The 57,207-nt window shown below is 41.5% G+C and carries 58 protein-coding genes and 1 riboswitch (2 of these 59 cut by a window edge); of the genes, 21 read left to right on the top strand and 37 right to left on the bottom strand.

Annotation, left to right across the window (positions count from 1 at the left end; all coding sequences use genetic code 11):
• The 5 genes from QUB80_RS05930 to folK form a co-directional block, all read right to left on the bottom strand.
• Nucleotides 1-311, bottom strand: the 5' portion of a protein-coding gene (locus QUB80_RS05930) for an RrF2 family transcriptional regulator (RefSeq protein ID WP_289788554.1). 130 nt of this gene lie to the left of the window's left edge; only the first 311 of its 441 coding nucleotides appear in the window; its start codon is at nt 309-311; its stop codon lies off the left edge, out of view.
• A gap of 182 nt (nt 312-493) precedes the next feature.
• Nucleotides 494-2,218: an iron uptake porin gene (locus tag QUB80_RS05925; RefSeq protein WP_289788654.1), complete on the bottom strand. Its 1,725-nt coding sequence runs from the start codon at nt 2,216-2,218 to the stop codon at nt 494-496.
• A 439-nt stretch (nt 2,219-2,657) separates the two neighbouring features.
• Complete coding sequence (locus tag QUB80_RS05920) at nt 2,658-2,939, bottom strand: 4a-hydroxytetrahydrobiopterin dehydratase (protein ID WP_289788553.1); 282 nt, start codon at nt 2,937-2,939, stop codon at nt 2,658-2,660.
• An 880-nt stretch (nt 2,940-3,819) separates the two neighbouring features.
• Entirely contained in the window at nt 3,820-4,368 is a 549-nt protein-coding gene (locus tag QUB80_RS05915) for an NUDIX hydrolase (protein WP_289788552.1), read from the bottom strand.
• Between the two features lie 86 nt (nt 4,369-4,454).
• Entirely contained in the window at nt 4,455-4,937 is a 483-nt protein-coding gene (gene folK / locus QUB80_RS05910) for a 2-amino-4-hydroxy-6-hydroxymethyldihydropteridine diphosphokinase (RefSeq protein WP_289788551.1), read from the bottom strand.
• A gap of 278 nt (nt 4,938-5,215) precedes the next feature.
• On the opposite strand from folK, the gene QUB80_RS05905 reads away from it, so the two are divergent.
• The 3 genes from QUB80_RS05905 to psb35 all read left to right on the top strand — a co-directional run bounded on the left by QUB80_RS05905 (nt 5,216) and on the right by psb35 (nt 8,254).
• Entirely contained in the window at nt 5,216-7,606 is a 2,391-nt protein-coding gene (locus QUB80_RS05905; protein WP_289788550.1) for a transglycosylase domain-containing protein, read from the top strand.
• A 131-nt stretch (nt 7,607-7,737) separates the two neighbouring features.
• Entirely contained in the window at nt 7,738-7,869 is a 132-nt protein-coding gene (locus tag QUB80_RS05900) for a hypothetical protein (RefSeq protein WP_289788549.1), read from the top strand.
• 163 nt (nt 7,870-8,032) lie between these two features.
• Nucleotides 8,033-8,254, top strand: a complete 222-nt coding sequence (psb35, locus tag QUB80_RS05895; RefSeq protein ID WP_016879057.1) for a photosystem II assembly protein Psb35 — start codon at nt 8,033-8,035, stop codon at nt 8,252-8,254.
• Between the two features lie 55 nt (nt 8,255-8,309).
• Here the strand turns inward: psb35 and QUB80_RS05890 are convergent, their stop codons facing one another.
• The 7 genes from QUB80_RS05890 to QUB80_RS05860 all read right to left on the bottom strand — a co-directional run bounded on the left by QUB80_RS05890 (nt 8,310) and on the right by QUB80_RS05860 (nt 16,220).
• Nucleotides 8,310-8,735, bottom strand: a complete 426-nt coding sequence (locus QUB80_RS05890) for a tellurite resistance TerB family protein (RefSeq protein ID WP_289788548.1) — start codon at nt 8,733-8,735, stop codon at nt 8,310-8,312.
• A gap of 57 nt (nt 8,736-8,792) precedes the next feature.
• A complete protein-coding gene (locus QUB80_RS05885; protein WP_289788547.1) occupies nt 8,793-10,169 on the bottom strand; it encodes a 16S rRNA (cytosine(967)-C(5))-methyltransferase in 1,377 nt (458 codons plus the stop codon).
• Nucleotides 10,170-10,561: 392 nt separating this feature from the next.
• On the bottom strand, nt 10,562-11,191 hold the full coding sequence (locus QUB80_RS05880) for a universal stress protein (protein ID WP_289788653.1): 630 nt from the start codon (nt 11,189-11,191) through the stop codon (nt 10,562-10,564).
• 410 nt (nt 11,192-11,601) lie between these two features.
• A complete protein-coding gene (locus QUB80_RS05875) occupies nt 11,602-12,444 on the bottom strand; it encodes an ABC transporter ATP-binding protein (protein ID WP_289788546.1) in 843 nt (280 codons plus the stop codon).
• Between the two features lie 50 nt (nt 12,445-12,494).
• Entirely contained in the window at nt 12,495-13,946 is a 1,452-nt protein-coding gene (locus QUB80_RS05870; RefSeq protein ID WP_289788545.1) for an ABC transporter substrate-binding protein, read from the bottom strand.
• Nucleotides 13,947-14,149: 203 nt separating this feature from the next.
• Nucleotides 14,150-14,998 (bottom strand): nitrate ABC transporter permease, encoded by an 849-nt coding sequence (gene ntrB / locus QUB80_RS05865; RefSeq protein WP_289788544.1) that lies wholly within the window; start codon nt 14,996-14,998, stop codon nt 14,150-14,152.
• Nucleotides 14,999-15,095: 97 nt separating this feature from the next.
• Nucleotides 15,096-15,324, bottom strand: a riboswitch (cyclic di-AMP (ydaO/yuaA leader).
• A 449-nt stretch (nt 15,325-15,773) separates the two neighbouring features.
• On the bottom strand, nt 15,774-16,220 hold the full coding sequence (locus QUB80_RS05860; protein WP_289788543.1) for a hypothetical protein: 447 nt from the start codon (nt 16,218-16,220) through the stop codon (nt 15,774-15,776).
• Between the two features lie 373 nt (nt 16,221-16,593).
• On the opposite strand from QUB80_RS05860, the gene QUB80_RS05855 reads away from it, so the two are divergent.
• Complete coding sequence (locus QUB80_RS05855) at nt 16,594-17,340, top strand: dienelactone hydrolase family protein (RefSeq protein ID WP_289788542.1); 747 nt, start codon at nt 16,594-16,596, stop codon at nt 17,338-17,340.
• 160 nt (nt 17,341-17,500) lie between these two features.
• On the opposite strand, the gene QUB80_RS05850 is transcribed toward QUB80_RS05855, so the two are convergent.
• The 7 genes from QUB80_RS05850 to QUB80_RS05820 all read right to left on the bottom strand — a co-directional run bounded on the left by QUB80_RS05850 (nt 17,501) and on the right by QUB80_RS05820 (nt 22,947).
• Nucleotides 17,501-18,427, bottom strand: coding sequence for a 2-keto-4-pentenoate hydratase (locus QUB80_RS05850; protein WP_289788541.1), 927 nt, complete (start codon nt 18,425-18,427; stop codon nt 17,501-17,503).
• A 27-nt stretch (nt 18,428-18,454) separates the two neighbouring features.
• Nucleotides 18,455-19,363 (bottom strand): phosphotransferase, encoded by a 909-nt coding sequence (locus QUB80_RS05845; protein ID WP_289788540.1) that lies wholly within the window; start codon nt 19,361-19,363, stop codon nt 18,455-18,457.
• Nucleotides 19,364-19,592: 229 nt separating this feature from the next.
• A complete protein-coding gene (locus QUB80_RS05840) occupies nt 19,593-19,841 on the bottom strand; it encodes a DUF4926 domain-containing protein (protein WP_289788539.1) in 249 nt (82 codons plus the stop codon).
• 1 nt (nt 19,842) lies between these two features.
• Nucleotides 19,843-20,172: a DUF6883 domain-containing protein gene (locus QUB80_RS05835; protein WP_289788538.1), complete on the bottom strand. Its 330-nt coding sequence runs from the start codon at nt 20,170-20,172 to the stop codon at nt 19,843-19,845.
• An 84-nt stretch (nt 20,173-20,256) separates the two neighbouring features.
• Nucleotides 20,257-20,574 (bottom strand): DUF433 domain-containing protein, encoded by a 318-nt coding sequence (locus tag QUB80_RS05830; RefSeq protein WP_289788537.1) that lies wholly within the window; start codon nt 20,572-20,574, stop codon nt 20,257-20,259.
• A 355-nt stretch (nt 20,575-20,929) separates the two neighbouring features.
• A complete protein-coding gene (locus QUB80_RS05825) occupies nt 20,930-21,964 on the bottom strand; it encodes a DUF2891 domain-containing protein (protein WP_289788536.1) in 1,035 nt (344 codons plus the stop codon).
• Nucleotides 21,965-22,146: 182 nt separating this feature from the next.
• Nucleotides 22,147-22,947 carry a methyltransferase domain-containing protein gene (locus tag QUB80_RS05820; RefSeq protein ID WP_289788535.1) on the bottom strand — a complete coding sequence of 267 codons (801 nt, stop codon included), beginning with the start codon at nt 22,945-22,947 and terminating at the stop codon, nt 22,147-22,149.
• Between the two features lie 103 nt (nt 22,948-23,050).
• Between QUB80_RS05820 and QUB80_RS05815 the strand changes: the two genes are divergently transcribed.
• Entirely contained in the window at nt 23,051-23,956 is a 906-nt protein-coding gene (locus QUB80_RS05815; RefSeq protein ID WP_289788534.1) for a LysR family transcriptional regulator, read from the top strand.
• Nucleotides 23,957-24,128: 172 nt separating this feature from the next.
• On the opposite strand, the gene QUB80_RS05810 is transcribed toward QUB80_RS05815, so the two are convergent.
• Nucleotides 24,129-24,398, bottom strand: a complete 270-nt coding sequence (locus tag QUB80_RS05810) for a hypothetical protein (protein ID WP_289788533.1) — start codon at nt 24,396-24,398, stop codon at nt 24,129-24,131.
• A gap of 928 nt (nt 24,399-25,326) precedes the next feature.
• On the opposite strand from QUB80_RS05810, the gene hisC reads away from it, so the two are divergent.
• Nucleotides 25,327-26,391 (top strand): histidinol-phosphate transaminase, encoded by a 1,065-nt coding sequence (gene hisC / locus QUB80_RS05805; protein WP_289788532.1) that lies wholly within the window; start codon nt 25,327-25,329, stop codon nt 26,389-26,391.
• On the opposite strand, the gene rppB is transcribed toward hisC, so the two are convergent.
• The 8 genes from rppB to QUB80_RS05765 form a co-directional block, all read right to left on the bottom strand.
• Nucleotides 26,340-27,722: a two-component system sensor histidine kinase RppB gene (rppB, locus tag QUB80_RS05800; RefSeq protein ID WP_289788652.1), complete on the bottom strand. Its 1,383-nt coding sequence runs from the start codon at nt 27,720-27,722 to the stop codon at nt 26,340-26,342. The genes hisC and rppB overlap by 52 nt on opposite strands.
• The gene (gene rppA / locus QUB80_RS05795; RefSeq protein ID WP_289788651.1) at nt 27,709-28,413 is read right to left on the bottom strand and encodes a two-component system response regulator RppA; all 705 of its coding nucleotides are present in this window, start codon (nt 28,411-28,413) and stop codon (nt 27,709-27,711) included. Before rppA ends, rppB begins: the two co-directional genes overlap by 14 nt.
• Before the next feature lie 37 nt (nt 28,414-28,450).
• Nucleotides 28,451-29,098 (bottom strand): DUF305 domain-containing protein, encoded by a 648-nt coding sequence (locus QUB80_RS05790; RefSeq protein WP_289788531.1) that lies wholly within the window; start codon nt 29,096-29,098, stop codon nt 28,451-28,453.
• Between the two features lie 478 nt (nt 29,099-29,576).
• A complete protein-coding gene (locus QUB80_RS05785; RefSeq protein WP_289788650.1) occupies nt 29,577-30,074 on the bottom strand; it encodes a hypothetical protein in 498 nt (165 codons plus the stop codon).
• Between the two features lie 84 nt (nt 30,075-30,158).
• A complete protein-coding gene (locus QUB80_RS05780) occupies nt 30,159-30,761 on the bottom strand; it encodes a DUF411 domain-containing protein (protein WP_289788530.1) in 603 nt (200 codons plus the stop codon).
• Between the two features lie 279 nt (nt 30,762-31,040).
• On the bottom strand, nt 31,041-34,121 hold the full coding sequence (locus QUB80_RS05775; protein ID WP_289788529.1) for an efflux RND transporter permease subunit: 3,081 nt from the start codon (nt 34,119-34,121) through the stop codon (nt 31,041-31,043).
• Nucleotides 34,122-34,155: 34 nt separating this feature from the next.
• Nucleotides 34,156-35,805, bottom strand: a complete 1,650-nt coding sequence (locus QUB80_RS05770; RefSeq protein ID WP_289788528.1) for an efflux RND transporter periplasmic adaptor subunit — start codon at nt 35,803-35,805, stop codon at nt 34,156-34,158.
• A gap of 375 nt (nt 35,806-36,180) precedes the next feature.
• On the bottom strand, nt 36,181-36,915 hold the full coding sequence (locus QUB80_RS05765; protein WP_289788527.1) for a DUF305 domain-containing protein: 735 nt from the start codon (nt 36,913-36,915) through the stop codon (nt 36,181-36,183).
• Nucleotides 36,916-37,434: 519 nt separating this feature from the next.
• On the opposite strand from QUB80_RS05765, the gene QUB80_RS05760 reads away from it, so the two are divergent.
• On the top strand, nt 37,435-37,803 hold the full coding sequence (locus tag QUB80_RS05760) for a four-helix bundle copper-binding protein (RefSeq protein WP_289788526.1): 369 nt from the start codon (nt 37,435-37,437) through the stop codon (nt 37,801-37,803).
• 293 nt (nt 37,804-38,096) lie between these two features.
• Here the strand turns inward: QUB80_RS05760 and dps are convergent, their stop codons facing one another.
• Nucleotides 38,097-38,663, bottom strand: coding sequence for a DNA starvation/stationary phase protection protein Dps (gene dps, locus QUB80_RS05755; protein ID WP_289788525.1), 567 nt, complete (start codon nt 38,661-38,663; stop codon nt 38,097-38,099).
• Nucleotides 38,664-38,779: 116 nt separating this feature from the next.
• Nucleotides 38,780-39,091: a hypothetical protein gene (locus QUB80_RS05750; RefSeq protein WP_289788524.1), complete on the bottom strand. Its 312-nt coding sequence runs from the start codon at nt 39,089-39,091 to the stop codon at nt 38,780-38,782.
• A 186-nt stretch (nt 39,092-39,277) separates the two neighbouring features.
• On the opposite strand from QUB80_RS05750, the gene QUB80_RS05745 reads away from it, so the two are divergent.
• The 3 genes from QUB80_RS05745 (at nt 39,278) to QUB80_RS05735 (ending at nt 40,700) form a co-directional block, all read left to right on the top strand.
• Nucleotides 39,278-39,559 (top strand): DUF4278 domain-containing protein, encoded by a 282-nt coding sequence (locus QUB80_RS05745; RefSeq protein ID WP_289788523.1) that lies wholly within the window; start codon nt 39,278-39,280, stop codon nt 39,557-39,559.
• An 82-nt stretch (nt 39,560-39,641) separates the two neighbouring features.
• Complete coding sequence (locus QUB80_RS05740) at nt 39,642-39,833, top strand: AtzH-like domain-containing protein (protein WP_289788522.1); 192 nt, start codon at nt 39,642-39,644, stop codon at nt 39,831-39,833.
• Nucleotides 39,834-39,947: 114 nt separating this feature from the next.
• Nucleotides 39,948-40,700, top strand: a complete 753-nt coding sequence (locus tag QUB80_RS05735; RefSeq protein ID WP_289788521.1) for a DUF561 domain-containing protein — start codon at nt 39,948-39,950, stop codon at nt 40,698-40,700.
• Nucleotides 40,701-40,770: 70 nt separating this feature from the next.
• On the opposite strand, the gene QUB80_RS05730 is transcribed toward QUB80_RS05735, so the two are convergent.
• Nucleotides 40,771-41,895, bottom strand: a complete 1,125-nt coding sequence (locus tag QUB80_RS05730; RefSeq protein ID WP_289788520.1) for a DegT/DnrJ/EryC1/StrS family aminotransferase — start codon at nt 41,893-41,895, stop codon at nt 40,771-40,773.
• 543 nt (nt 41,896-42,438) lie between these two features.
• On the opposite strand from QUB80_RS05730, the gene QUB80_RS05725 reads away from it, so the two are divergent.
• The gene (locus QUB80_RS05725; RefSeq protein WP_289788519.1) at nt 42,439-43,215 is read left to right on the top strand and encodes an ABC transporter permease; all 777 of its coding nucleotides are present in this window, start codon (nt 42,439-42,441) and stop codon (nt 43,213-43,215) included.
• Nucleotides 43,216-43,226: 11 nt separating this feature from the next.
• Here the strand turns inward: QUB80_RS05725 and QUB80_RS05720 are convergent, their stop codons facing one another.
• Together QUB80_RS05720 and QUB80_RS05715 are read right to left on the bottom strand one after the other, a co-directional pair.
• Complete coding sequence (locus QUB80_RS05720; RefSeq protein ID WP_289788518.1) at nt 43,227-45,089, bottom strand: sbcc family protein; 1,863 nt, start codon at nt 45,087-45,089, stop codon at nt 43,227-43,229.
• Nucleotides 45,090-45,469: 380 nt separating this feature from the next.
• Nucleotides 45,470-46,306 (bottom strand): pentapeptide repeat-containing protein, encoded by an 837-nt coding sequence (locus QUB80_RS05715; protein WP_289788517.1) that lies wholly within the window; start codon nt 46,304-46,306, stop codon nt 45,470-45,472.
• Between the two features lie 183 nt (nt 46,307-46,489).
• Between QUB80_RS05715 and QUB80_RS05710 the strand changes: the two genes are divergently transcribed.
• The 4 genes from QUB80_RS05710 (at nt 46,490) to QUB80_RS05695 (ending at nt 49,456) form a co-directional block, all read left to right on the top strand.
• Nucleotides 46,490-46,867 (top strand): GxxExxY protein, encoded by a 378-nt coding sequence (locus QUB80_RS05710; protein ID WP_289788516.1) that lies wholly within the window; start codon nt 46,490-46,492, stop codon nt 46,865-46,867.
• A gap of 197 nt (nt 46,868-47,064) precedes the next feature.
• Entirely contained in the window at nt 47,065-47,967 is a 903-nt protein-coding gene (locus QUB80_RS05705; RefSeq protein WP_289788515.1) for a phosphodiester glycosidase family protein, read from the top strand.
• Between the two features lie 215 nt (nt 47,968-48,182).
• The gene (locus QUB80_RS05700; protein ID WP_289788514.1) at nt 48,183-48,788 is read left to right on the top strand and encodes a vWA domain-containing protein; all 606 of its coding nucleotides are present in this window, start codon (nt 48,183-48,185) and stop codon (nt 48,786-48,788) included.
• Nucleotides 48,789-48,850: 62 nt separating this feature from the next.
• A complete protein-coding gene (locus tag QUB80_RS05695) occupies nt 48,851-49,456 on the top strand; it encodes a vWA domain-containing protein (RefSeq protein WP_289788513.1) in 606 nt (201 codons plus the stop codon).
• Between the two features lie 8 nt (nt 49,457-49,464).
• On the opposite strand, the gene QUB80_RS05690 is transcribed toward QUB80_RS05695, so the two are convergent.
• Nucleotides 49,465-49,674: a hypothetical protein gene (locus QUB80_RS05690; protein WP_289788512.1), complete on the bottom strand. Its 210-nt coding sequence runs from the start codon at nt 49,672-49,674 to the stop codon at nt 49,465-49,467.
• A 58-nt stretch (nt 49,675-49,732) separates the two neighbouring features.
• Between QUB80_RS05690 and QUB80_RS05685 the strand changes: the two genes are divergently transcribed.
• The 5 genes from QUB80_RS05685 (at nt 49,733) to QUB80_RS05665 (ending at nt 52,581) form a co-directional block, all read left to right on the top strand.
• A complete protein-coding gene (locus QUB80_RS05685) occupies nt 49,733-50,137 on the top strand; it encodes a salt stress protein, Slr1339 family (RefSeq protein ID WP_289788511.1) in 405 nt (134 codons plus the stop codon).
• Nucleotides 50,138-50,259: 122 nt separating this feature from the next.
• Nucleotides 50,260-50,583 (top strand): hypothetical protein, encoded by a 324-nt coding sequence (locus tag QUB80_RS05680; RefSeq protein WP_289788510.1) that lies wholly within the window; start codon nt 50,260-50,262, stop codon nt 50,581-50,583.
• A 370-nt stretch (nt 50,584-50,953) separates the two neighbouring features.
• Nucleotides 50,954-51,511, top strand: a complete 558-nt coding sequence (efp, locus tag QUB80_RS05675; protein WP_289788509.1) for an elongation factor P — start codon at nt 50,954-50,956, stop codon at nt 51,509-51,511.
• Nucleotides 51,512-51,646: 135 nt separating this feature from the next.
• The gene (gene accB / locus QUB80_RS05670) at nt 51,647-52,165 is read left to right on the top strand and encodes an acetyl-CoA carboxylase biotin carboxyl carrier protein (RefSeq protein ID WP_289788508.1); all 519 of its coding nucleotides are present in this window, start codon (nt 51,647-51,649) and stop codon (nt 52,163-52,165) included.
• A gap of 68 nt (nt 52,166-52,233) precedes the next feature.
• Entirely contained in the window at nt 52,234-52,581 is a 348-nt protein-coding gene (locus QUB80_RS05665) for an ArsR/SmtB family transcription factor (RefSeq protein WP_289788507.1), read from the top strand.
• 70 nt (nt 52,582-52,651) lie between these two features.
• Here QUB80_RS05665 and QUB80_RS05660 read toward each other — a convergent pair whose 3' ends face one another.
• The 3 genes from QUB80_RS05660 to QUB80_RS05650 form a co-directional block, all read right to left on the bottom strand.
• Nucleotides 52,652-53,251 (bottom strand): GerMN domain-containing protein, encoded by a 600-nt coding sequence (locus QUB80_RS05660; RefSeq protein ID WP_289788506.1) that lies wholly within the window; start codon nt 53,249-53,251, stop codon nt 52,652-52,654.
• Nucleotides 53,252-53,317: 66 nt separating this feature from the next.
• Nucleotides 53,318-54,121: an LmeA family phospholipid-binding protein gene (locus QUB80_RS05655; protein WP_289788505.1), complete on the bottom strand. Its 804-nt coding sequence runs from the start codon at nt 54,119-54,121 to the stop codon at nt 53,318-53,320.
• Between the two features lie 68 nt (nt 54,122-54,189).
• Nucleotides 54,190-56,004 carry a proline--tRNA ligase gene (locus tag QUB80_RS05650; protein WP_289788504.1) on the bottom strand — a complete coding sequence of 605 codons (1,815 nt, stop codon included), beginning with the start codon at nt 56,002-56,004 and terminating at the stop codon, nt 54,190-54,192.
• Between the two features lie 304 nt (nt 56,005-56,308).
• On the opposite strand from QUB80_RS05650, the gene QUB80_RS05645 reads away from it, so the two are divergent.
• On the top strand, nt 56,309-57,207 hold the 5' portion of the coding sequence (locus QUB80_RS05645; RefSeq protein ID WP_289788503.1) for a 1-acyl-sn-glycerol-3-phosphate acyltransferase. It continues 496 nt past the right edge of the window; only the first 899 of its 1,395 coding nucleotides appear in the window; the start codon lies at nt 56,309-56,311; the stop codon falls past the right edge of the window.

The following is a 57,207-nucleotide window of genomic DNA, read 5'->3' as shown; positions in this document are numbered from 1 at the left end:
CCGTCTACAGTTTTAGGCTTGGCGTCTTCCTCATAGGTTTGCACCTTATCTAAGCCTTCAACACATCCTAAAACCTCAAAAATAGTTATTTTCCAAGGTTCTCGTGACAATAAATAGCCACCCTTTGAACCACGCAGGCTTTTGACTAAACCTCCACGCCTCAAAGTGGCTAGCAGTTGTTCCAAATAGCGATCAGGAATATTCTGCTGCGCCGCTATTTGGCGAATTTGTAGCGGCTCTCCGCTTTGGTAATGAATTGCCAATTCTAATAAAGCAAGAATTGCGTATTCTGATTTACACGATAGTTCCACAGGCAGCGCGAAATAATTAAGGATCAACGATTAAGGATAAAGTCTGAATTTCCATCCTTATTTCTAGTATACTCCGGTTCTCCACTGGGGTTTGTTATTTTTTGTGCTAAAAACAAAAAAAGCTCCCCATCATAGTGGGGAGCTTTACATATATCAAAATTTATGTGCAAATTATTATTGCTCTAGAATGTGAAAGTAGTTCTGAGCGTACCGATGATAGCATCGTCGTTATCACTGCTTTGACCAGGATTGAGCAAGTAAATTACACCAGGAGTGATGGAGATATTGTCACTGACACGATACTTATAGAAACCTTCGATGTGCCAGGGTATATCGCTATCATTAACACCTGCTACTTTGTTCAAAGCATATGGTTGTGCACCACCGAAAATACCCAAAACGTTACCTTTCTTTCCTAAGTCGGGGAAAGCTACACCAGCTCCGTAACTCCAAGCTTCATAGTCGTCATCGGAACCAAAGCCAGTAACATCGTGGTAGGAAACAAAGCCACTGATAGAGAGTCTATCACTTGGTCTAAAGGCTGCCGATATGCCGTAGGAATTACTCGAAGATGCATTAAGAGCGCTTAATGTATTGGCTTGAGAAGTACCTACTACAGGAGCAGTCACAGTACCTTGATCGAATAGAACACTACCTGAACCATGATAACCATGAACGTAGGTTGCAGCTAATGCTAGGCGATCGCCAAGATTAAAGTTTAACTGTCCTAAAGCAGCATAGTTACCATTGAATACACCTGAACCGATGCCAGAATCGTTTGGCTCAGATCCCAAGTAACCGACTGTAACTGAAGATGGTAGGAGGAAACTGCGCTGACTGCCAAAACCGAAGTTTACTGCTGCACCAGCACCACCACCTACACGGAAGATGGGGTTTTGAGAAGCAAAGGTAGACAGAGCACCGTTACCACCATCGAAGTCCTCAAAGTAAGGGTTGGTGGTAGCAGCGACGTCGCTCCAAATACCGCCAGTTGCTGCAACATATACTCGTGCAGCATCACCAAGTGGGAAGTAGTACGCCAACCAATCTAGATTGACGTTATTATTACCTGTATTACCAATATTGAAAGTTTGGAAAGCCTCTGCACCAGTAGGATCTCCAACATTAAGCCTATCTGCATTACCAGCAGCAAGACGGGTGTGCAACACGTCTCTGCCTGTAAAGCTGGTTTGCAAGTCTAAACGTACCCTGTTCTGGAAGACGGTATTGTTATCGTCACCGGCTTGATCCCCAAAAGCATCGGTAAGGGCAAAAATTGCTTCACCGACGAGTTTTGTGGTAGTAGAAAATTGATTGGCTTCTAATTCCGCAGTACGCGCTTCTAATGCATCTACACGACCGCGCAAGGTAGCGAGTTCAGCAGAAAATTCTTCTTGCAATCGCTGCAAAGTAGCCAAATCTTCTTTTGTTACCAAGTCGGCTGTTGCTGTGGCTATCAGTTCATTAACCCGATCTAAACAGGCATTCAAACCTGCTGCAAATTCATAACGGGTCAAAGCACGGTTTCCACGATAGGTACCATTGGGATAACCAGCGATACAACCGTAACGCTCAACCAAGGACTGCAAAGCTTGGAATGCCCAGTCAGTTGGCTGTACGTCAGAAAACTGGGAAACCGAAGTTACCTGAGAAATTGAATTTTGTCTTTCTGAGTTGCTGTATTGACTAACTTGTTGTAAAACTTCGGTTGATTGTGCTGGTGCAGCCTGAGCTAAAATTTTTGGCTGGTTAGTGATTTCTGAGACAGCACTAAATTGTGTCTGTTCTGTTTGAGCGGTTTCAGGGGTAGTGCTATTTGGTGCTGCGATCGCAGTTGCAGAGACTAACAAAGTAGCTCCTAATACTGCTGGACTTGCCACCAAGGATTTCCACAAGATATTAGACATCATTATCTGTTCTCCTCACACCTTGTCGTATAAGTAATTTTGATTTGCTGCAACTATTACTGAAAAAGCGACTTCTTGTTGAAACCTGTGGATGAGGCATAATTTGCCCTACTAAAGACAATTTTAGTTTTTGCAAAGCTAACAATTGATTAAATTAGGGTAAAACTTTTATGTAATTAACTTATGCAAAAACATATCTTTATAGTTTGTAATTATAAGTCATCTGAGTCAGATGGCAATACATGGGCGTTCGCAAATAAAACTGTCACATCGTGCGATATGGACAACAAGAATTTTGGGCAGGAATAGCCAACATAGTTAAGGTAAGAAAGTTTGGTTCGAGCATGGTTGCCTCACTAAAATTTCTACCTTTATTTAAGACAGCTATATTCCCAATGGTTTAGCTACACATTGCTTTGAGGTTAACAGTGCTACTAGATTAACTAATCTGTGAAATTACCTCTGCTAAATCAAAGTCTTTCTGTGTTAAACCACCTGCATCATGTGTCGTAAGGATGATTTTGACTTTGTTATAAGAAATCTCTATATCTGGGTGATGCCCTAATGACTCAGCAGGTTCAACTAGCTTATTTACAAACTCGATTGCTTGTACAAAATCCTTAAATTTGCGGTTGCATTGCAACCTCATTCCTTCCCTTGTCCAGCCTAAAAGATTGCTGACTTTTTGTTGAATTTCTGCTTCGTCAAGTAACTGCGCCATAATTAACAAATTCCTACTTACTTGATTTTGTATTGTTTTTTGTCCAATTAAGGCTAGCAAAAGCAATCTGTACCCTTTACCTTTTTTTCGTTTATTTCGCAAACAATAGAAAAAATTAATAAAATAGGAGAATTTACTGGGATGAGTTCTTAAATTTGCAACTTTACCGCGCTCTTACCACTTTAAGTATCTATAAGTAATTAAAATATATTAATTTTCTAGATTGTCTCACCCAGATATATCTCAGTGCAATCTTTATTTTTGCGAGTTTAGAGTTAACCAGCTATGCAGACGCACTTTTTAGTATCTAGTTCCCTAACTTTAGGGACATAGTTAATTATTTTTCTAAATATCTTTTGAAAAGCTTCTATCTGACGTTAGATTTGGCTCACTGTGAGTTCTTAACTGTTTAACTTTTTTCAATCACAGAGCTTGGACAAACAAAAGCAACCTTATAAATAACTATCCGCTCTTACTTTAGATTTAGGAATCTAGGTAAGAGCGGTCTAGCGGGTCTTCAGGTTACAACCTAGCTGCTGGAAGGATCTCCAAACAAGCCTAGCTGCTTAAGTAACTTAGTTTCTCAAGAGAACTAAGGCTTACTTTTAGAGAACAGCCCCAGCACACAGCTGGCTATTCGCAACCTGATGACCCATGCTTTTACTACTATCTATCATGGGCATCACCTCCTTGTTGCCTAAGCGGTCTTAGTCTCAAAAAGGGAGAGTTTTAAACTCTCAGTTGTTGACTCTATGCCTCACTATAGCATGTTGCTCGCTAAGATGACACGAAACTATTTATGAACTTCCAAATCTGCGCTCGCAATCATTTTATCGCTCAAGAAGAATGAAGAGGACACAAAGACACAGGGAAATATATTTCACATTATTATTGGACGAGCCAGAAAAAAGCTGGAAATTGATTTGGCATCAACAGCTTCTCCTTGCATAATAACTTTCTCCAGTTCTTCGGGAGAAAGTAAAACTGTTTCGATATCCTCGTCTTCTTCTTGTTGTGGGGGTGTTTCGAGCTTTTCTAAGTCTTGTGCTAAGTAGGCATAAATAATTTCATCAGAATAACCAGGAGCAAGAATAAGTTCTCCTAGTTTCTTCCACTTGTGAGCGCGATAACCAGTTTCTTCCTCTATTTCACGTTGAATAGTTTGTAAAGGATCTTCATTTACTTCCACAGTTCCAGCAGGAAATTCTAATACCCGTCCCCCAACCGCAAAACGATACTGGCGTACGAGTATAAGTTTGCCCTCTGGTGTCACTGGTATGGCTAAAGCACCTCCAGGGTGACGAATGCACTCCCAGTCTCCTTCGGCTTGATTAGGTAAACGCAAGCGATTGACTTCAAAATTAAACTTGCGCCCTTTATAAAACAAGCGTTGTTTCAGTAGTTGGGGTAATTCTCTACCTAATGGCATAGTCGGGTTTTATGGTCTAAAAAGACACAAATAACATTGATTTTGATAGTCAAAACATGACTGTCACGCGTTTATTGAGTGTAATTTTAAACGCCTATCAATAGATGTACTTCAGAACAGTCTACCTCTTTCACCAGTTGTTTAATCCTCCGTCCGGAAATTGGTTCGATCCAATCTGGCGCTATCTCTGCCAATGGCACTAAGACAAAAGCTCTTTCCTGCATTCTCGGATGAGGAATTTGGAGATTTGGAGTATCCAAAATTAAGTCATCATATAACAACAAATCTAAATCCAATAAGCGTGGCCCCCAACGTTCTTCGCGGATACGCCCACTTTTTTTTTCAATATCCAGCAAGATTTCTAACAGTAATTGTGGTAATATATCTACTTGTAGTATTGCACAACCATTTAAATAATCTGGTTGTGGCGGTCCTACAGCTTTAGTTTTGTACCAATGAGATTTTGCTTTTAAGATAATACCTGGTGTTCGAGCTAAAGTTTCTAATGCTGCCTCCAAAATGGCATGAGAATCACCCATGTTACTACCAAGAGCAATAGCGCTATGCATACAATCTTCTCCGTATGCAATTTTCTATTGTCTTAAATTTAGCCGTAAATCCGACAGGAAGTTTCAACAGCTTCTTGACCCTAAAGAGATTGTTTAAACTTTTATATATTTTTTATATATTGCTTTTAAATAAATTTACCTAAAAAATCTAAAAAACATTTTTGATAACGCCTATAGTTAATACGCATAGGCTATTATACTAACACGATTGTGGCGTACTAATCAGAAAAACTTTTAGATGGTGGTTAGTTTAAAACTGCTTGAAGTGAGGCACTGACGTGGCGAAGTTTACCTCCTGGTTTAAGGAACGAACGACGAAGTCGAGTGATTCTGACACAGAAAAAGCTGAATCACCGCTTGGTGATAGTGAAGAGAAAAAGAAATCTACTAATGTTGAGAATAGACCACCAACTCAGCTGGAGAAAGCGAAGCAAACACTGACAAAGTTAGTTTCAAAGCTTCCAGGCAGTCAGAAACCACTTTATCGTCGTTACTGGTTTTGGGCTGGCTTGGGTATTGGTGGCGGTATAGTAGCCATCAGCTATGGTGTGTGGTCAATAGACCGCACTTTACCAGATAAAACAGAATTAAATGCTATTGTTCGAGAGCAAACATTAACTATCAAAGCAGCTGACGGTACGATTTTGCAACAGCAGGGAGAAGCGACGAGAGAACAGTTAAAACTAGAGGAAATACCAGACCAAATTCAAAAAGCTTTTATCGCTTCAGAAGACAGAAGATTTAATACTCACAAAGGTGTTGATGCACAAGGAATTGTCAGGGCAGTTTTGAGTAATGTGCGATCGCAAAACGTTGTGGAAGGCGGTAGCACAATTACGCAACAACTAGCACGAATTCTCTTCCTCAAACAAGAGCGTACAGTTTGGCGCAAGCTCAAAGAAGCTCGTCTAGCTCAAAAAATAGAGGCTCAATTGAGCAAAGACGATATTTTAGAACGTTATCTAAATTTAGTATATTTGGGTTCTGGAGCTTACGGTATTGCTGATGCAGCGCAGGTGTATTTTAGTAAACCAGTAAATGAACTTACTTTGAGTGAAATCGCGACCATAGCTGGTTTACCTCCTGCACCAAATCGCTTCTCGCCGCAAGTAAATTTAGAAGCAGCCAAACAACGACGTAATCTAGTATTACAGCGGATGTTTGAAGATGGATATATCACCGCAGCACAGAAACAAGCAGCTATTGCCGAACCATTGACTACAAAACCCACCTCCCCCAAACGATGGCAAGTAGAAGCACCCTATTTTATTAGCTACATCCAAAAAGAATTGCCTAAGTATGTTTCTCCAGAAATATTAAATACAGGTGGTTTAACAGTGGAAACCACCTTAAACCCAAACTGGCAAAAAACAGCGGAAGAAGCAGTAGCCAAAACTTTGCGCAATCAAGGACGCTGGGAAAATTTTAAGCAAGCAGCGTTAGTAGCAATAGATCCCCGTAGCGGTGAAATTAAGGCGATGGTTGGGGGAAAAGATTTTGATAAAAATCAGTTTAATCGCGTTACTCAGGCAAAAAGACAACCAGGCTCAACATTTAAGGGATTTGTTTATGCAAGCGCGATCGCTGCGGGGAAAAGTCCGTATAACAAATACCTAGATGAGTCTGTTGTGATCGATGGTTATGAACCGAAGAACTTCAGTGAGAAGTTCTCTGGCTGGATGAACATGAGAGATGCTCTGACTAGATCAATCAATATCGTTGCTGTTAAAGTCTTGATTGATGTTGGATTCCAGCCAACGATTAAACTTGCCCATGATATGGGTATTAAATCGGAACTCAAACCCTACTATTCGCTAGCTCTGGGTTCAAATGAAGTAAACTTGCTGGAATTAACCAGTGCTTACGGTTCCTTTGCAACGCAAGGATTACATGTAGAACCACATGGTATTACCCGCATTCTTAACCGCCAGGGTAAAGAAATATGGTCAGCTGATTTCAAGCCCAAACGTGCAATTGATGCCGAAACAGCTGCCATTATGACCTGGATGTTACGTAATGTAGTAAACGCAGGCACAGGTACCGCAGCTCAATTAGGTAATAGACCTGTTGCAGGCAAGACAGGCACTACTGATGACGCCCGCGACTTATGGTTTATTGGCTACATACCTCAATTGGTTACAGGTGTCTGGTTGGGTAACGACGACAATAAAAAAACTTGGGGTAGCAGTAGTAGTGCTGCCTACACCTGGCATGCATTTATGAAAGAAGCTGTAGAGGAGATGCCAGTTGAAAAGTTTCCCGAACGACCACAAGTAGAAGCTCGTAAAGGTAGTATCAAAGCGCAACCCGTTAAGCCAAGAAAAATTGTGAAAGGTTCTGCTTCGTCTAGTGAACAAACATTAGATGAAGGATCTTCTGGTAGTTCTCGCAGAAGAAGATCTAGGAGACGTTATTCTCAACAAGAAGACCAAGCTCCAAGGCGCAGACGGCGGTACTATCAGCAGGAGAACGATGATCCCTCTACATCTCGAAGCGGTAGACGCAGGGTTCGCAGTTCGGAATCAACAGCAATTTCTAGCAGTGACTCTTCCTCTTCAGATAACTCACAGCGTCGCTCCAGACGACTAAGATCAGATTTTTCGCGACAACAGTATAGCTCTAGTCAATCTTCCTGGCGGGAAAGATTAAGACCTAGTTCATCACAATAAGTGATAAAAGGGACTAGGGCTAGGAAGGATAGGGACACAGGGACAAGGGGACAAGGAGACAAGGAGAGTAATAAACAACCAACTACTAACTAACTGTACGGGAGGCAGCGCGTTGCGGAGCCAGTGCGCCCTTGCGGGTTCCCCGCGTTGTAGACGCCCTCCGGGCGGCTTCCCGCCGGGTAGCACCTGGCGTCACCTGGCGTGGGTTAAGCGCGTCGAGTGCGACTGCCGTGGGGGTTTATTTAGATATTTCGTCTCCTTGAGAGATTATTGTTAAAACCTGCCCCTACAAATGACAAATGACTAACCCCCTTTTCGCTTCCAAATTTACTCCCTTCTCATATGACTTGTGGGGGATGTGGGTGGTACGCTCTTTTTATATGTTCTTAACATAAGTAGTGTTGCCTACAACAGGAGAATATACTCATGACTTTATTGATGCAAGCAGCAGCACAAGCAGTAAATGAACCCCATTTTCCTTGGGCTTTTACTGCGGTTTATGTAGCTGGTTTTATTGCTGCGGTAACTATTGGTTCAATTGCCTGGTACAACTCCAAACGTCCAGTTGGTTGGGAAGATAAACAGCGTCCTGACTTTGTACCCAAGGTTGACAAAGAAGAAACTCCGGGTGTGGGTGAACCAAAGTAATTCACTAGTCATTAGTCATTAGTCAGTTAATGACAAATGACAAATGACAATTCACTTAGTTTTGAATTTCAACCCAACGACGGTAAAGCTTTTGAATTTGTTTGAGCAAAACATTAAAACCGACTTGGGTTGACTCGTCTGAATTAGATAGTTGTTGTAATTTCATCAGCAGTCTTGCTTCTTCTGTTGCAACTTCGCCATCGCTATAAATTAAACCACTGATGGCTTGAACCAGATTTTGGCAATCTTCAACAGTGGGGCGATCGCCTAGATATTCTTTTACCCAGTCATAGCACTGGGTTGGTTCTACGGGAACCAATTCGTAAAGCAGTGGTTTGATATCTGGATCGCTAGACACACCTTTTTCTTGAGCGATCTGGCGTAAGTACTGCCTTTCTTCTGGTTGGATTCTGCCATCTATCCAAGCTGCTCCAATCAAGATTTTTACTAAGTTTTTAACATCACTGGAGTTAACTGGCATCACAGCCTCCTCTGGTTGATTCTGCCCTCCCTGAAATCTTACAACTCCCAACAGTATTCACCCTGAATGATTGGTTTTTCTTAAGCGAGCCATAAAAAAGCCATCCATACCATGCTGATATGGTAATATTTTTAGCCAACCTTGTGGTGACGAATACTCAAAAAATGATGAATTCAAATTAGGAGGATCGATTTTCCAATCTACATTTTCGGCTAAAAATGACTCAATTACAGCCTCGTTTTCTGCTGGATGTAGTGTACAGGTGGCATAAACTAATACACCTCCATTTTTGACAAAAGTTGAAGTATGTGATATTAAATTTTTCTGAAGTATTGATAATTCCTGAATAGTTTCTGGTGTTTGTCGCCAACGGGCATCAGCGTGGCGGTGTAAAGTTCCTAAGCCAGAGCAGGGTGCATCTAACAACACACGATCAGCACAATTATGAAACTGCGATGAATTGCGGCTATCACCAATATAAATTTTTATTGATTGGAGATTGAGTCGTTTGATATTTTCTTGGAGTTTGCGCAAACGAGAAGGAGTGCGATCGCATCCCCAAATAGTCCCTCGATCCTGCATTAACTCAGCAATATGAGTCGTTTTACCTCCAGGTGCAGCGCAGGCATCAATAATAACTTCTCCTGGTTGAGGATCGAGAAAATGGCTGACTAGTTGAGCGCTGCTATCTTGTACACTCCACCACCCCTCGCAGAAACCAGGTAAATTTTGAATAGGGCCTGGGTTGCCAAGCAGTCGTAATGCTTGTGGTAAATGAGAAAAATGTTGGCAGGAAAAGCCAGCTGCTTGCAACGCTGCTTCTACTTCTGGTGTTGAAGTGCGAAGTGGGTTAACCCGCAAGTCAATTGCTGGAGTTTGATTCATCCAAATACACAGTTTTTCCGTTTCCGCAACACCAAATTGGTCGAGCCAAACTTGAATAATCCAGTCTGGGAAACTGTGAGAAATACCCAAGCGTGCAATTGGATTTTCAGGTAGTTGTAGAGGATCAATTGATTTTTCGGCAGAGCGGATATAATGCCGCAACATCCCGTTAACGAAACCAGTGAGTCCAGCAAAGGCGTTTTCCTTCGCTAGTTGTACAGTTGTATTAACGGCAGCGCTAGCTGGTATTCGTGCTTGATAGCGGAGTTGATATAAGCCAAGATGAAGAATGGTGCGGAGGTCTTTCGGTTGCTCGTGAGATTTCTTTTTACCAAGTTGGTCGATAAGAGTATCAAGAGTACGCTGCCTTCTCGTACAACCATAGACTAATTCTGTCATCAGACGACGATCCAAAGCAGACAAGTTGGCTTTTTGCAGTACTCGATCTAGTGCCACATCTGCATAAGCTCCTTTGTGAATGTCTCGTAAGGCAATAAAAGCTAGTTGCCGGGAGGATATATTTTGATTTTTAAATTTTTGATGTTGCAACGGTCAAATTGAAACTAAAGGCTTATACCAATTTAATTTAGTGGTTATGACAAATACTTTGTCATAGACGCGATTTTAATTGCGTTTATACAGAGCTTGTATGTCAAATGACTGTTTCAAATTGGTATTTACTATTTTAAACTTACTCATTGGAAATAGTTCGCATAAATATCTATTGGCTTGCGTTATCATCCCTACAACCAGGATATGAGTTCTCGTTACCAGGTTGAACCTAGTAACGAGGGTTTTGTGGGCTGCCACCTTCAGTTGTTGTTGGGAATGGTGTAAGACTCTCTTTGGAAGCGAAAGTTAGGTAGGAAGAATGGAAATTAGTTACAGTACTGACAAGAGTTTATTTGCTAGTATCGAGTCTTTAATTTTTAACAACAACCTCATTCATTGTCAATACAATGGGGAATACCTAATACTGGACAGGGACAGCTATATTTTAGTTTTTGGATGATGGGATGCTGAGGTGAATTACAACCTAAAAATAGTAGAGATGCAGCCTCCGATGCTACTACTTTCTTTAATTCATCTGCAAGACAACCAAATCGTAGATGAGCCTTAAAATAACTCTGCCATTCTTCAGCTAGACAACGTGCTTGCCAGAGAATACGCTCTGCAGATGCGAACTTATATGTTTTATTTAAGACGCGTTGATAAATTCTATTTGATGTTGAGATGGCAGGTAAATCTAATGAAAACCGATGGGAAAATCCACTGTTAACAACTTCTTTTTGTGGTAAGACATCCAAAAGATGACTAGTTTGATTGTCTTCTAAAACATAAACTGCTTGAACTGTGACGTGTGTTTTAGTGGCAATACGCGTTTGATGAGCAATCAATAAACTAATATCCAAGGCTGTGTGACTTTTAGGAGAACTATCATAACCAACAATTAAGTTGACTGATTTGACAGATGTAGCTGATTCCCAATCAGGTGTTGATTGTCCCCAAAGCAACACCATTTGTTCAATCAAATCATCTCTACCGAGCGCGTTTTGCAAACGCATTAACATTGGTTTGATATTCACAGCTTTTACTTCCCTGCAATGAAACAAACTACGAAGGAGAAGGAGTTTAATCAGTTTTGGATTTTGTCACTTTTTTGTTGTTGTTCCAAGCGATCGCTAATCACTCCTATAATCTAGCATCTATGAAGAAAACCTCAATCAAAATATGAACGCAGCCAAAATGTCAAGGCTTTTTACAGCCATCTATAGAGTTCAGTTGTGGGTTAATACCATTTCTTTAAACGCTTACACTTTACGATGTCTCATACTCCTTTAACAAGGGGGTAAGGTGGAATTTAATGTGTTGTCAATTGAAGGAAAATTAGTATCAAGTGAGAAAAGTTTGTCGTCAAATTTGCCACAAATATGAGTTACCTAATTCACTGTTTATGCCGCGATATTTGATACAGTGAAATCTACTCATCTGAGGTGAAGTTTTGCTCTAAGAAATTCAAAGCATAGTTGCGCAATTCATAATATTCCTTAGAGTCTCGCATTTGGGAGCGATCGCGTGGATGGGGAAATGGTACTTCTAGAATTTCCCCTATATTTGCAGCCGGGCCGTTAGTCATTAATACAATGCGATCGGACATATAAATAGCCTCATCTACATCATGGGTAATCATCATTACCGCTTGTCGGTGTCGTTCCCAAATATCTAAAACTTGCCGTTGTAATTTTCCACGAGTGAGAGCATCTAATGCGCCAAAAGGTTCATCCATGAGTAACATTTTCGGACGAATTGCCAAAGCTCTAGCAATACCTACTCGCTGCTTCATTCCTCCGGAAATTTCATCGGGATATTTATCAGCTGCTGCTGTTAAGTTCACCATTGCTAAATGTTCATTAACAATGCTAATTTTTTCTGTGCGAGTAGCATTTTTGAGAACTTCATCTACAGCCAAACGGATATTTTCCTTTACGGTTAGCCAAGGCAGCAACGAATAGTGCTGAAACACCATCATTCTTTCTGCACCGGGTTTGCGAATTTCTTTACCATCAAGTCTTACTGAACCAGAAGTTGCTTTTTCTAAACCAGCTACAATCTTTAAAAGTGTGGATTTACCACAACCAGAGTGGCCGATTACAGAAATAAATTCATCCTCTCCCACTGACAGATTCACACCATCCAAAACCACAAATTTTCCATCGTCATTATTGTTTGGATAAGCCTTGACTAAATTTTCAATTTCTAGGAATGGAGTAGTGTGTGAGGTTTTTTCGTTAATATTCATTGAGAAGGAAGTAGATTTAGTCATGGTAATTTTTGGGGTTAAGAATATTTTTGACATAGTTTTGTGCGAACTAATTAAGACATATAGAAACGAATGGGAGCATTAGCTCTAATCTCAAAACTTTTGAGATACCCTATTGGATCGCTAGGGTCAAAACCTTTGTTGTCGATAAATACTTCTGGAGGCTCCACTTTGTAGTCATCTTTGGGACACTCAATGCCCATTTCCGCAGCAATCTCGCGATATAAATCGGTTCTCCAACCTTTTTGAGCCAGCATTTCGGCATTTTTAGGAAATTCATTAATTTGCCCCCACCGTGCGGCTTGTGTCATCAACCAAATACTTTCGGAACTCCATAAAAATGTAGAGTGTTCATTTGGTTGTTTGGGAACATTGTCGGGAATATCGTAGAAAATAGTGGTATCAGCAGCTTTCACGGTGCGGTTTTTGCCATCCCAGCCACCATAGTTGTAGTTACCGAAAATTGCAGGGCCTGTAAATTTTGTAACTGGAGCACCAGGATTTTTGGGTTTTGCTCCTGTGAATGAGCGATCTGTAATTAGTTCGGCAACTTCTTGACGGTTTTCAGGCTGACTGCAATATTGACAAGCTTCAATCATCGCCTTCACAAGGGAGCGATAGGTTTTTGGGTAGTTGTCGATAAAAGATTGCATTACCCCCAGTAGTCGATCTGGGTGTCCTTGCCAGACTTCTTTTCCTTGAGCAAAGGTAAAGCCGATGCCTTCGTTACCTGTAATTGCGCGTGTATTCCAAGGTTCTGCCACCATATAGGCTTGCATCGCGCCAATCCGCACATTAGTTACCATTTGCGGTGGGGGAACAATGATAACGCGAAACTCCTTCAGGGGATCGACACCCGCAGCAGCAGAAATATAGCGAACAAAGTACTCGTATATGGCAGAACTTAGTACCACTGCCCAAACTTTGCCTTCAGGCGGTTGCTTGCTAAAGTAGTTTCTAAAATCACGCCCGAAAGCTTCCAAAGCGCGATCGCCATATTTTTGTTTGTACTCGTACCAAGGACGCAGCCCAAAATCCCACATGGCTTTGTTCATAGTCATAGCGTTACCATGCCGATGAATCGTCATCGCCGCGCACAAGGGAGCGTGACGCGCACCTTCTGCACCAATTCTGGCATTGGTGACAGCACCGGATACCACAGGCGAAGCATCAAGACGACCAAAAATCAAGCCATCACGGGAAGTTGCCCAGCTTGCTTCTCGATTGAGTTTGACATTTAACCCATATTTGCGAAAAAAACCTTTTTTCCAGGCGATCGCAAATGGCGCACAGTCATTGACAGGAACATACCCAACGGTAATATCTGGTTTTTCCAACTGTTGTGGTTTTACTAGTGGTTCGACTGCTAAAGCTTCTTCAGTCAATCCTCTAGCGCCAGTATTCCCAGTGATGGCACAGGAAGATAACGTCATTCCGCCTGCGGTTGCTCCTATTGCTTTGATGAAGTCTCGTCTAGTCCAATAATTGCAATTAGTATCACTCATGGTGTTGCTTCAGCACTGGCGAATTTACGAAAAGGCGCACTTTTGCAAAGCTAGAGTGCGTCTGGGATGTTGGTATGAGCAAAATAGGGGATTGGGAATCGGGAAGAGGACGCGGAAACCCTCTGACACAAAGACGCGGAGAATCGTGCTTGATGTTCTTGCTCCTTGTCTCCCCCTCCCCGTGTCCTCTTCCTAGCCCCTATCTAATTTGCAGTTCTGGGGCGATGGGTTACTAATTCTTGTATTTTGCCTACAGCATAATCAAGTAATAACCCAGTTAAGCCAATCACCAGTACGGCTAAAAATACTGAACTTAGATTTAAACGGCTCCATTCATCCCAAACAAAAAAGCCGATACCAATACCGCCTGTCAACATTTCCACGGCAACAATTACTAGCCAAGCAATCCCTAAGCTAATTCGCAAACCCGTAAAAATATAAGGCAAACTTGCAGGCAAGATAATTTTTGCAATCTGCCGCCAACGAGGCATTTCTAGTACCCGTGCTACGTCTAAATAATCTTTGGGAACGCTAGAAACTCCCAAAGCAGTGTTAATAATAGTGGGCCATAAAGAGGTGATAAAAATTACAAAAATTGCCGAAGGATCTGCCAAGTTGAATATAGCCAGAGCAATAGGTAACCAAGCCAGTGGCGACACCGGTTTAAAAATCTGAATGATGGGATTGAGAGCTAGCATTGCATTTTTTGACATTCCAATCAAAAATCCCGCGGGAATTGCTACAACAGCACCGAGCAGAAATCCAAGCAACACTCGTCGCAAGCTTGCTAGCAATAACCAACCAATACCTAAGTTACCTGGCCCTCTTTGATAGAACGGATTTAGAATGTAATCTAAATTAGCAATTAGCGCTTCAGGTGGAGTGGGCATTAATTCATGGTTAACAAGGGCAACCACCCACCACAACACAATAATCCCCAAAAATCCAAGGGCAGGTAGTAATACCACATCCCTAAAAATTACAGGTTTTGCCTTTTTCCAGGCTACTTGCCCAGCTACTGCGGCGATCGCAGCCAAATTTAGTTGTGCCATGTTGCAACCTCAACACAGTTTCACTGCAGGTACAAAAATCTGAGCAGTACCAGCCAAGGATACTGATGAGGTTTAAACACTAAAAAATGCTGCCTCTTCAGTCTCCTCTCAGTGCCTACGAAGTTAGCTGACGGGCTAGGGTTGAGAGATACCCTTCTCTAGAAGGATGAAATCATAAAGTGTGAAGGATTAAGACTTAACTAATATTTTTTGCCTTCTGCCTTCTGCCTTTTGCTTTCTACCTTTCTTTAGAGATACGCCCCAAAATTTGGTTCCTCCGCTCTGGCGTTAGCATTGTGCTTCGCTAGATTAGGCTGACTTACTCTACTTAATAGCCCAGAGTAACATATGCTTCTCGATTTGTATATCCGTCTTAAGATTAACCAAAAGCTTTTGTCTGACTGTTCATTCATCATAATATATAACTAAAGAGCGATCGCCTAATTATTGGATTATGACTCACTTAGGGTTATCTAGAGAGCGATCCCAAATCATTAGCAGTCATTATGATCACAAGTTTATAAATATTTGGAGTTGTTAGATTTAAAAAATATTCAGTTAATGTCACGATATAAAAACAATCAAATACTGTTTGATGAGCAAAATTTAATTGTATCTAAATATACGAGAAATCCTTTAGCCTGCTCAGACTCCAGTTAATTTTTAGAAAGATTTGGCAGCACTGTAGAGCCAAAATAAATTGTTGAAGCGATCGCAAATTGATGGAGCAAAAGTGCGATCGCATACTCAGTCAGTTCAAGCTAGTATTTGTTCTCTAGCTGCTAAAAGCATCCTTGATGTTCTCAACGGTGCGTTCAACAGCATTTTTTGTGTTGTCTACTGCTTTTTGAGTGCGAGCTGCATCTTCCTCCGCTCTTTTGTGGATTAGAGCCGCATCATCTTTTGCTCTGCGTTCGAGTAAATTATCACCCTCTGTTGCGCGATCAACTTTAGAGGCATTGCTTCTCGCAGCTTCCTCAACTTTATCTGCTGTATCTCGAATGAAATTCTTAGCACGCCCAGCATCTTCTCTGGTTTTCTCTTTAATCTGATCTCCTGCGTCTTTAGATGCAATCAAGTTTGCAGCAGGATTAGCCATTGCTGTGTTGTCAGAGAAAAATGCACCTTGCCAAACAAAGGCGATCGCCATTAAACAGAACAGAGTTGCAGCTACCCAACGTCCTACAGTTGAAAGCCCTTTTAGAAAATAATTTAGTTTCACAGAATACAATCTCCATAAGATTTAGCATCCTATTTTTACTTCATCTGGCTCATCAGCCAAATCGTTCCCTAGATAGAGGTTCTTGTGTCATAAGTTGTTAGTTAAATTCACTATTTTGATAGATTGAACGGAGAAAAAGTGTTTTGATATATTGAATTCAGTAAAAATGCGATTATAAGCATTCAGACAGTTTAACTGAACGCTAAACTACAAGCCCAAACAGTCGCATACAAAGGTATAAAAACATCCCGTCTTCAGAGTCAGACAGCATTGTGTATCTCACAAGCAAGTGTTAATTTTGTGCATTTGTACCTGTAGTGTTCACAAGAGTCTCTAAGATGCAAAAATCGTCAATGTCGCTCTGAGATTGCACATGACAAACACTAAAATTCTTACTTCTAAAGTCAAAATTTCCAATGGTGATTTACAAATAGATGCTTACCTAGCTCAACCAGCAGACGAAAGAACTTTTCCAGCTGTAATTGTGATTCAAGAAATTTTTGGGGTAAACAGTCATATTCGTGATGTAACGGAGCGTTTGGCTAAGGAGGGGTATATAGCGATCGCACCAGCAATTTTTCAACGTCTTGCTCCCGGTTTTGAAACAGGGTACACCCCTGATGATATCCAAATTGGTTTTCAATATGCCCAACAGACTAAAGCAGATGAGATATTAAGTGATATCCAAGCCACTATTGATTATTTAAAGACTTTGCCCAACCTCAAAGCAGATGCGATCGCATCCATCGGTTTCTGTTTTGGCGGACATATTGTCTATCTTGCAGCTACATTACCTGAGATTAAAGCGGCAGCTTCCTTCTATGGAGGTGGAATTGCAACTTATACACCTGGTGGTGGTGCGCCTACTATTACTCGTACTTCTGATATTAAAGGTACTATTTATGCCTTCTTCGGCACGCAAGATGACTTAATTCCACTCGAACAAACACAAGAAATTGAAGCAGAGTTAAAGAAACATCATATTCCCCATCGTGTTTTTCGCTACAAAACAGGACATGGCTTTTTTTGTGATGAACGTTCTAGCTTCAGCCCAGAAGCTGCTAATGATGCTTGGAAAAAAGTTTTGGAACTATTCCAAAGCCATCTTCAAACTACCTAACCAATGTAGGACTTACGTAAAATTCCTCTAAAATCCTCTTTCCTCTGTGTTCTCTGCGTTCTCTATGGTTTATTGTTCCATAGACTCGTGCGTAAGTCCTGTAATTCTCAAATTGATGGTTTCTAAGCCAATATCTGATTCATGAAAATCTATTAATTTTTCAGTCAGTAAAACTCACAAAAATTTCTACTTTCCCTTTAGGATCTAAACCTAAATATTGAGCGCGAACTGTAGTCCCTGACTTTACACTTAGCATCGGAGTAATGCTTCCTAAAGAAAGCAATTCGCCTTTTTTTAAAGACTTACCTTGTGTTTTTAGAGTATCCTTCAGCCAAAGTACAGCTTGCAAAGGATGCCCTAAAATAGCTTGGCTTTCTCCTACTGCTAACTGTTTTCCAGTTCCATCAAAAATGACCAATTTTATCTTTCCCAAACGCTCTTGCCATGCCTGCGTTGGTGTTAGGGGAATTGGTTCACCTAAGATTCCTAATCTTGCACCAGCATTAATTGCTACTAAACTAGAAGCATTTAGTCTGACATCTTTTGCATACACGATGTCTGGAAGCTCAATAAAAGGGATAACTACATCCAAGGCTGCTAGTGCTGCTTGCGGAGTAGTCGCTGTATTAATTGCCTCACTTTTGACTCTAACAATTAAATCTCCTTCGAGTCTGGGTTGACTGCCAAATTTAGCAGGAACAGTTGCTCCCGTTTTGAGGAGCATTTTCTCCAACAGTACCCCGGATACAGGATGGGAAACTTGGAAGCGTTTTTGGATAGTTGGATTAGTAAGTGCGGCTTTGTAACCAACAACTTTTCCTAAATTAGGGATAAGAATTTGAACGAATTTATTTTGTACCTTTAAAGCTTGTGCTTGTGAAATATTAGCTGTATTTACTGCTATTGTTTGTTTGTTTAGATAACTATTTGCTAATTGCCGAGCTAATGTTTGCTCATCAAATTGAGTGATACTTGTAGGGCGAGAAGTAAATTGTGAATTGGTTTTCGCTACAAAACAGGCTTGAAGAAAAATAGATGAATTCCATAGTAGGGCAGTTAACAACCAAGGTTTGAGTTGTTGGTTCATAGTTAGGTAGCCGTGAATGGGCAAGATTCAAAGGCGATCGCGCAATTTATCAAGTATGAGCTTGGCATGTGTAACCCAGTCAGGAAACTCTGGTAGCAGCGCATATACCCAGACGATAGCGTGTAGTTGCCGCAGTTTGTAGTATGGCTCCAGTATCTCAGGTTCAGGGATATTCCGATAGGCTGCCTTTCCCTCGTCGCTAAGATTAATTAAATCCCAAGCAATGGAACCTGTGCAGGTATCCTCAAAATCATTCCACAGTAGCCCCTGTGCAGTAGGAAGCAAATTTAAAGAATGTGCATCACCATGCAGTGGCTGCCACGAACCGACTGGATTGCTTAACTGAGGAAGCAGCAGATCGTAAGTTTCTTGTAGTAACATGAGGTCACTTGCAGTCAGGATATTGCCAATACGCTTAAGACGCTCAAGTCCGCGTGGAATATCATTAAGTGGTGCTGTCAAAAGCGGCAGTTCACTAGGGTAATCGCGCAGAATGTCGTGTAACTCAGCAAGCATTCGTCCAGTCACCACAGCCCCCGGTACCTCATCAGACACTGGTTGAACGTAGCGCCAGAATGTCATCGCCAGACCGTCGCAATTATGCGGCCCTGGTGGTAAGATGTCGCTGGGTGCTACTACCGGAGCGCCTTGTGCTGCAAGAAATTCGGTAACCGAGACTTCACGCGCCAACCAAGAAGCGATCGGCGAACGTAGCACAGGGGTAATGGTACTCACACGGGCGACGACTGGCGCAGGTTGCAGGTGGACTCGCACAGAATAAGCATTAGCCAGCACACGGGGATTGTCAACAGTTATGCCGTAAGCAGAAGCAACAGACATTGATGCTGCTACTGCACGGGCAGTGAGTGAGGAACGATCTGGTTCTTCGTAGAGTGACACAATAGCAACTTCTTCGCTTGTAGAGTCTGGACACATAGAGACAAAATATTTTTCTCTATTGTAATACATAATACTACATATATAATTTGAGAACTAAGCAGCTAATTAAAGATTGCGATGCAGCATTATGCTCCTACAGGTGTTGAACAGCTCTGGATGCTGACTCTATTCCCGTAAACTTTCGCTTGCCAAGAGCGATCGCTCATTAACCTATTTGTATGGAGCGACTACTAGTACTAGACCGTAGTACCATTAAAGAGGAATACTAACCAGCTTTCGCTAAAGAACGGACTGTCAAGATTTTATCTACACGTAAAACCTCTACAGCAGAAATTGGTACAATAATTACTGCGATGGATTCCCCGATCGCATTAAAAACTTCTAGCACGCATCCATCTTCACCACCATGAGGATGAGAGACAAAATCAACTAGCGTTGCAATATCTCCTGCTTTTAGCTCATACTCTGATAGGTCACGCGTTAAAGCAACTTCCTGATATAACTCCAGCCTCATGTCAAGACTCCTTGCGAGGTTTAAGCGTCACAAACTGAAACTTGCCGTCAATCTGTCGTTGTAACCAAATTGTAACAACCAATAGACTCACTCCATTTCCACCGATTAGCTCTCCTTCAACCCGCCACAAGACTCCATACTCATCACTTCTATCTTCGATAGCTTCAACCGTTTCAGCAAGTAACTGGATGGCTGCTCGCAATGCTTCTGGGTTTTCTTGGGTGAATCCAGCCTGCGCCAAAAATTTTGACTTATCGTTCCTAGCTTTTTGTACAAGCAAATAGCGCGTTATTTGATCATCGGCAATTATTGCATCAGCAGGAATCCTCACACTGGAACCTCTACACCTTTTTGAGACTTATTATCCAACATGAGGTAAAAGCTTTGGCTTGGTAGCGAACACTCACGATCTCACCTACTGTCTTGCTGCCTTAGCTGCCATAAGCTTGTTGTACAAAGCAGGATCGGTGATTTGTAGTGGTTGGGGCATAGCATCAAATGCCGCTTCCTCGTCTGCCAGATAAGCATCAATCTCAGGGCGATTGGCTAGATAAAAGGCGATCAATCCATAAACCTGTTCAAGTGTCAGCAAGGGAAAAGACTGGACAATGCTTTCAGGCGATAATTCTTTTCGGAAAGCATAAACAACCGAGTCAAGGGAAATCCGAGTTCCTGCAACCCAATAAGCATCGCTGCGATGCTCTACATAAGATTTAGGGGCTACAACTGGCATACATTTGTCTCGACTCTAACTACCTCTCATCATAGACCGATTCTGATAGAGTCAGCGATCGCTTGTTCGGTTCAAGGCTAACTGAAGCCGCTACCAGCAGTCCAATGATTTATACAAAATTCAGTATTTCTGCTATATCAATTGATTATGCAGATAAATGTTTTTAGTATGCTATTTGAGCGACTTGACAGCCAAAGTATAAAGGCAGTAGTTTTTGCTGAAAATCAAGCATTCTCTCAACAGTATCACTCTGTTGGAACAGAATTAATTATGTTACAAACAGCAAGATCATAAGCGAAAAGGCTCTGCTCACCGCTCCAACGTGTTGTTCAACCACTGGCGCTACCCGAAGTATCTACCTACACAATCCACGTGCCGTTACAAGATAAACCGCAAACGTTCCCAACCAATGGCTACTCGAATAATGTTTGTTTGCAACCTCTACTAATCCATGCTGACGATGTAAAAAAGCGATAGAATGGAGCGTATTGAGCCGAGAATCATTAGCGGGTAATCGAGAAATAATGCCCTCAAGCATCCAGGCTCGACTAAGGTTTAGACCTCGAAAATGAGATTGTAAGTAGTCATTGGGATTAGCGACTTGTGCAGGTTGCAAATAATGTTCTGATTCTTCCGTGAGTAATTCTGGAAGAAAATCGGTCAGCCAGTTTGCGAAATCTTTCGGCTTGAGAATGCGGCGCATCAAATCAGCTTCTGCAAGACAGGGAGAGACAAAATCATAGCCCAATGGTTCAAAATGAAATGGGTAGTTGCGATTATGCAGATAAAATTTTTGCGCCTTGTTTTCGATCAAGTTAGCAAAATCCTTATTTCCCCTACTCCGTGCCCAATCGAGTGCCAAACTGAGCGGAAATGCAGTCTGGAAGTGTCCTCCCGTGCGATCGGGAAGTTCGAGCCTTTGAAGCCAGCGATGAAAGTTATTGGCAATCAACATTTCCAACGGTTCCAATACAGCCAGCCATTCTTTCGCCTGGGAATCATCCCATTCATACAATTCTGTCGCAAGTTGCAACAGCCATGAAAACCCGTAAGGACACTCGAAGAAGGGACATCGATGCAAATGGGCAACTTCTCCTTGAATCTTTTCGGAAGTAAGGGTTTGTGTTAGTGCTTCCCTTGCAGTTTTCTGAAACTCAGCATCAGGAAAATAACGTGCTAACCGTGCAAGTAACCAGTGTCCATGTACGGCTGAATGCCAATCCAAGCAACCATAAAACGCTGGTGTTAATTCGCGTGGTGGCTTAATATCCTCATCGCTTTCAAACCAGAAAATGTTGTTGTGCGGATACTCTTGACGGATGCAATTTAGCACTAATTGAACAAACTTCGTTGCGATCGCTGCGTCAATCTCCATTGCTTCAAGTTGCATGATTTCTCAGCATTAGGTTTGCAACTCCCTTTTTTAGGGCGATCATCACCACTGTACACCTTCAAACTACATCCCCACCAACCAAAACGAAGCGGTTGTACTGCTTAATTACACGGAAAATTTCTGTACAAACAATCCTAGTTAAAGGAGCTATAAGGAAAATTCCGTATATCCCTCCTAAATTACACGCTCTTTTTTCCAACCACTTCACACCAAGTCTGAGCAAAAAACCCATCTGGATGCCGACTCCATTCCCGTAAACTTTCACTCATTGCCAACAGCGATGCTTGCCCATCAACCCATCCTTTTTCTATAGCTTGCTCAATCTCTGCTGAGGCTTCTATTCTTAAGGCTAAATATTCGGCAGGCAAACTCAATGGCTCGTAGCATTCATAAGTAGCGGTGGCTTTAATGTTGATAAATCCCGCTTGTCGCAATAAAGCGCATAACTCTCTACCAATACAGGGATTACCACCATTCTGCTCCTGAAGAAACTTGCAATAAGCCATTGCTCGATCCAATACTGGTGTTGTTGGCGTCATCAAAAATCCTCCCCAATCTGGGCTACGAACCCCAATTATGCCCCCTGGTTTGAGAACTCGCCACAGTTCCCGTAAAGCCTGCAAAGGTTCCTGGAGATGCTCGAAAACAGCATGAGTAAACACAGCATCAAAGGTATTCTCTGCAAAGAGTAAGGTATAAATATTTGCGGTAATAAAATTAACATTACTGATTTCTTGTTTTTTGGCATTATCCCAGGCAAGCTCGATTTGAGAAACTGCTTGGTCAATTGCTGTGACTGTACCAGGAGCGATCGCACTTGCTAAACCTAGAGTAATCGTACCAGGGCCGCAACCACAATCTAATATATGCATTCCTGGACGCAGATAGGGAAGGAAGAAGGCGGCATGAGATACGGCTGTGCGCTGCGCCATAAAGTTTACGGCATTGGCAGAATAGCCTGGTGTGTAATTTTCCGGCATTTTTTTCACTCCTGAAAGCTTTTGTATGAGCATCATAGGTAGAAAATTTTAAGATGTCTAATATATATTTGTGATTAATTAAAACTTTTAAAATATCAAATCTATGGAACTGCGACATCTGCGTTACTTTATTGCTGTAGCGGAGGAATTACACTTCAGTCGAGCGGCGGAACGACTGCACATAGCGCAACCACCTTTAAGTCAGCAAATTCAACAACTGGAAGCGGAATTAGGAGTGGAATTATTTGATCGCAAAACTAAGCGTCAAGTACAACTAACAGAGGCAGGAAGAGTATTTTTGCGTGAAGCTTATCAACTTTTAGCCCAACTTGAGGAGGCGATTGAGTTAACCCGTAGTACGGGTAGGGGAGAAAGAGGACAATTACGGGTAGGGTTTATCAGTTCTGTTACTTATAATGTTCTGCCCCCTATCCTAGAAGCTTTTCATCAACAGTTTCCAGAGGTGGAATTGAGATTGCAGGAGTTAACAACAACAGAACAGGAACACGCTTTATGCAATCATCGCATCCAAGTTGGCTTTGCACATTTGCCTTTGGAAGATGACAGCCTTTGTTGGGAGTGCATTCAGCAAGAAAATCTTGTTGTTGCTTTACCTGCAAACCATCCTTTAGCAAAACAAGAACAGATAGCAGTGCGATCGCTTGCCGAAGAACGGTTTATTTTGTTTCCCCGTCATTTGGGAATTGGACTTTATGACAAGATTATTGCTGTGTGCAAGCAAGGTAACTTTACACCAAAAGTTGCACAAGAAGCTATCCAAATGCAAACAATCATTGGACTAGTTTCTGCCGGGATGGGGATTGCTATTGTGCCGTCTTCTTTGCAAAATCTCCAACGAACAGGTGTAGTGTATCGATCGATCGCCCAAGTAACACCCTTAGTAGAAACAGCGATAGTCTGGCAACCAGAGGCAGAAACACCAGTGATGCGACAATTTCTCAAAGTTGTCAGGGGTGTTTGCAATCTATCAATTCCTACAGGTGAATGAGCGATCGCTTATCTTCTCACTATGAAATTATAGTAATATTTATGACAGTAGTAATTTACCATTGGAATAAATAAGCAAATCTTAAAGCCAAGCAAAATGAAAGGCGCTTCAGCGCCTTTTTAGTGGATGAGATAGCCTCAAATGCCTTTCTTAGCTTTGACTCACCATCATTTTAAAACCGTTGGTGAGGAGAGAAGATGGTATAGTAAAGCGATGGATCTATGCGGTCTGTGAAGGGGCGGTATAAATACTGCTCTCTGATGTTATCTGTTCTATATTCTTCAGAGGCGTTGTCTTCTGGTGGGACAGTAGGGGCAGGTTTAATTAGATCAGCCAATTTTGACCATGCAATTGAGAAAGGGTTTTGTAGATATTTTTTAACCAGTGATTTGTTTTCATACTCTGACATATCTACAAGTAATTCATCCGTATTCCTCAACATATGAATTCTCCTTTGCACAATAGAGTGCGATAAAAATGTTGTTCATTTTGTACATCAATTCTTGTGGGCAGACATTTTCACCAGTTGCTTTATTTCTCAGTTAAATACAAATACAATCAGTTCATCCACATTTCCGGTTAAAGAGACGATTGTTAGTCCTAAATTAAGATGAAATAGGACTAAAATGAAGCTCGAACATTTTGAAATTATCTGCGCTGGGCTAGTTATATCTGTAATTTCATATGTTGATTTAACTATAGACAGCGAATATCCAGAAGTTGTAAAGAATTTATAACAAGAGTTGTTTAGTTTGTAAGATCCCCGACTTCTCTAAGAAGCTGGGGATCTGGGTTTTTAGAGATTTACGTAATGTTACAAATGTGAGGATAAAAACTAGTATTAGGTACATACGCTGTAACTATTTATTACTTAATTGCAGAGGAATACGACCTCTGATTATCGCAGCTATAAACATAGAAACACCAAGGATTATTCCTAAGAGATCATTTATAAAGTAAAAGTAATTGTTAAGTAGTTCAGTTAAGTAGGGTGTGTTACGGCTATCCAAGGTTTTGAGAGTTTAAGAGAATAAGAACTAGCCGTGACGCACCACAATCCTGCAATGCGTTACGAACTACTGAACTGGCGTATCAAGGCTAAAAGGATGCATTAAAACTCTTGCACTGATTCTAGTTTCAAAGAAATCAACCACAGATGGACACAGATATACACAGATAAAATCGGTGTTTATCGGTGTCTATCTGTGGTTGTAATTAACTTAGATCGTGATTGCTGATTGCAAATATCCAGCATCTTGACACTCTAGATTTGATGTAGAGAGCAAAAACGATATTGTCAAGAATTGTTAGATTAGACTTTACATCATTCTTCCACCCAAACAAGTTTAATTCTGCTCCAAAACAGAGTAATGACCAATTATTTCCGCTCCAATATCAATGCAATGGCTAGTTATATCCCCGGTGAGCAACCCAAACGGGGTACGCAAATTATCAAACTCAATAGCAACGAGAATCCCTATCCTCCCTCTCCGGCGGCACTAGCTGTGCTACAGAACATTGATGGGGAATGGTTGCGGCGATATCCACAACCGTTTGGGGAGGATTTCCGGCAAGCCGCGAGCAAAGTTTTGGGAGTTCCCAGTGATTGGATTATTGTGGGGAATGGCAGTGACGAATTGTTGAACTTGGTGATTCGAGCCTGTACGGAACCTGGGCGGAAGGTAGTCTATCCGGTGCCTACCTACGTGTTATACCAGACATTAGCAGGAATGCAGGCTGCGGATGTTGTTGAAATTCCCCACAACGAAGACTATAGCTTACCCCTGAAAGAACTGATTGCGGTTAATGGTGCTGTAACATTTATTGCTTCCCCCAATAGTCCTTCGGGGCATGTGGTGCCAATTGAGGAACTGCGAGAACTAGCAACTCAGTTATCTGGGGTTTTGGTAATTGACGAAGCATACGTAGATTTTGCCGAAGAAGATGCATTAGCTTTGGTTCAGGAATACGAAAATGTAATTGCGATTCGGACACTTTCTAAGGGCTACTCATTAGCTGGATTGCGGTTGGGGTTTGGGGTAGCGAATCCGAAGCTGCTGGATGGATTGTTTAAGGTGAAGGATAGCTATAATATCGATGCGATCGCTTGTGCAGTTGGGGCAGCTGCGATCGCCGATCAAAAATATAAAAATACTTGTGTAGCCAAGATTAAAGCATCGCGAACTCAGCTAGCAACAGATTTAAGAAAATTAGGTTTTCGTGTTTGGGATTCTCAAACCAATTTTTTGTTGGCACAGCCACCAAAGGGGAATGCAGAATATCTCTATCAAAAGCTGAAGGAAAGCTTGATTTTAGTACGTTACTTTCAGCAACCAGGATTGGATGATAAATTACGCATCACTGTTGGTACTGATGAGCAGAATCAAGTCTTAGTGAAGGCACTGAGCCAATTTCTTGATGGTGGAGCGGGATAAAAAGGTAATTTTATTGTAAAAATACTACCTTCACCTAATTTACTTTGTACGTTCAAACTGCCGTTATGTGCTTGAACAATTGCTTGGGCGATCGCTAAACCTAAACCAGAACCGCCAGTAGTGCGAGAGCGATCGCTCATGACTCGATAGAAGCGATTAAAAACGCGAGAAAGTTCTTGCTGGGGAATACCAATACCTGTATCTTCAACTTGAATCACCGCATAATTGTCACTGCGATCTAAAATCACAGTTACTATTCCTTGTGGTGGCGTGTATTGAATTCCATTGACGATTAAGTTAGAAATTAGACGATAAAGCTGCTCGCTATTACCTACAACATTTAAAGGTTGATGCACCCGGATAGAAGATGTGAGTGTGATTTTCGCAGCCAATGCCATTGCGGCAAATTCCTCAATTAAGTCGCTGACAATTTCATTTAAACAACAAATTTCTTGTCGTGTTTTTAGCGATTGTCTGTCTAAGCGAGCCAGCAATAACAAATCTGCAACTAAAGTAGTCAGCCGCTGATTTTGACGCAGTATAGTTTGTAAAATATCCCGCGCTTCTGTTTCATCTAGTTGCGGCATCAAAAGAGCTGATTCTACAGTCGCACCTGTTGCAGCTAAAGGAGTTCGTAATTCATGAGCTGCATCCGCCGTGAATTGTTGAATTTGTCTGTAGGATTGATAAATCGGTTGCATTGCTAATCCTGCTAACCACCAACTAGCGATCGCAATCAGAGCCATGGCGATCGGCAATCCCAACGCTAAAATTAATTTCACAGCATCTAGATATTCACTAAAGTCTTTCAGACTTCGCCCAACTTGGATATAGCCCCAATTTTTATTGTCTTGAGTGTGTAGTACAAAAGAAATTTGATGGTAAAGATTGCCTTTGTTATCTGTTAGAGTTTGCCAAGATTCAGGATTAAAAACTGAGGATAGCCCTTGGGGATTGCTTCCTGCTACGGCAATCAAACGCCCTGAATTATCAAAAAAACGTACATAGTAGTAGCCTTGGCTAATGGCATTCAAAATATGGCGTTTAGAACTCGATTTTTCTGGAGTGCAGCTTTTACCAATCACACAAATATCTGGTAAAAGCTGCTGAATTACTGGTTCTAAGTTTCCAGGTTGTTGTAGTTTCAGTTCAATCGTGTCATGGAGAGTTCCCGCCACCGACTCTAGTTCTCGATCTAAAGTCATCCAATGAGCATGGGATATCGCTTCGTAAACACCAAATCCGCACAGGCTTAAAATTAAAGCCATGATGATCGCATACCATAAAGCTAAACGAAGGCGGGTATTTTGAAACAGTTTATTTTGATTCATCGGTAAGATTGAGACGATACCCCATGCCATGCAACGTTTCAATTGGGTTGCCACAACCACTATTTGCTAATTTACGGCGCAGTAAACGTACTTGCGCTGCTACTACATTACTAACAGGTTCTGCACTTACTTCCCAAAGTTGATTGCGAATTTGTTCTGTGGTAACAATTTGATTTGGGTGCTTCATCAAATACTCTAGTAACTGAAATTCCTTATTAGTTAGGGGTATTAGCTGTTTGTCTGGATCGGCATGGTGACTTGTAACGGTACTATTGCCGTAATCGAGAGTTAGGTTGCCAACAGTTAATTCCTGCGGTTGAAAGTGAGGCGATCGCCTCTGTAACGCCCGCAATCGCGCTAGTAATTCTGCCATCCCAAATGGCTTTACTAAGTAGTCATCTGCACCCGCATCCAGCCCAGTAACTTTATCTTCCATTCTGTCTTTAGCTGTTAGCATCAAAACAGGCAAGGGATTTTTATTTTTACGTAGCTTCTGACATAACTCCAATCCTGATATTCCTGGTAACATCCAATCAACAATAGCTAGCGTATATTGCGCCCAGCTATTTTCTAAATAAGCCCAAGCATCAGTACCATCAGTTACCCAGTCAACCACATACTTTTCTTGATTTAAAACTCGCTTAATTGCAGCACCTAAATCCGGCTCATCTTCTACAAGTAGCACCCTCATAAAAAATTGCTCTAAACCAAACAAATCATTGTTGACTTTATCTAGCAGCAGGCTGATACCAAGCTTGATACCATTGCCGCATCTGGGCAATTTCAGCCGTTTGTGTTTTAATCATAGATTGAGCTAAGTTGCGAAGTTCAGGGCGTGTACCACTCTTAATCATCATCTGTGCCATCATCACAGCCATCTGGTGATGGGGAATCATTTGGCTGATAAATTCTCGATCAAAATCTGGAGCATTTTTCAAGGCTTCTAAATCTACATCCATGCCCCTCATGTCATGATGCATGGGCATTTTCATTCCCATACCAGACATTGAGGTAGCAGGCACTTCTTTGCCGTACCATGCTTTGTACCAAGTTCGCATTTGTTGAATTTCACGGGCTTGCTCTGTTTTAATAGCTTGAGCTAGTTTTTTTGTTTCTAGATGTTTAGCACGCGTTAAAGCTAGATTAGCCATCTCCACTGCTTGCTGATGGTGGGGAATCATCATTTCAATGAAATGTTGATCGACTGCACCCATCATCATCCCTCTTTGCCGAAGGGTAGTTTGAGTAGATGGGTGATGAGTATTATGTTGTGAATTTGGGGACTGAGCTTGCGTGTTATTTATTATTAATAATTCTACGAGAGTACTACTGCTCAATAATCCTATCAGACTATAAATCAAATTTCTGCTTTTCATCTCTTCACCTTTTTTAAAGACTGAAGACTAAATATTTTGTTTCTATCATGAACGTTAACTACATATTGTGAGCAACTTGTGAGGAAATAGTTCTATTTCTCTCTAATTTTGTTCTTTACTACTTAACTTTAATTGTCAACTCTCTACTCAAATGGAGAGTCTAATCATAGCAACAAAACTTTACTTATTAGGCTTGATCTATTGGAGTTATTCCTTTTACAAAAGCCCATATTATTAGTTTTTCATTCACGAATGAAATCAAGATGAAATATTATTTGTTTACAATGCGATCGCAAAGAAAACTACTCTTAAAATTAAAATAGATTTTTAGGCATTGCAGAATAGAAGTACCTTGAAACTCTTACTCTTGCTCTTACTCTCTGCGCCTACCCTCCGGGAAGCCGCCTTTCGGGCGTCTAACGCGTCTGGTGCGTGAGATAAATTCAATTCCAGATTCAGCAACGCCAATTTTTATATATTATTGATTGAAGCTAAAACGACCATCTATCTTTTTACCACCAACATCGGCAGTAACTTTCACTTGATACTGTCCAGTTGCTTTTTCTGATAACAAGCCTGTGTAGTGTTTACCGCTAGCATCATAATTGAAAGGGACATTCTTTTGTTTGCCATCAGGTAGCTGAACTTGAGCTGTTACTTTAGCGTTAGGAACTGTTTCGTGATTGTCTCCTCTAAGCAGATACAAATCCATATGAGTTCCATTCGCATCTTTTTCAGGTACAAATTCTAAATGATAAGCTCCTGTTTCTACAACTTGACCGCCTTTTGATGCACCATGTTCGTTATTTATTTTAGCTGTAGGTGAAGCAGAAGCGGTTGGCGATCCAGAACTGGAATTAGAGGTTACTGAAGTATTTTTATCTGTACTAGCAGTTTGATTGCTGTTACTACAAGCGCCTAAAAAAATTAGTCCAACACTTGCCAAGAGTACAAAACTGAAATTCAGATATTGCATTAAATAATTCTTCATCTGAACAATTTAATTTTAATTTAGATAAGGTGAACCACAGTTTTTAGCAAAAAATCTGGAAACTCGAACTTAGTAATTTTGATACTCTTTAAAAACTTCCACTTCACCTTTTTTATCAAACGCTACAATTGAAAACGGCTGTTTTCTATTACCTGATTCCATCCCTGGCGTTCCTACAAGCATCCCCGGTACGGCTAAACCTACAAACTTGGGCTTTTGTTTGAGAAAACGTTTAATATCATCGGCAGGGATGTGTCCTTCCATCACATAGCCATCAATAATTGCCGTATGACAAGATGCTAAATCTTGAGGCAAGTTGTACTTTTGCTTAATTGCCTCCATCTCGTCAGTTTTAATATCTGCTTTAATTTTAAACCCGTGCTTTTGCATATGCTCAATCCAGGCTCCACAGCAGCCACAAGCCGGACTGCGATAAACTGTAATTTCTCGCTTATCTGAGTAAGGTTCAGTTTCTTTATGCCAGATACTTGTGGTGGAAATTAATTGAGAATTGCTGGCTACTGTTTGTAAATTATTGCTCAATTTAACATTATCTGCTTTGCTCACCTCAGCAACTGTTGCATAAGAAGTGACTAAAATTCCAGTAGTAATTATTATTGCGATAAAAGGGCGAGAGAATTTATTCATCCAGTTAGATAAATGTTTTTTCATTGTCAAAATCCTACACTAATTTTTTGTGAATAATGATGATTTGATATTGCTCATATTTCCAAACTAGTTCTTCGAGTTTAAACTCTCCAGTAAATGGAGAATCAACTCAATTATTGCTAATGATTTTAATATCTGGTACTGAGTACATCAGGCACAATTTTACAATAGATTTTCATTTAAAAATATTGATTTGTGTGATATTTTTAAACGCAAAGGGACGCTGAGGGAAGCGCAGAGGAACGCTGAGGGAAATAAATTTTAAGATATGAGATGGTCAATTTAGGATAGTTGTTTTGGCATTAACAACTTGCCAAACTTGGCGTATAAAGCAGGTAAAACTAATAATGTTAAAGCAGTAGAAGTAAACAACCCGCCCAGTACTACCACTGCCAAAGGTTGCAAAATTTCCTTACCCGCACCCGTACCAATGACTAGAGGAACCATTCCCAAAGCGGAGGTGAGAGCCGTCATTAAAATAGCTACCAAGCGCTCCATCGATCCCTCAAAAATTACTTCCCGTAAAGTCATCCCCTGCGCCAGCTTGTTGTTGTAATTGTCTACTAGCAGCAAGCCGTTGCGTGTCGCTACGCCAAAAAGGGTGATAAAGCCGACTAATGAAGCTACGGAGACGATTCCACCTGCGATCGCAATCGAAAATATTCCCCCTACTACTGCCAGAGGTAAGTTAATCATAATCATCAACATCGCTGCAACAGAATTGACGGCAAAGTACATTAATATACTAATGATGACAATTGCCAGTCCTCCAAATACCAGTAAATTATGAGTAGCTCGTTGTTCTGATTCAAACTGACCGCCGTATTGAATAAAGTAACCTGTGGGTAGTTTTACTGAGTTTTTGACTTGGGCTTGAATTTCATCTACTACAGAACCTAAATCTCGACCTGATACGTTTGCAGACACTACAATGAGGCGAGAAACATTTTCCCGGTTAATTGTGTTGGGGCCAGTTCCGTAGTCTATACTGGCGACTTGAGCGAGAGGAATTTTTTGACCTGTAGGAGTATCTACTAGTAAGTTGCGGATAATATCTAAGTTATTGCGAGCATCTTCTTTTAACCAAACCACCAAGTCAAACAATTGCTGCTCTTTGAGAACCTGAGATACTACTCTGCCATTGAGAGCAGTTTCTACCATCTCAGTCAAATTACCGACAGTTAAGCCATAGCGAGCTGCTGCTTCTCGGTTAAAATTAATTTGCAACTGTTTAATTGGGACTTGGGGTTCGAGTTGTAAGTCTACAAGCCCGGAAATATTACTTACTGCTGTTTGAACTTCTGCCCCCAAACGGCGTAATTCTTCCAAATCGGGACCGAAAATTTTGATTGCGATCGCACTCCTCACGCCAGATAAAACTTCATCCATGCGGTGAGAAATAAAACCGCCGATATTCGGTGCAACTCCGGGTATTTTCGCAAATTCGGCTCGTAGTTTCTCAATACTTCCTTCCCTATCTTTCAATCCCTCTGTACTCAGTTCTACATCTAAATGTCCTAAGTTAACTCCACCTGCATCTGCATCACCAGGAGCGCGTCCAGATCTTAACTGCACTGATTTAAATCGTTTATCATTTTTGAGAGCATCCTGCATCACAAATCCAACTTGATTGGTTGCTTCTAGGGAACTGCCTGGATAAAGCAGAACTGCGTTTACTAACGAAGGTTCTTGGAACTCAGGCAAAAATACTCGCCCCAAACTTGGGAGAATAACCAAAGATGCTACTAAAGATGCCCCCGCCACCGCCAAAATAATTGTAGGGAAGCGAATCGAAAAATGTAACATTGGTCGATAAAATCTTTGCGATAAAGCACTCACCCAAGTGTCATCCGCAGGTAAGCGTCTATTTGCTAATAAAATCGCGCACAACGCAGGGGAAAGGGTCATTGCTACAAAAGTAGAAGCAAAAATTGACACTAAGTAGGCAACTCCCATCGGTGCAAATATCCGACCTTCCACGCCTGTCAGTGAGAAAATCGGCGCAAAGACAACGGCAATAATTATAGTAGAAAAAATTACACTAACTCTGACTTCTACTGAAGTATCATAGACAACTTTGAAGGGATGTACTGGATTGCTTGCTGCTTGGTTCTTGCGCAAACCTCGGTAGCAATTTTCCATATCGACGATAGAGTCATCGACTACCGAACCAATGGCTACAGCTAAACCCCCTAGTGTCATAGTATTAATACCTTGACCAAACCAGCCCAAAATCATCATCCCAATTAAAACTGACAAAGGAATGGCACTAAGGGTAATAACTGCGGTGCGCCAGTTCATCAAAAACATCAGCAGGATAATCGAAACGATGATAGTACCATCACGTAGAGAACTGGTAACATTTTCAATCGCTGCATCAATAAAATTATTTTGGCGAAAAGTTTCTATAACTTTGACATCTTTGGGCAAACCAGCTTTTACCTCTTCCATTGCCCTTTCGATCGCTCGTGTGACAGTCGGAGTATCATATTGGGGTTGCTTGTTAACCATCACTACGATCGCCCTTTGACCGTTTAAACTGCCATCTCCACGCTTGAGGGCTGCACCAATGCGCACATCAGCAATATCTTTGAGTAGAATCGGCGTACCATTGCGAGCTGCGATCGCGGAATTTCCCAGTTGCTCAATTGAATCTATACGCCCTACTCCACGAATCACAATTTCTTGATCGGGATTAATCAAAAAGCCACCCGCAGCATTAACATTTGCACCTCTGGCTGCTGCTGTTACTTCTTCGAGGGTGACATTAAAAGCCTTGAGCTTGGCTGGATCGACTAAAACCTGATACTGGCGAACATCACCACCATAGGCAATCACCTGAGAAACACCCGGTACAGCTAGCAGTCGGTTGGTAATATCTCGATCAACCAAACGCCGCACTTCCATCATTGGAGTTGTTTCGGTAGTGAAAGCATATTGCACAACCGTACCAATAGGAGAAGAAATCGGGGAAATTTGCGGGTTTTCCACACCTTCTGGTAGTTTTTGCAGCGCCTGTTGCAACCGTTCTGTCACTAATTGCCGCGCTTGATAAACATTAGTTCCCCATTTAAAAATCACCTTCACAACAGAAATACCAACTGCTGAGGAAGAACGCACCGTTTCTACTCCTGGCGTACCATTAACTGCACTTTCTATTGGTAAAGTAATTAAAGACTCGACTTCTTCCGGAGCAAGTCCTGGAGCTTCGGTTTGAATTTCTACTTGGGGTGGGGCAAAATCAGGAAAGACATCTAGGGGCATCTGGGTAAGGTTATACACACCCAAAAAGGTAACAACAATAGCTCCTAGCACCACTATCCAACGTTGGACAATCGACCACTTGAGAATAGCATTTAACATATTTAGTTCAATTTAAGATAGTGCCTATCGGTGTTTATCGGTGTCCATCTGTGGTCGAATTTTTGGAAATGTGATGAGTTTCTGTATCACGAGCAGAAGTATCTAACTCCGACGAACTGCCTATTAGTACTAGCTGCTGCGACTGATTGCGACGACTTGTGATGTAAACACCAGCCATGAAAGCAATGGTAGCGATCACACCTCCTCCACCTACTCCTAGCAACCACAGCGGTACTGGTAAGCTAGATGTTTTAACTTCAGTTGCCTGTGCAGGAGTTTCTTTTGTTGTATCTGTTGTCTTAGCACCACCCCGCAATGATTGTGCATAAAGTTGGGGCGCACGCTGAGTAACTATTAAATCTCCCTCAAATAAACCAGTCTTTACCTCAATTAAGTCTCCGGAAGTTTGCCCTAAGCTGACTTCAATCGGTTGGTAAGCATTACCATTTTGCACGTAGACAGTTTTTTTACCATTTACATCAACTACAGCTGAACTAGGAATCACCAACTGAGCGTCTGATGCTTGATTTGTCATAACTTCAAGCTCTGCAAACATTCCCGGTTTGAGTTGCCCACCTATATTATTAATTTCTGCTTGTACTGATACAACTCGCGTTTCTGCTTCTACTACTGCACCAATTCGGGAAATTCGTCCAGAAAAGGTACGCTCAGGCATACTAGCAACTTTTAGCCTAATTCTCTGACCAGTTCTTACCTTATCTAAATCTTTTTCATAAATATTAGCTGTAGCAAAAACTCGACTATCATTCACGATTGTCATGAGCTTGCCACCTGCATCCTCAAAGGATTGACCGATAGTTATTTCTCTGTCAGCAACTTTACCGGAAATCGGAGCCGTTACCGTCACTAGTCCCTTCGCATTAGCGCTATTTCCCAATTGTTGCAGGCGCGTTTCATAAGTAGTATTGCTGAGACTTATACGTTTTTTTGCTACTTCCACCCCTGCTTGAGCGCGTTTGAGTTGATTTTCTGCCTCGATGACATCGCGGCGACTATTGGCTTTGGTTAGTTCGGCTTTTGCTTGGGCTAATTGAGTTTGGGATTCAAGGGCATTGCGACGAGGCAAAGCACCAGCATCGGTTAACTGCTTGTCTTTGTCATACTTTTCTTGGGCAAATGAGACTTGGCTTTGGGCTTGAGCAATTTCAGAGTCAGCTATTTGTTGATAGCGATCGTAGTTTTGTTGAGCTAATCTTAAGTCTGCTTGTGCTTGTTGTAAGTCAGCTTGAGCTTGTGCTAGTTTTTCTTGTGATTCAACTCGCAGTGTCACTAAATCAGGGCTAGTTAAAACAGCAAGGGGTTGACCTTTTTTTACTGATACACCAGGTTCTACCAATAATTCAACTACTTTCGCTCCAGAAATAGGAGTTGTTACTTCTACTTTTTGGTTGGGGAGAGTTTCAATTTGCCCGGTGGTTTTAATGCCAACTGCGAGGCGCTGACGTTTGACTGGCTCAATTTTAATTCCCAACCGTTGCGCTGTTTGGGCATCAACTTTAATTGAGTTAGTAGTTGGAGTGGCTTGGTTTCCTTGATGAAATTCATCTCCATGCCCGGCGTGTGCCATAACAATTGTGGGAGTTGCTAGTAACAGCAGGCTTGCTAATGTACCAGAAACACAACTAATTAATATAGGTGGTTGGGAACGCACAGAGTTAGACATCGCGCTTCAAAATTCCTTGAATACAGAGAGAAACGCCCACAGGCTGGAAGCCTGAGGCTACACAAACAAAGCCCATCTCCATGGGCTGTAATTCTTACAGGCTGCCTCCGCAGCCTTTGTCCGTATAGCGACACCCTTCTAGGGTGTTAGATTTTGGCAAAGGTATTGGATTTAAAAATACTCTTCTACTAATGTTTCACTGAGAAATGAAATTAAGATGAAATTGAGTTGCGATCACTCTCAAAATCACTCTAGAACTCAATACACTTCACTCAAGCCTACAGGCTAAAACCTGAGACTATCAGAACTAAGCCTGCAAAGGCAGGCTTTGTCTGTGTAGCGGCACCATTTAAGGTGTCGGCTATATGCTTGGTTTTACTGGTTGTACCAAGCTTTTCTCCACTGCTTCATTTGGTTAATCTCTGCATCTTGCGAACTGATAATATTTTGAGCCAATTTCTTAATTTCAGAACGCTGAGACTTTTGTAAGGTATCTTTAGCCATAGTCACAGCAGCTTCATGGTGAGGAATCATTGCATTGATAAAGCGCAAGTCAAATTCTTGATCGGCAGCACCCAAGTTTGTACTCATCATCATGTCTTTTATTTGCTGTGATGACATTTCTACCGTCTTTCTTTGTTGGGTATCGTAAGCCATTGGTTTATTTCCAACGTTGGGATACCAGGCTGTGCGCCACTGTTTCATCTGAGTAATTTCTTGGTTCTGGGCTTTGATGATTTCGTCGGCTAGCTTTTTGATTTCAGGGCGTTTGGATTTTTGCTGTGCTTCCTGTGCCATTTCTACTGCTCCCTGATGATGGGGAATCATTGCATCAATAAAGTACAAATCATAATTAGCATCAGCCGGGCCTAAATCCATTACCATGTTATGGTTCATACCATGACCATGATGCATACTGTCATGATTCATATGTTGCCTGCCGCTAGCATCAGTGGCAGTCGTAGTAGTGTTGGGTATCTGGCTTTGGTTTTGGGAAGCAGTTGTAGAACAGGCTGTTAATACACCGCCTGTTAGAGATGCGATCGCTACAGAAGCAAATGCAAGAAATCCAGTTTTCCAAGAAATAGTTTGCATAGGCTTAACATCCATACTCAGAACTTTCCTTCTCCATTTTGAAATCTCCAGTTAACTGGAGTGTCAACTGCAATGTTCTATTAGAATAGCTGTCTTGAAAAAAGGAGCTAGGAACTAGAGGCTAGGGGCTAGAGAAAAGATATTTTCATGACGAGCGTTGTGTGATTTATCTAGCTCGTTATTAGACACTAAATGCTTAGTGTTTCATACAAAAATGAAATTAAAATGAAATCTTAGTTTTTAGTGAATCTTTTCTCTTTGAACAATTTGAAATTATGATTGATTTTTTACTGTCTATAAATATCTTGAATTGTAAGAATCCTGACTTTTTAGATAAATCGGGGTTCTGTGTTTTAGTTTACGTATGTTGATTTACTTATGCATACAAAAATGAAATTGGCATGAAATTCCGGTTATTCTATCGGTAGAAATTTTATTACCCCATTAGTGAGAGGCAAACATACTTACAACTTTTTAAGGTGATGCTAAAGGCAATTTTGCCTGTCAACCTAAGCAATTGGAGAAGTTGAGATCATGGCTATACAACAACTCACTTTGAACCAAGTTAATCAAGGAATGCAGGAGTGCATTCAAAACTGCTTAGACTGCCATAGCATCTGCATGAATACGGTGACATACTGCTTACAAAAAGGCGGCAATCACGCAGAACAATCTCATATCCGGTTACTACTCGACTGCGCTGAAATTTGTGAAACTAGCGCTAATTTTATGCTTCGGACTTCTGAACTCCACACACGTACCTGCGGCGTTTGTGCTGAAGTGTGTGAGCGTTGCGCTCAAGATTGTGATCGCATGGGTGATGATGCTCAAATGAAAGCTTGCGCTGATATGTGCCGCCGTTGTGCTGAATCTTGTCGCCAAATGGCAATGGCAAGGGCATAAGTAGCCAACACCTTAAAAGGTGTGGCTATAAGACAAAGTCTGCAAAGGCAGGCTTGATTATAATAGCCTTAGACCTTTAGCTTGTAGGCTGAAGTGAACCTAGAACTACAATAAAACGCCTGGAACTTCAATTCCAGGCTTATAGTTCAAGTCAGTTTACACTGACTGAAAATCTTACTTAGTCAGTTTTAACTGACTTTAGCTTTTAGCCAAAAAATTTATTATTTCTTGGCGGACTTATCTTCAACTGATGTAATATTATGCCCCGAAAATTACTTAAATATTACCTGTGTTTATCTCACACCTACTTTCTGTTGACTCTTAGCAGCTGTAGCACCATTTTCTGATTTAATTTCTGCTGGTTGTAAATGAGCTTCTAAGAACCACAGTCGCTTGTCAATTGTGCGAGAAACTTCAGTATAAAGATCAGCTGTATCAGCATCACCTAACTCATCGGTTGTATCGATCGCTTCTCTAATGTGTTTAGCGTAGGATGCGAAGCGCTCTGCTAAAGCAGTGACGTGTTCCATGCTCTCTAAAATATCAGTTGGATATTCTGGCAATATGGAGCTAGCAGCTGCCATGCGAGCTGTACCGCAAGCATAGCCACCTAGAGCAGTGACTCTTTCCGCAACCATATCAATGTATTCTTCTAGTTCACCTGCCATTTCATCAAACATTTCATGCAGTTGATAGAAGTCGGCTCCTTTGACATTCCAGTGCGCCTGCTTTACTTGAGTTTTGAGATCTAAAGTCGCTGCCAGAGTTTGGTTGAGAAGTTCAACAATTTTGGTGCGTGCATCGGCAGGAAGATCGATGCGGCTTGGATAAAGGCGTGATGACAGTTTATTTGTGCTCATGGTTGTCACTCTCTTTTATGGAATCGATAAAACAAGTCTACAAATAGAAGACCATTGCGCGAAACTCTCTGGCGGCAGATGGTATTTTTCTCTTGCCGCTATAAAATAAATGCATTCTAGAAAAGAATTGTATTAGCAAGAGCGGGTTTAAATTGCTCAGTTTCGCTCAAGCTACAAATATTTAGAAGCGATCGCCTCCTTTGCACGATCGCTCTCAAGTCAATACAGCGTTTTGCAAGTACATGAGGTACACCCCTCCCTAAGCCTCCCCTTGGCAAGGGGAGCCAGTGCGGTGGACGGGTTAAGCGCGTTGTAGACGCCCAGAGGGCGGCTTCCCGCAGGGTAGCACCTGGCGTCACCTGGCGTCGGGTTAAGCGCGTTGTAGACGCCCGGAGGGCGGCTTTTCGCAGGGTAGCACCTGGCGTCACCTGGCGTGAGGGTGCGCTGTCTTCGCGGGTGGGGTATTTCTGTACCTCACGAAGTTGAAATCTGCTGTATTTTCTTAATTCTGCTTTTTTCTGGAAAGATTTCCGTAAAAACCAATTATAAGCTTGTAGCTCAATATCGAGCCTGATTTGGCTGATAAGCGTGTATTTACGAGGATAATCAACTTTATGAAACTTTACTATCGCGGCGCTAGCTACGAATACGATCCAACAAAATCTGCAAGCAATAGTGAATTTAAACCAGCTTCTGACATGATTTACCGTGGGATTGTTTATAGTGTCAATCCTAATCCTAAGCCGATGGATATTCTTGCAACACGAGTAACCCAGAAATTAATGTATCGAGGAGTTACTTACTTCGTAAATAAAGCTGTACACAGAGAAGTTACCGTAGTTACTCCACCAGTCAGCACTCCACAATTCACCACACCTTCACTCTTTGAGACTTAAAATCTTAACAACATTTTTTTGCCCTAGTGGTTTGCCAAACCAAGATAAATTTGTATGTCAGCTTTCAGTAATCTATATTTGCATGGTGAACCACTTGGGAAAACTAAAACGTTTAACAAATTTAAATATAGATTCAGATGCGGCAGCAGTGACTTTAGAGTTTCACCGAGTTGTTGACGGTGTGGAGCGTTTGGGGCGACAAAGTCAAATGTGGGATAGGCTGCCAAAGGGATGGAAGGTAGTTTCTGCAAACGTTTCATTTTTGCCAGCATAAATTTAAATACGAGAAAATCGCGGTTTGGCTAAATGTATAAAGTAGGCTAAGAGGTAACAGGAGAACGCTAGAATAATCGTTATTTGCGATTTTCGTAGATTGACCACATAAACCATGACAATGCATCCTACTCTCCAATATGCATTTGCTAACCGCTGCGCCCTCAAAGTTATCAGCGGTTTGAATAACTTTGACACCAACAGCGTTGCTGCCACCGTCAAAGCCGCACACTACGGTGGTGCTACTTTTATCGATATTGCTGCTGATCCAACCCTCATAAAATTAGCTAAAAGCTTGACAAATTTACCTATTTGTGTATCTGCGGTAGATCCAGAAAAGTTTGTTCAAGCTGTAGACAAGGGTGCAGATTTAATTGAAATCGGTAATTTCGATTCTTTTTATGCCCAAGGACGGAAATTTGAGGCGGAGGAAGTTTTAGCACTGACTTACCAAACCCGCGCTTTGCTACCAGAAATTACCTTATCTGTAACTGTTCCCCACATCCTGACACTGGATCGACAAGTACAGTTAGCAGAAGAATTAGTTAAAGCTGGTGCAGATATCATCCAAACCGAGGGTGGTACTAGCAGCAACCCAACTCACCCTGGCAGTTTGGGCTTAATTGAAAAAGCTGCTCCCACCTTAGCAGCTGCTTATGAAATTTCTCGTGCAGTTTCAGTACCAGTATTGTGTGCTTCTGGAATTTCTAGTGTCACCGCACCGTTGGCGATCGCTGCTGGTGCTGCTGGAGTTGGTGTTGGTTCTGCCATCAACCAACTCAATAGTGAAGTGGCAATGATTGCTGCTGTTCGCGGTTTAGTAGAAGCCCTGGCAACTTGTGTAGAGGTTAGAGACTTCATCAGTTAACAGAAAACAGTTAACAGTTATCAGGGCTATTGATGTTAACTGATAACTGGTAACTGAATACCCAATCTCTCTAACTCAAGCAATCCTTAAGGCTATAAATCACCTGATCTTGCTCTTCAAGAGAAAGTTCGGGGAACATGGGCAAGGAAAGAACCTCTTGTGAGGCTTGTTCTGCTATTGACAATTGTCCTGTTTGATATCCCAGGCTTGTATATACAGGCTGTAAATGCAAAGGACGAGGATAGTAAATCATTGTATTTACACCTCGTTCTTGGAGTTGAGAGCGTACCAAGTCACGTTTATCGTTCAGGACGCGAATTGTATACTGGTTCCAAACTCCTTCACCTCCAGCTAATTCCTGGGGTGCAATAATACCAGGAACTTGATTGATAAATTGATGATAGCGAGACGCGATCGCCTGTCGTTGCTGATTCCAAATATCCAGATAACGTAGTTTTATTTGTAGAATAGCCGCTTGGATTGCATCCAAACGGCTATTTATACCAATATCTTCATATATATAACGAGTTTTTTGACCATGCTCTTTGAGTATCCGTAACTTGGCAGCTATTTCTGGATCGTTTGTTGTGATCGCTCCACCATCGCCGCAACCACCGAGATTTTTGGTAGGGTAAAAGCTAAAACAACCGATATGTCCTATGCTACCTAACTTTTGCTGATCCCAGCTTGCTCCTGTTGATTGGGCGCAATCTTCAATGACGACAAGATTGTGAGCTTGAGCTATACCCATCAATACAGTCATATCCACAGGTTGTCCGAATAGATGAACTGGGATAATTGCCTTAGTATTAGGTGTAATTGCTGCGGCTACTTGCTGTAAATCCAAATTAAATGTAGTGGCATCAATATCAACAAATACAGGTTTTGCACCTACTGCACTAATGACTTCAGATGTAGCGATAAAAGTGAAAGGCGTTGTAATAACTTCATCACCCTTACCAATGTTAAAAGCTCTGAGTGCTAAATATAGTGCGTCAGTACCAGAATTACAGGCGACACATTCACTCACACCAGTATAAGCAGCAAACTTTTGTTCAAAGCCCTCTACTACTGAACCACCAATATAACGACCCGAAGCCAGAACATCCAATACAGCTGCACTCACTTCTGCTTCAATCGTGGTGTATTGCTGTTTAATATCAAACGCAGGAATGGAAATTTCACTTTTAATCATGAGTTCGTGATTTTATGTCAAAATAGAAGCCTATGCTGGATATTTGCTGATTGACTGTGAATCAAATAGCTACTGCTAAATGTTCTAATAGACTACCTCAAGAGTTTTACTACTGCTACTAGCAGAGTGGCAGAATTTACACCATCACATATCTGTCTTGAAAATAGGAGACAGGCTACAGGGGACAGGGTATAGGGTATAGGGAAAGAGATTTTTATGCTTGATGATGAAAAATTTTTCATTGGAAGTGTCTTGAAAAATTTGTCATAAATGATTTAGAAGCTCAGTGAAATTTTGCATTCTGATTCTTGGTAGGCTATTAATAACTGGCTAAAAGATAATCTCAACAAAAGAGCCAATATCTATGATTAAATTTTCTAGGATACTGGCAATTTCCACAAAAAATAGTTAGTTAGTAGGGGCGTATTTTGTTGATAATCTTTCCGTTTCAACTGATAATTTATCTTCTCAGCCCGCCCGTACAGTAGTTAGTAGTTAATCAAAAACTACTACCAAAATAATAACTAACAAAGTAAAAGATTTATGCAGAAACTAATTAATCTGGATTTTGTTGATTTGGTTAGTGCTACCGCATTAATAGTTATAACGATTGGTTTATCGGCTTGGGAAAGAATCGGACTAGAACTTAACTTAGTTTTGGCTGCTGGCAGAACCATCCTACAATTAGCAGTATTGGGATACGTTTTAGATTTCATCTTTGCTTTTGACAATGTCTGGGGTATTTTGGTGTTTCTAGGTGTATTGCTAACGATTACAGCTATCGTCGCACGAAATCGCATCACTCAAAAAATACCGCAAGTTTTACCTTTAGTGTGGGGTTCAATTTTAGTCAGTACAGTTTTAACGGTGGTTTACACCAATCTTGTAATTGTGCAACCAAATAGATGGTACGAACCACAGTATCTAATTCCCCTGGCTGGAATAGTCTTGGGTAATGCGATGAATGCAGCAGCGATCGCCGGAGAAAGGTTTGTCAGTGCTATGAATAATAACCAGGTAGAAATCGAAACTCATTTGAGTTTGGGTGCCACTCCAGAGCTTGCAGTGGCACGGTATCGTCAAGAGGCTATTCGCGCTGGCTTAATTCCCACGCTCAATCAAATGGCAATCATTGGCATGGTTACTATACCAGGGTTTGTCGCCGGACAACTGTTGAGTGAGGTAAGTGCTCTTGATGCCGTATCCTACCAAATTTTGTTTATGTTTGCGATCGCTTTTGCTAACTTGCTGACAATCATTTTATTAACAAAGGGACTGAGCCGTTTATTTTTTAACTCCGCCGCCCAGTTAATTAGATAGGGTTTTTCCACTTAACCTCCTGGCATATGGCTGTGAATTTGATTACCTTGGGCATCAAAGACAATCACTGCCAATTTTGCGTTATCACCAATTACCTCTAGAGCTTGCTGTAAACTTTGTAAGTGACTTGTAACAGTGGCAACATTATTTTGATCCCTTTGATTCAAGCTGATATTTAGTGCTTGTTCATATTCTGGAGTAATGCGGACAAGGATTTCTCGCTCTGTGACGCTAAAGGAACAGACTCGAATTTCGCCACCACAGGTTTTTTCTAAGTCGGCGCGGATCTGCTGTAAAAAGTTGGCAGCTTCGAGTTTTTCTTCTGCTTGGCTAAGGGAGTTTGAATAAGGTTCGATTAAACTTTGAGCTTGGTTGTAGTACAAACTATCTTGATTGATTTGCTTGACGATAGTTAAAGCCTGCTTCCAATGAGATACAGCCGCCTGCCATTGATTTTGTTTCTCGTTTTGTTTAGCGATTTTGGCAGCGTTAACGGCTTGCTGATAACTTTTGGCTGTTAATAGTTGTTTAGTGGCACGATCGCGTGCAGTTGCTAGTTTGGGTTTATATTCTACTAAAAGTTTTTGTGCTTCTGGATGTATAGAGCTAGATTGGGGAATGGAACTTAATATGTTAACTGCCATCTGCCAATTAGCTTGGACTTTTTGCAATTCTAATAACGATTTGGCTGTAGATTCCCGTTGTATTGTGGCGTAAGCTGTATCTTTTGCAGTTGCTAGTTGTTTGAGCCATTTTTCTTCCACAAGCAATTGCTGGTTCAGTGCTTGCAGTTTGGTGCGATAAACCGCTAATTTTGGTTGTACTAAGCTATATAGTTCATTATTGCCATTAATAGCCTCTAATGGCGCGATCGCCTGCCGCCATTGCTGCTGTCTAGTTCTTAATTCTTCAATACTTTTGGCTGGGGCTTGATTTTTTTGTATCGCAAATGAACCATTCTCAAAAGCCTTGACAACTTGAGTAATCATTTCTGAATGTGTAGATAGATTTGCTGCCAGTGTTTCTGCTTGTTGATGACGTGGCGACCAACTAGGAATAACCTCTAATTGTACACTTGCTGTCAAAAGTTGCTGTTGAATATTTGTCAATTCTTGCTCAGATTTAACGCTGCGGATTAATTGGCGCAATGAGTTTTGTAAATTTTGTGCAGTTTGTATTTCTTTACATTCAGAGATCACACAAGGGCGAGTCAACAAGTAAGCTCCCCCACCGAAACCTGCAATAGCGATCGCAAATACGCCTAACACAATAGTTTGGATTTGTCTTCTCTGTTTGAGCTTTGTATAGGAGGAAAAATCGGGCGCACCTGCCATTGGATCAAATTGCTCCTCCTGTTGTTGATCAACATCATCAACAGGAATATCTGTGATTGGAGGAAATTGCAGTTGTGTTGGCTTGGAATCAGGAGTACTGGAGAGTAACAACTGTTGATTTGGGTGGGAGTTGGAAGTAGAAATTGCTGGAGAACTTTCCATCTCATCTTTTTCTTGCAATATTTCTATTACTTCTACTTGTTCACTCGTAGATTCTTCTCTAATTTCCTGTGGATTAGCATTACTCCATATTAAGGAACGTTTCGTGTAAGGTAATTTCACTCCAGCTACTCTCAAAAAGAGTTCTACCTGCTGCTCCCGGTGGGTTGGTAGTGAATATAGTGCCTCCTCAAGCACCGCAAAAACAATTTCAGTATCAGGTGTTACAGCGTCTGGATGTTGAACCAAAATCAAGATCTGATCGTTTTTGACTGCACACTTTACTTGGAAGAAGTCACCAGAGGGAATTTCTGCCCGCAGCTGTTCTTGCAAAATTTGCGCTATAAATTGTAAATCTTCCTGTAGGACTGCTACTGTCATAAAACTACCCTGTTGATTTATATAGTTTGAATTTCTTTAAGTTTGTTAGAGCAGCTATTTTGATTTTTTTGAATGTAAAAATACAATTCAATCAACCATTGCTTATACCATTTCACTTTTTGAGTGATTCATATTCAACCCCTCCCAACCTCCCCTTAGTAAGGGGAGGTGCCGTAGGCGGTGGGGTACATCCATATCAGCCTTTTCGTGAAATAGTATTACAATGCAAATGACCAAATTTTTAACACACTTTTTGAGATTTCATCAAAAGCCAAAAGAGAAGTAAAAATATTTCTGCGAAGATTATTAAATATGACTAATTATTAACTGCAACGAACTTTTAAAATCAGCCCACAGGCTTTGTACGTGTAGCGACATCCTTAAGGGTGTCGGCTTTCTGCACCAGAAAAATCTGTATTCCCAAGTTTGGCACCTTCAAAATTAGCATTTGTCAAGTCAGCACCGCGAAAAGATGTCGCAAAAGAGCTTGTCATATCTTTAAAAGACTGCTTTAGGGAAATTATTAACAGCGCGATCGCTCCTAAAGCCATAACACTCCAAAACAATCCCCAAACAAAGTTTTGAGTGCTAAGGTAAGCGCTCGCTACCCCCACAAGTAAAAAAGTAAATCCGTATGCCGCTACTGCACCTGCAACTCCAATGCCAACAGCTACTAATCCTTTAGTAGAGTAAAAACCCACAATAGCCATTACTATCGCAACAAAAACCAACGTCATAACCGCACTTTGTGGATTCTTCAGCGTTGCAGCATTTCCGTGCAAATAAAATAAAACCAGTAATGCTGCTGATGTTGCCCCCGAAACTGCTGTAGCAATGCACTTGATGATATATCTGTTGTGAGTCATGCCTCTAATTGCCGAACTCACTCCTGCCAAATGTAAACTGAAGAACAAAGCCAGAGTATAAATCCAAGCTGGTTCGTCTGGAGTAACACCAACAGCACTAAAAATCAGTTGGCTAATAGCGTGAAATGTTGCGATCGCCACAAGCACTGCAACAGATGCTATAAAAATTAAATGCCCAAAAGTTTGACCAGCCTTAACTTGTTTGAAATTAGCTCCCTGCAATAAGGCATAACTAAAATCACAACCTCGAATATCTGAACCGCTAAAATCTGCACCAATCAAGTTTTGTCCCCGAAACGAACGATTTCGCAAATTTTGATGAGCAAAATTGAGAGGACTTTGATTTTTCATGATCAATCAAGTTAGTTCTCAGTGACATGGACGCAGAAATATCAGCTCTAGAATAAAAGGGCGATAAATACAAAGCCATAAATCAACACCAAAATCTGGATCACGGATGAGACGGATTTAAGGATGACACGGATGCAAAATCTGTATCATTTTAATAATCCGTGAAAAACAGTGATCAAGGCAATGAATAGCCTAAAATATGCCGAAATCACCCAAAAAGTTATCGGAGCTTCCTTTGAAGTCCATAAATTTTTAGGTAACGGCTTCCAAGAAGTCATCTACCAACGTGCCTTAGCCTACGAGATGCGTCAAGCAAAACTAGAATTTGCCCGCGAAATAGAACAACATATTTACTATAAAAACTTACCCAAACCTATCGGTACACGTAGAGCCGACTTTGTAGTTGAAAACAAAATTCTTGTAGAACTAAAAGCTGTCATTCAACTAGAAGATGTCCACTTAGCCCAAGCCCTCAACTATTTAAAAGCCTATAGATTAGAAGTTGGATTACTGATAAACTTTGGTAGCAAAAGCCTAACTTTCAAAAGGCTTGTAATGTAGAACACTGATGAGACAGGTTAAAAAATAACACCAAAAAACTTGCACAGCAGAGAAAGAATCTCATCAATAACTCATTTACTTCACTATCTACCCTATTTTCTTATCCGTGTCATCTAGTAATCCGTATCAATCTGCGATCCAGACAATGGGGAAAATGTGATGAACCAAGTCAATAAACACCCCACATCCTGCAACCCATGAAACAATATTTGTTAAGTGCTGGTACGAGCCTACTATTGTTACCATTGATACTATATAGTTCATTGCACTTCTTACGCCCACCCCAGACTGAGAAGGAGCAAGTATTGTTTCGTGGCATTGTCTATAAGCGCTATGCGCGTTTTACACCACGTCCCATAATTATCCATATTGTCAGTGTTGACTTAACTGTACCAGGAGTGAAACCTTTGGTTACTCCCGGAATGCCACTTGGCAGTGATAGAGAAACTAGCGCCAGCACAACTTCAGAATTTTTGCGTGAATTTAAACTCCAATTGGCAGTTAATGGTAGCTACTTCCATCATTTTGAGGAAAAAGCTCCTTGGCATTACTATCCTCGCAGTGGTGATCCTTCTCATCCTCTGGGTGAAGTTATCTCTAATGGATATCGCTATTCTAAAACAGAGGGTGGCTGGCGAGTTTTGTGTTTTTCTCAAAGCAACCGCGCCCAAATTTTCGATAGTGGCAAGTGTCCCATGGATACAATCCAAGCTATTGCAGGTAGTAAAATTTTGATTGAGCGCGGTAAGCCGAAAGTCAAGTTTCTCCAAGACTCCAATGACAAACCCTATCCGCGTATGGCTGTAGCTATAGATAAAGAAGGTAAAAAACTCTGGCTAATTACCGTTGATGGCAAACAGCCCCTTTACAGTGAAGGAGTAAAGATAAGCGAATTGACTGATATTGTTATGGATCTAGGTGCATATACAGCACTCAACCTAGATGGCGGTGGTTCGACTACGCTAGTGATGGCAACCAGGCAGGGAGCAAAAGTGTTAAATGCTCCAATACATACTAAATTACCTATGCGCGAGCGTCCAGTTGCTAATCATTTGGGTTTTTATGCTAATCCTCTGGATGGAGGAAACAAGGGAAAGTGAAGCTTCAAGAAGGGTTGAAGAGAACTCAGCATATCAAAGGTACAGTCAGTATCTTTTGTGACAACTGAGTTATTGCCTGATAAAAATTTTGCTTGTATAGAAAAAGTAATTTGTATTGAGCTAGCTAAATCATTATTACAAACCCTTCTGGGCAGCTGTCTTAGTATTGACCAACAGTTTAGACTAGAACCACAGGGTAAAAATTAAAGGAAATTATGATGAGCGATCGCGACTACACTCTAATCATCGATAAAAGCGGTAGTATGTCCACTCCCGACCAAGTGGGTGGTAAAAGTAGATGGGAGATTGCTCAAGAGTCTACTCTTGCCCTAGCAAGAAAATGTGAACAATTTGACCCTGATGGTATTACTATCTACGTATTTTCTGGTAGATTCAAACGCTACGATGATGTAACTTCAGCTAAAGTAGAACAAATATTTCGCGAAAATGATCCTGCTGGCACAACAAATTTGGCAGGTGTACTGCAAGATGCTACTAATAATTACTTCCAACGCAAAGCTGCTGGTAAAACTAAGCCAAATGGCGAAACAATTTTAGTAATTACCGATGGTGAACCTGATGATCGCAAGGCAGTATTTGAAGTCATCATTAATGCAACTCAAAAAATGGAACGTGATGAAGAATTGGGAATTTCACTTATTCAAGTAGGTTCTGATTCTCAAGCAACTAAGTTTCTCAAAGCTTTAGATGACCAAATGCAAAATGTTGGTGCAAAGTTTGATATCTGCGATACGGTAACTCTCGATGATATGGAAGAGATGAGCCTTTCAGAAATATTAATGAATGCGGTAACTGATTAATTTATTTCAGATTTTCAAGGTTTTGTCTCTTGACTCTTGACTCTTGATTGGAGAAATAATCAATGCTGGAAAATCGTGATTATACGCTAATTATCGATAAAAGTGGCAGCATGGCAACACCAGATCAAAAAGGTGGTAGAACCAGATGGATCACATCTCAAGAATCAACCTTTGCATTGGCAAGTAAATGTGAGCAATTAGATCCAGATGGGATTACTGTGTACGTTTTCTCTGGTAGATTCAAGCGCTATGAAAATGTGACATCAAGTAAAGTTTCACAAATTTTCCAAGAAAATGATCCTGCTGGTAGCACAGATTTGGCTGGAGTATTGAAACATGCAACTGATAGCTATTTTGAACGTAAAGCTGCTGGTCAAACTAAGCCAAATGGTGAAACTATATTAGTCGTTACTGATGGTGAGCCAGATGACCGTAAAGCAGTCATGAAAGTGATAATTGAAGCTTCTCGCCGTATGGAGCGTGATGAAGAGTTAGCTATTTCTTTTATTCAAGTTGGTACAGATCAACAAGCTACTCGCTTTTTGAAAGTATTAGACGATGAGCTACAAGGTGCTGGTGCAAAATTTGATATTTGTGACACCGTAACTATGGAAGATATGGAAGACATGAGTTTATCAGAAGTATTACTCAATGCAATTAATGATTAACTTTTCTTTTAAGAAACAAGGCAGAAGGCAGAGGAGCCACTGCGTTGGGCGGGTTTCCCGCCATAAAGGAGCGTAAGCGCCCTTGCAGGTTCGCCGCGTCGAGTGCGACTGGCGTCAAGTGGCGTGGCAGAAGTAAAGAGGATTTGAGATGGTACACCGCCTGTGGTGTGGCTCCTAATAAATTCAATTTCAAATAAAATTTGAACTTCAATTGTCACTATCACTTGACCAAATTGAGGAGGAATATTGGATTTATAATAATTTTGAGGATTTAATATGGATTCAATTGATAAGTTGTTAGCTGAACTGAAAGCTGAATATCAAGAAAGTAAACACGAACAGCAACATTTAAAGCCATCTCCAAGCACACAGTACACTCAATCGCCTCGAAAATCATCATCTTCGATAGATAATTTGTTGGCACAAGTCAAAGCTGATTTTCAGGAACGGGAGCAAGCTGACGAGTTAAGCAAACAGCAACAGCTAGAGCAGGAAAAGTTTCAGCAAGAACAAATTCAAGCAAAGCAATTGCAAGCTTTAAGAGAATTTGCTCAAGATTGGTTAGCAAAATTAGATCCATTCTCGCCAGAAGGGCTCTGGTTTGAAAGGTTTGCCGAGAGATATTCCTCAAAATTAGAGGCAGCAATAGACTACCTGAAAGATAACGAATTAATTCAGTAAAAGGCAGCAGGAAAGAAGGCTGAAGGACACGGAGATAAGGATCACGAATCACGATTACCCTTGTCTACCCACGCTAGTTGACGCCAGTCACCATAACGCACTTAACCCGCTTACGCTCCTTTATGCCAGAAACCCTTACTTTCGCTGAATTGCTACCAATGGATACGCCGCTCTGCGTCTACTCGTCTACACCAGTCATATATGCTCGTGTTGCCCTTTTTGATGTTCCGTTAGTCGCAAAGCGACACGCTTACGCCATCAGCGCAGCCATGCCCGCAGAACTTTACGCTAACGGCAGTAGACACCTAGACAGACGTAGTTGGGCTTTCCGTGGGGTAAGTAGCCGCTCCGACTTCTCTTTGCAGTGCTGGTTCACCACCGTACTAGCTCCTCCTCTTCAAGCTTTCCTAATCCCTAATCCCTCATTTTTTGCTTATGAGTTTTGAAGATCTCCCTAATCTCTGGGTTCCCTTGGTACTTCTGGGCTTAATTATCATTGCTGCTGTTTTTTTTATTCGCAGTTAGTGATATAGCATTTTTATATCCAAAAATCTATAGCTTTCTTCAGAGTGGCAATTATTCCCTAACCATTAGCCTCTAGTGCTTATTTTCAGATGAGGTATGGAAACTTTTCGGATTCAGCTTGCGATCGCAGAAAGTTAGTAAAAGCCCGATCGCAAATTTAGGAAGCGTGAACTTAATAACACATCTCCAAAACTTTTAAGTATTAATGGCTAATAAATCATGACTAATGATTAATTTCTCCTGTTGAGGGGTACAATAAATGCCGATTGTCTTCCAAAGTTTTAAAGCTTCATGATCTCCAGTAACGACTTTCGACCTGGTGTCTCAATTGTTTTAGATGGATCTGTATGGCGGGTAGTGGAATTCCTCCACGTCAAGCCAGGCAAAGGTTCCGCCTTTGTGCGGACAAAATTGAAAAATGTTCAGAGTGGGAGCGTAGTAGAAAGAACGTTCCGAGCCGGGGAAACTGTACCGCAAGCTACTCTAGAAAAAAGCACGATGCAGCATACCTATAAAGAGGGTGATGAATACGTCTTTATGGATATGGAAACCTACGAAGAAGGTAGATTGAGTGCAGCCCAGATTGGCGATCGCGTTAAATATCTTAAAGAAGGTATGGAAGCTAACGTCGTTCGTTGGGGCGATCAAGTACTAGAAGTAGAACTGCCTAACTCTGTGGTGTTAGAAGTAGTACAGACAGATCCTGGCGTCAAAGGCGATACTGCAACAGGAGGCAGTAAACCTGCAACCCTAGAAACTGGTGCTATTGTGATGGTTCCTCTGTTTATCACCCAGGGAGAACGTATTCGCATTGATACTCGTAACGATTCGTACTTGGGCAGGGAATAAGTTGTAACTCAGCAAAGATGGAAATCCTGATTTCCATCGCTAACGGGGATTTAACTCCCTGCCCCGTGTAATATATTAAACACTGCCCATAATTTTATCTACTACCTGTATTGTAATTATGAGGTTATAAAAGCTGTGCCATTAGACTTTAATGAAATTCGTCAGTTATTGACGACTATTGCACAAACTGACATTACAGAAGTAACGCTCAAAAGCGATGATTTTGAAATCACAGTACGTAAAGCTGCGATCGCCACTACAGGTGTTGGAGTAAGTACAGGATTGTCGTCTGTTTCGCCAATTGCACCCTCAACAACAGCGCCTCCAACCACAGAAGTAAGTCGTACCTACGAACCACCTACCAGCACAAGCACACCGCCGTCAGCCGCCCCATCACCGATTGAGCAAAAAAAATATCTAGAAGTCACTTCACCGATGGTGGGAACTTTTTACCGTGCCTCTGCTCCTGGTGAAGCACCGTTTGTAGAAGTAGGCGATCGCATCCGTAGCGGACAAACAGTGTGCATCATTGAAGCTATGAAGCTGATGAATGAAATCGAAGCTGAAGTATCCGGGCAAATCATTGAAATTCTCGTTCAAAATGGCGAACCTGTAGAATATGGTCAGCCTCTAATGCGAATTAATCCAGATTAAGTATTAATCTATATAAGGAATATCCGATTGTTAAAATTTTTCTGTTCATTTGTTCCGGGACAATCCTGATGAAACAAACGTTGCCTGTACCAACAGAAGTTGTACAACAAGTGGCTGAATATTTCGGCTTGTTGAGTGAGCCAATGCGCCTGCGGTTGTTACATTTATTGCGGGATGAAGAAAAATGCGTACAAGAATTGGTAGAGGCAACCCAAACGTCTCAGGCAAATGTATCAAAGCACCTGAAGGTAATGTGGCAAGCGGGAATTCTCAGCCGCCGCAGTGAGGGAACCTGTGCCTACTATCGGGTGGAAGATGAAATGATTTTTGAATTGTGCAATCGAGTTTGCGATCGCCTTGCCACCAGGTTAGAACAACAAGCCCGTAATTTTCGCGTCTTGAATGGCAAGCCCTAAGTCAGTAGATTAGTCATTAGTCATTAGTCATTAGTGTAAAAACCAAGGACAAATGACAGAGGACTAGTGACTAAAGCTGATAGTCTCGATCAAAACTTTCACGGGTAAGTGGCTGCTCTAACTCCACACCTTCACCACCTAGAACATCCAACTGTCTGCCATTGACATCAATGTAAACCTTGGCATTTGGATTTAAACTCGTAGCGGTGTAAACAACTTGCCCTATGCGACCCATCATAGAGGCGCTGCCACCCCCTTTGCTAAATTCTTCAGATAAATTGACGCGAACACTATCGTTTTCTACATCTACACCTAGCAATTTGGTGCCTGGTGGTATAGTGGTAGAGTTATTTCCCTGTGCAGTTCCTTCTAGCAAGCGTTGAAATGCTGCTTCTAAAAAGCGATCGGGCTGGTTGCGATTTGCTGCTACTTGAATTTGCTGGGGAACCAATTTAAAACTCGCACCAGTATCTTGCAGCCAATAGATTTGGGCTGTTTTTTCATTTCCGACTAGAGATTGAGTTGGCGTATTTGGTTGTTGAGATGGTACTGTCGATGGATTATTAGACGAGACGAACCAAGCTACACCTCCTCCTACTGCCACAATCGTTGCTGAGATAACAGCTATTAAACCTGAGGAAATACGGTTAGATCCTTGTTGTTGATTCATATTAACAACCTTCCTTAAGGCTCTTATATAGTATTTATAGAGGAGAAGTCTAGCTAACGACGGCACTCACGAACGGCGAGTTTCCAAGAACTTAGAAGATGGCTCAATCCTTAAAAACGCCGCAATCTCTAATTTTTTTGGCTTCATATCTAATTTTAGAATCCGTACCTGGAGTCCGTCACCTTCCAAGTTACGTAGATCCAATCTTTGATTAATGTTATTAACAACATTATTCAAAAATTGAGGCGGAAATTCCTCTCCATCAACTAACACAACTGGGTTAATCAGTTGAAACTGGCTCCCAGTAACTACACTCAATCCTGATTCCACCTTAATGGCTAGCTTTTTTTCCTGGTTTTCCTCCTGTAATTCTACTTGGAAAATCAGACGATTATTGGCTAAAATTTCTACCCTGGGATTGATAAAATTGTAGACTGGGGATGAATCAGATTCTGAAGAACCTCCTATATTAAACTTCTGTAGTCGGCTCAGAAATTCCGGTGACTGTAAAAGTTTGTTGATGTCTTCTTGATTTAAAACTAAACGCACACCAGCTTGTAAAGGTCGTTTAATTTTAGGTAGTTTTTGCCTAAAACTACTTGGATCTAATTCAATTTCATCAGTTTCCAATTCTAAAACAGCAATGCGGATATTCTGTTGTTTTAATTGCAAAGAACGTCCTGCAATTCGTATACTTTCTACTTTACCTTGTAGTAATTGATGGGTAGGAGCATTATCAACTCGCACTTGTAGTTGTTCTACTGTAGCTAGTTGTGAACGGATAACATTTTCAGCAGTGCTGTCAATTACCAGCCCCAAAGGAACTATTAAACCCAGCAAGCCTGATACGAGGATTGTCAGCAATTCCATACGTTTTGGGAATTAGAGTTAAGAAGGCAGGAGGCAGATGGTGAGGCTGCCTCCTGCCCTGCCTTTCTTTAATTTTTAGCCTCTATTGCTTGGATAATCCATTGCTTAATAGTAGACACTACTTCTGTAATTGGAATTTCTTGAGAATTATGGGTAGCGCGTTCAACTACTTCGACTTTGCCATTAGCGATCGCTCTCCCAGTGACAATCCTGTAAGGTATGCCGATTAAGTCAGCATCTTTAAATTTAACTCCCGCTCGTTCATTGCGGTCATCGAGTAGAGTTTCAATTCTGGCTTGATTTAATTCTGTGTAAAGTTTTTCGGCAATTTCTACTTGTTGAGCGTCGTTAATATTTGGAATTGTCACAATAGCATGATAAGGCGCGATCGCAACAGGCCAAATAATTCCATCTTTATCGTAGGATTGCTCTACTGCTGCTTGTGCCAGTCGGGAAACTCCCACACCATAACAACCCATGACTAGCGGTTTTTCTTCACCCTGTTCGTTGGTATAATTTGCTGCCATTACTTGGGAATATTCTGTCCCTAATTGGAAAATGTGACCAACTTCAATGCCGCGAGCGCTTTTTAAAGTTTGTTCTGGATTGTGGATTGCGCGATCGCCTGGTCTAGCTTTACGCACATCTACGATATCATCTGGTAGTTTAAATTGCTCGCCCCAGTTAGCACCAACTACGTGATAACCAGATTCATTTGAGCCTGTCACAAAGTTCTTTAAATCAGTTGCAGTTTTATCTACCAAGCGCAAAAACTTAGGCGCAATATCCTTGGCAGACTGAATATAATCATCTGCAACATCAGGGGCAATATAACCTAAAGGCAAGGGTTTAGCCGCCCATTTCTTCTGCGTATCTACATCTGGCACTGCTAACTTCAAAACTGTCTTCGCACCGTATTGGGAAGCCAACTTTGTCAATTCATTCTGTAACTTGACTTCATTAACTTCCTGATCCCCTCGGATACTCACCAATACCAAAACCGTAGTGGCATGATCATAAAGTGCCTGGTAGAGAACATTCTTAACTATTTGAGTCGGAGAACACTTCAAGAAAGCACAGAGTTTTTCAATTGTCTCTGTTCCCGGAGTTTCCCGTTTTTCATAACTTGTAAACGTTGAGGGTTCAGCATCCGCCGTTAAAGACACAGCTTTTTCCACATTGGCTGCATATTGTCCATCTTCGGTGTAGAGAACTTCATCTTCACCAGCTTCCGCCAACACCATAAATTCTGTAGAACCAGAACCACCAATAGCACCAGAATCTGCTTCTACAGCACGAAAAGCCAAACCAGAGCGCCGCAGCATATTACTGTAGGCTTGGTACATATCCTGATAAGTTTTTTTTAGGCTTTCTTCGTCTTCGTGGAACGAGTAGCCATCCTTCATGATAAATTCTCGTCCGCGCATCAATCCAAAGCGGGGACGAATTTCATCGCGGAACTTAGTTTGAATTTGATACAGATGTAGTGGTAGCTGACGGTAAGAGCGGATCAGATCACGAGCGATCGTTGTGATTACTTCCTCGTGAGTTGGCCCCAATGCTAATTCTTGCTCGCGCCGATCTACAAGGGCAAACATGATACCTTCTGCTTGAGTGTAAGTATCCCATCTGCCAGATTCACGCCATAGCTCGGCAGGTTGTAATTGGGGTAAGAGACACTCTTGCGCGCCCGTAGCATTCATCTCTTCCCTTACTATTTGGGAGACTTTTTGCAATACCCGCCACATCAGCGGGAGATAAGCATATATACCACTACCGATGCGACGAATATAACCTGCGCGGAGTAATAATTTATGACTGGGAATTTCTGCATCAGCAGGATCATCCCGGAGCGTAACAAATAACATTTGTGACAGTCGCATCGTTTGTCCCCTTTCCAGTTTCGCTAATCTCGAACTCAGTTAAAGTCTATATGAAGGTTGAAGTATGAAATAGGTATCAATAAAAACTTAAAATCCAGAATACCCTACGGGAAGCCGCCCGGAGGGCGTCTACAGAATTCAGAATATTCTGACTCTCGACTACTGTTTCCTTCATCCTTTTGAGGGCAGCCGCACCAGCGGTGTACCACCCGCTACAAATGAAACAAACAAATCAAATCCTCTTCCTTCTGCCTCCTGCCCTCTGCCTTCTGCCTTCTGCCTTATTTCTTAAGAGGAAACCACCTTGCCCGAAATAATTCATCAAGCACAGCCACCCCTGGAATTTATCCCGCCAGCATTCAAGCCTTGGTTTTTAGAAGCCGTTCATCTGTTGCTACCCACTTGGTTACGCTGGAAATCAGCAATTAGCCAAATTGAAGCAGATGACGTAGAAGTTTTGGTGGATCTCTATCGTCAATTTCAGGAGGGAAAGATCCGCTTTTTGATAGCATTTCGTCATCCTAAAACACAAGATCCATTTTGCCTGGGCTACTTGTTTTCCCAAATCGTGCCAAAGGTAGCACGACAGATGGGAGTATCCCTACAGCGCCCAATTCATGCCCATTTTATCTACGATCGCGGTATTCCTTTGTGGGCTGGCTCACATATTGGCTGGATCGCTTCTAGCCTGGGTGGCACGCCAATCCAACGCGGTAAGGCTGATTGGACGGGTTTGCGTTCAGCTCGTGATTTGTTTGCCAATGGGCGTTTCCCAATGGCAGCAGCGCCAGAAGGAGCCACAAATGGACTTTCGGAGCTAGTCAACCCACTCGAACCCGGAATCGCACAATTGGGCTTTTGGTGCGCTGAAGACTTGCAAAAAGCCGGACGAGATCAACAGGTACTCATTGTACCAATTAGCATCCAATACAGTTACATCGAAGCGCCTTGGAATGCGATCGCCAAACTGTTAAGTGAATTAGAAGCAGCTAGCGGTTTACCTGTCGATGCAAAAGCATACAACAATATTTCTCCAATAGAGTCGCTCTATCCTCGCCTGTTGCGGTTATCTGAACGCTTGCTATCTTTGATGGAACAATTTTACACGCGGTTCTACCATCAAAAACTGCCAGAAGTAAAAAATCAAACCGAAGATGCGAACGAGGTAATAGCCGCTCGTCTGTATGTGCTTTTAGATGTAGT

Source organism: Chlorogloeopsis sp. ULAP01 (assembly GCF_030381805.1).
Classification (GTDB): Bacteria; Cyanobacteriota; Cyanobacteriia; order Cyanobacteriales; family Nostocaceae; genus Chlorogloeopsis.
This window is presented reverse-complemented; position numbering and strand designations above follow the sequence as displayed.

What these genes read in the sequence shown, in the direction of transcription:
- QUB80_RS05925 (WP_289788654.1), bottom strand. Translation starts at nt 2,218, where the DNA reads ATGTCTAATATCTTGTGGAAATCCTTGGTGGCAAGTCCAGCAGTATTA.
- QUB80_RS05920 (WP_289788553.1), bottom strand. Translation starts at nt 2,939, where the DNA reads ATGGCGCAGTTACTTGACGAAGCAGAAATTCAACAAAAAGTCAGCAAT.
- QUB80_RS05915 (WP_289788552.1), bottom strand. Translation starts at nt 4,368, where the DNA reads ATGCCATTAGGTAGAGAATTACCCCAACTACTGAAACAACGCTTGTTT.
- folK (WP_289788551.1), bottom strand. Translation starts at nt 4,937, where the DNA reads ATGCATAGCGCTATTGCTCTTGGTAGTAACATGGGTGATTCTCATGCC.
- psb35 (WP_016879057.1), top strand. Translation starts at nt 8,033, where the DNA reads ATGACTTTATTGATGCAAGCAGCAGCACAAGCAGTAAATGAACCCCAT.
- QUB80_RS05890 (WP_289788548.1), bottom strand. Translation starts at nt 8,735, where the DNA reads ATGCCAGTTAACTCCAGTGATGTTAAAAACTTAGTAAAAATCTTGATT.
- QUB80_RS05880 (WP_289788653.1), bottom strand. Translation starts at nt 11,191, where the DNA reads ATGTTAATGCGTTTGCAAAACGCGCTCGGTAGAGATGATTTGATTGAA.
- QUB80_RS05875 (WP_289788546.1), bottom strand. Translation starts at nt 12,444, where the DNA reads ATGACTAAATCTACTTCCTTCTCAATGAATATTAACGAAAAAACCTCA.
- QUB80_RS05870 (WP_289788545.1), bottom strand. Translation starts at nt 13,946, where the DNA reads ATGAGTGATACTAATTGCAATTATTGGACTAGACGAGACTTCATCAAA.
- ntrB (WP_289788544.1), bottom strand. Translation starts at nt 14,998, where the DNA reads ATGGCACAACTAAATTTGGCTGCGATCGCCGCAGTAGCTGGGCAAGTA.
- QUB80_RS05855 (WP_289788542.1), top strand. Translation starts at nt 16,594, where the DNA reads ATGACAAACACTAAAATTCTTACTTCTAAAGTCAAAATTTCCAATGGT.
- QUB80_RS05850 (WP_289788541.1), bottom strand. Translation starts at nt 18,427, where the DNA reads ATGAACCAACAACTCAAACCTTGGTTGTTAACTGCCCTACTATGGAAT.
- QUB80_RS05845 (WP_289788540.1), bottom strand. Translation starts at nt 19,363, where the DNA reads ATGTGTCCAGACTCTACAAGCGAAGAAGTTGCTATTGTGTCACTCTAC.
- QUB80_RS05840 (WP_289788539.1), bottom strand. Translation starts at nt 19,841, where the DNA reads ATGAGGCTGGAGTTATATCAGGAAGTTGCTTTAACGCGTGACCTATCA.
- QUB80_RS05830 (WP_289788537.1), bottom strand. Translation starts at nt 20,574, where the DNA reads ATGCCAGTTGTAGCCCCTAAATCTTATGTAGAGCATCGCAGCGATGCT.
- QUB80_RS05825 (WP_289788536.1), bottom strand. Translation starts at nt 21,964, where the DNA reads ATGCAACTTGAAGCAATGGAGATTGACGCAGCGATCGCAACGAAGTTT.
- QUB80_RS05820 (WP_289788535.1), bottom strand. Translation starts at nt 22,947, where the DNA reads ATGCCGGAAAATTACACACCAGGCTATTCTGCCAATGCCGTAAACTTT.
- QUB80_RS05815 (WP_289788534.1), top strand. Translation starts at nt 23,051, where the DNA reads ATGGAACTGCGACATCTGCGTTACTTTATTGCTGTAGCGGAGGAATTA.
- QUB80_RS05810 (WP_289788533.1), bottom strand. Translation starts at nt 24,398, where the DNA reads ATGTTGAGGAATACGGATGAATTACTTGTAGATATGTCAGAGTATGAA.
- hisC (WP_289788532.1), top strand. Translation starts at nt 25,327, where the DNA reads ATGACCAATTATTTCCGCTCCAATATCAATGCAATGGCTAGTTATATC.
- rppB (WP_289788652.1), bottom strand. Translation starts at nt 27,722, where the DNA reads ATGAATCAAAATAAACTGTTTCAAAATACCCGCCTTCGTTTAGCTTTA.
- rppA (WP_289788651.1), bottom strand. Translation starts at nt 28,413, where the DNA reads ATGAGGGTGCTACTTGTAGAAGATGAGCCGGATTTAGGTGCTGCAATT.
- QUB80_RS05790 (WP_289788531.1), bottom strand. Translation starts at nt 29,098, where the DNA reads ATGAAAAGCAGAAATTTGATTTATAGTCTGATAGGATTATTGAGCAGT.
- QUB80_RS05785 (WP_289788650.1), bottom strand. Translation starts at nt 30,074, where the DNA reads ATGCAATATCTGAATTTCAGTTTTGTACTCTTGGCAAGTGTTGGACTA.
- QUB80_RS05780 (WP_289788530.1), bottom strand. Translation starts at nt 30,761, where the DNA reads ATGAAAAAACATTTATCTAACTGGATGAATAAATTCTCTCGCCCTTTT.
- QUB80_RS05775 (WP_289788529.1), bottom strand. Translation starts at nt 34,121, where the DNA reads ATGTTAAATGCTATTCTCAAGTGGTCGATTGTCCAACGTTGGATAGTG.
- QUB80_RS05770 (WP_289788528.1), bottom strand. Translation starts at nt 35,805, where the DNA reads ATGTCTAACTCTGTGCGTTCCCAACCACCTATATTAATTAGTTGTGTT.
- QUB80_RS05765 (WP_289788527.1), bottom strand. Translation starts at nt 36,915, where the DNA reads ATGGATGTTAAGCCTATGCAAACTATTTCTTGGAAAACTGGATTTCTT.
- QUB80_RS05760 (WP_289788526.1), top strand. Translation starts at nt 37,435, where the DNA reads ATGGCTATACAACAACTCACTTTGAACCAAGTTAATCAAGGAATGCAG.
- dps (WP_289788525.1), bottom strand. Translation starts at nt 38,663, where the DNA reads ATGAGCACAAATAAACTGTCATCACGCCTTTATCCAAGCCGCATCGAT.
- QUB80_RS05745 (WP_289788523.1), top strand. Translation starts at nt 39,278, where the DNA reads ATGAAACTTTACTATCGCGGCGCTAGCTACGAATACGATCCAACAAAA.
- QUB80_RS05740 (WP_289788522.1), top strand. Translation starts at nt 39,642, where the DNA reads ATGGTGAACCACTTGGGAAAACTAAAACGTTTAACAAATTTAAATATA.
- QUB80_RS05735 (WP_289788521.1), top strand. Translation starts at nt 39,948, where the DNA reads ATGACAATGCATCCTACTCTCCAATATGCATTTGCTAACCGCTGCGCC.
- QUB80_RS05730 (WP_289788520.1), bottom strand. Translation starts at nt 41,895, where the DNA reads ATGATTAAAAGTGAAATTTCCATTCCTGCGTTTGATATTAAACAGCAA.
- QUB80_RS05725 (WP_289788519.1), top strand. Translation starts at nt 42,439, where the DNA reads ATGCAGAAACTAATTAATCTGGATTTTGTTGATTTGGTTAGTGCTACC.
- QUB80_RS05720 (WP_289788518.1), bottom strand. Translation starts at nt 45,089, where the DNA reads ATGACAGTAGCAGTCCTACAGGAAGATTTACAATTTATAGCGCAAATT.
- QUB80_RS05715 (WP_289788517.1), bottom strand. Translation starts at nt 46,306, where the DNA reads ATGAAAAATCAAAGTCCTCTCAATTTTGCTCATCAAAATTTGCGAAAT.
- QUB80_RS05710 (WP_289788516.1), top strand. Translation starts at nt 46,490, where the DNA reads ATGAATAGCCTAAAATATGCCGAAATCACCCAAAAAGTTATCGGAGCT.
- QUB80_RS05705 (WP_289788515.1), top strand. Translation starts at nt 47,065, where the DNA reads ATGAAACAATATTTGTTAAGTGCTGGTACGAGCCTACTATTGTTACCA.
- QUB80_RS05700 (WP_289788514.1), top strand. Translation starts at nt 48,183, where the DNA reads ATGATGAGCGATCGCGACTACACTCTAATCATCGATAAAAGCGGTAGT.
- QUB80_RS05695 (WP_289788513.1), top strand. Translation starts at nt 48,851, where the DNA reads ATGCTGGAAAATCGTGATTATACGCTAATTATCGATAAAAGTGGCAGC.
- QUB80_RS05685 (WP_289788511.1), top strand. Translation starts at nt 49,733, where the DNA reads ATGGATTCAATTGATAAGTTGTTAGCTGAACTGAAAGCTGAATATCAA.
- QUB80_RS05680 (WP_289788510.1), top strand. Translation starts at nt 50,260, where the DNA reads ATGCCAGAAACCCTTACTTTCGCTGAATTGCTACCAATGGATACGCCG.
- efp (WP_289788509.1), top strand. Translation starts at nt 50,954, where the DNA reads ATGATCTCCAGTAACGACTTTCGACCTGGTGTCTCAATTGTTTTAGAT.
- QUB80_RS05665 (WP_289788507.1), top strand. Translation starts at nt 52,234, where the DNA reads ATGAAACAAACGTTGCCTGTACCAACAGAAGTTGTACAACAAGTGGCT.
- QUB80_RS05660 (WP_289788506.1), bottom strand. Translation starts at nt 53,251, where the DNA reads ATGAATCAACAACAAGGATCTAACCGTATTTCCTCAGGTTTAATAGCT.
- QUB80_RS05655 (WP_289788505.1), bottom strand. Translation starts at nt 54,121, where the DNA reads ATGGAATTGCTGACAATCCTCGTATCAGGCTTGCTGGGTTTAATAGTT.
- QUB80_RS05650 (WP_289788504.1), bottom strand. Translation starts at nt 56,004, where the DNA reads ATGCGACTGTCACAAATGTTATTTGTTACGCTCCGGGATGATCCTGCT.